This window comes from Chryseobacterium sp. B21-037, from assembly GCF_028570785.1.
Classification (GTDB): Bacteria; Bacteroidota; Bacteroidia; order Flavobacteriales; family Weeksellaceae; genus Chryseobacterium; species Chryseobacterium proteolyticum.
In genome coordinates, this window is the sequence record NZ_JALGCB010000001.1 from 4,669,999 (window position 1) to 4,727,669 (window position 57,671).

Sequence of the window (57,671 nt, forward strand, 5' to 3'; positions counted from 1 at the left end):
TCTTTTAATTTCGTTCAAAGGAAGAGGAATTCTGTTGGGATAGCTTCTCATTGTGGCAAAATGATTCATAGATGGGGAAAGATACATGGTATCCCCAATTAAAAGCGTTCCGTTTTCGCTCATCCATGGTATTTCTATGACAGAACTTCCCTCAAAATGGCCACCAATATTGTGAAGCTTTAATTGATTCCATAGATTAAGCTGATGACCGGTCCAGTATTCTACAAAATCACCTCCATTTACAACCCATTCTTTATCGTTTTCATGAATATAAATTTTAGAATTAAAGGTATCTGCCCACATTTTCATATTGGAATAATAGTGCGGATGAGAGAAAGCAATAGCTTTTAAGCCCCCTTTAGAATTAATAAATGCAATAGCCGCTTCATCAAGAAGGGGAATGCAATCCCATAATATATTTCCGTTTTTAGAAAGTACCAGCAAGGCCCGCTGTCCAATAGAAAACCTCGGATTAACAACCAGTTCGTAAAGGTTATTATTTAGTTTTTTAATTTTTATGCTATGCTTTTCCAGAAGCTTTTCATGGGTAATCCACGATTGTCCGCTTTGAGGGACTGATTGTCTTTCGTCATTACAAATTAGGCAAAGATTGCCCTGATAGCTTTCCGGATATTGTATACCACATTCCGTACACATTTTAAGATGGTTATCATTCATAAAAAAGTTTTTATTAAAAATACATACTGTTCAGTGATCGGTATGTTATTTTATATAGATTTTACCTATCCTTAAATTGCGCTTAACTGCTCCTGGATAAGGAAAGATTATCTTTTCAATTAAAAACCCTATCTAACTTTAGATAGGGTTTAAAACATCTTATTATGGATAAGAATTATTTGATAACTTTCATTTCATCAATCAGCCACTTGGAATCGGCAAATTTTTCAATGATGAATAGAATGTACTTGGTGTCAACCATAATGTTTCTGCTAAAACGGGGGTCATAATTAATATCACTCATAGTTCCTTCCCATTGTCTGTCGAAATTTAATCCTACTAGATTTCCGTAAGCATCAAGAGCCGGACTTCCTGAGTTTCCCCCTGTGGTATGATTGGTGGCCGTAAATCCTACAGGAACATCACCTCCCTTATCTTTATAATTTCCAAAATCTTTTTTATTGTAAAGATCGATTAACTTTTTAGGAACATCAAATTCATAATCCCCCGGAATGTATTTTTCTATAACTCCTGCCAAATGAGTTTGATAACCATAAGAAACAGCATCTCTCGGATTTGAACCTTTTACTTTACCGTAAGTCACACGAAGTGTGGAGTTGGCATCAGGGAAGAATTTTCTGTCTTTATCGGTCGACATTTGCTGTTGCATGAATTTTTTCTGCAGCGCATCAATTTTTGTCTGGATTGAGGTATACTGAGGATCAGCTGTTTTTGAATAAGTGTCTTTGATATTTGAAAATAATTGATAAACAGGGTCTTTTTTTAATGTTCTTACCAGTTTATCCTGATTAGAAAATGCCTTGTCAATATCTGCACTTAAAGAAGCTCCATTTACAGCTGTTCTGCCGGTAATGATAGAGTTTTTAGAAATCTCTTCGATATTCTGAATGTTCTGTGCTTCGTTTTTAAATTTATCAAATCCCGCTGGTAAAAACTGAGCGGTTGTTTTGTTGGCATACAGAGCAAGGAGCTTTGCAGTTACTTTTGCATCAAGCTCCGGACTGTAATCTTTATAGAAAGAAGTCAGCTTATTTTTAAATGCTGTAATTTCCTTCTCATCCATTCTTCCTGCTTCTACGGATAAGATATAGTTGGAATACATATTAGCTAATGCTAATGTCTCAGCATTTTTAATTAACTCAGAATAATAGGCATTATTTAAAGCATAAGGAGCCTGCTCAGTGTATAGCTTATTCAGCTGGTCTAATGTTGTTTTGATTTCCGGATTTTTAGCTACCAGAGATCCTTCGTACATTACTTTCTTTTCTACAGCATTAGACTTTTTCAGGCCTTCTACTTCTCCAATCCATTTTTTCCAGTAATTTGCCACTGAAGCATATTTAGAAGCATATTTAATACGTGTTGCATTGTCCACACGCATTTTTTCATCCAAAGTCTTTAAAGCGACATCGCGGACTGCAATTTTTGCAGGATCAATCTCATTCATGATTTTTTCAACTGCAATTGATGGAAGATACTCAGTGGTTTTTCCCGGAAAGCCAAATACAAATGTGAAATCATTTTCATTCTTATCCTTGATGGAAACAGGTAGAAAATGTTTAGGTACATAAGGAACATTATCTTTGGAATATTCTGCAGGCTTATTGTTTTTATCTGCATAAATTCTGAACATAGAGAAATCTCCCGTATGCCTTGGCCATACCCAGTTATCCGTATCACTTCCGAATTTTCCTATACTTTGTGGCGGTGCTCCTACCAAACGGATGTCTTTATAAGTTTCTATTGTATAAGCATAGTATTTATTTCCATAATACATAGGCTTTACAGTGATAGACTGATAATTTTCTATTTTTTGAGAATTTTTGTATATCTCAATATTGTTGTTGATTTTTTTTGAAAGATCAGGTTCGGAAAGATGATCCGTACCCTCCAGAATTTGATTGGTTACTTCTTTGATATCTACAATAAAATCTACTTTTAATCCGGGATTAGGAAGCTCGGTGCTCATATTCGTTGCCCAGAATCCATTGGAAAGAAGATCATTTTGTACTGTAGAATGTGCCTGAATTTGTCCGAAGCCACAGTGATGATTGGTTAATAAAAGTCCTTTTGGAGAAATAATTTCTGCTGTACAGCCACCGTTAAATTGAACAACGGCATCCTTAATACTGGCCTTTTGAGGATTGAAGATGTCTTTTGCAGAGATTTTCATTCCCAGGTCTTTCATTTCCTTTTCATTCAGCTCCGTTGGAATCCACATTCCCCCATATTGTTGGGCAAAAGCCATTGCGGCAGGCAAAAGAAATGCAGATAAAAGTATCTTTTTTATCATAATCAAAAATTTTGTCCAATTTACGAAGAAAATTAGGATTATAAGTTACAAGTCATCCTGAAAACGAGGTAGATTCATAGATAATGGCATTTAATATTTTGTATTAAAAAATATAATGGGATGGATCCCGTTATTTAATGACCAGAAACAAATAATATTTATGGAAAACAAAACTTTTTTATCCGGAACTGTACTGGCCATATTACTGGCTTCATGTTCACCCAAAGAAAAACAAAGAGAAATATTTTCTGCCCCGGAAACAGATTCAGCTTCGATCCAAAAACCATTGGATTCAGTGGCTGGCAACGCTTTGATTGATGGGCATAACTCTCAGAATTCATTGGATTGGAACGGAACTTATGAGGCTGTGGTTCCATGTGCAGATTGCCCGGGGATCAAAACTTCTCTCACATTGAATAAGGATAATACGTTCCATATTACAGAAGAATATATCGACAGAAAATCAAAGAATGAAGATAAAGGAACCTTGGAGTGGGATAAAACGGGCAGTATTGTGACTTTAAAAGGAAAATCCGCTAATTACAAATACAAGGTCGGTGAAAACCATCTTACTCAGCTTGATTTGAATGGAAAGGAAATTACCGGTCCCAATAAAGATCTGTATGTTTTCAAGAAAAAATAAAGGCTGCTGCCTTTATTTTTTATTTTAAAATTGATAGGACATAATTTTAGGGTCATTCATCATTTGCTTAATCAAAAGCTCGTGTTGCCGGGTATTCCCCGTAAGTCTCCAGGTCGTAATTAAACTGTCTTTGGAATATTGCTGTCTCATGATAAGAAACTTTAAATGATTATTCCTGAATAATTCCTCACAATGACTGATGTGATCAGAAGCGGAGATAGATATTTTATATTCCCTGATTTTATGATTATTGTCGATAAAATTCTGCAAATAACTTAACGAGCTCAAGACAAGAAGAACCAATGTAGTGCCCAGCAACGAAAAGTATACATATCCTGAACCGACAGCCATTCCTATTGAAGCAGTTGCCCAGATGGTTGTTGCCGTTGTAATTCCATCGATTTTATTATCTCCTTTGAAAATAACTCCTGCTCCCAAGAAACCTATACCGGTAATAATATTGGCTGCCAGACGATCTGGATTCTGAACTCCTATTTTGATTGATAATATGGTGAAAAGACAAGATCCAAAACATACCAGAATAAACGTGCGAAGTCCTGCAGACTTATTTCTATATTCACGTTCAGCACCGATAAAAAGCCCGAGCATAACTGAAATAAATATCAGTATCAGTTCATTTTGAATGGAATAGTGATCTTGTAGAAAATCCATGGATGTATAATTAAAACCTTGAATAAAAATACAATAAATTCTTACGTGATCGTTCAAGCATATAAAAAAAGACTGCTTCTTAAGGCAGTCTTTCGTTTATTGATGTAAAGTGATTTAATTTTTTATGAATTTCTGTACCATAACCTGATCTTTTGTAAACAATCTGATCATATAGCTTCCTTTAGCAAGTTCAGAGATATTGACAGAATTATTGCTTACGCTTATTGAATTTAAAATCCTTCCAGCTATATCATAGACTTCTGCCTTTACAACTTTCTCTTTTGACTTAATGAATAAAACATCTTTTACCGGATTCGGATAGATACTGAACTGGTCTTTATCATTAGTAATTTCGGATGTTCCTAAGGTATTCTGAACAGAAGTTGTAGCAGTATTCGTAATGATAGGCGCATTATAATCAAAATAGATCTTGGCTGTATTACTGAAACTATCTCCGATAACCAAATTAGATTTTGTTTTAATTTTAAATGAAACATATCCGTCATTATTCGCATTATCAAAAGGAAGCTGAATGTTTTCAAAAATAAATTCGACTACATTTCCATTGATTCTCGTTACAAAATTATGGCTTCCATTCAGTGCAACTAAGCTGGATATATCATATTTTGAAGTATCGATCTCATCCTTTACTACGATATTTTGAGCATTGGCCGTTCCTGTATTCTCAAATCTCATCAAATAATGAACATAATCTCCGACTTGTGCCTGAGTGATAGAAGAGCCTTCCAGACAGGTTTTATCATTAGGATCAAAAGAGTTGACAACGATTTGGTTTAATGTAAATATATTATCTGAAGGAGTATCATCTGTAGCTCCGTTGATTTGTGCTGTGTAATGCAGTACATCACCACCGTTTAAAGGAGGAGTCTGTGTAGGAGTATTCAATTTAAAGGTTACTGTAATTTCTTTAGTCTCAAAAGGTAAGATATTGTTGAAATTCCAGGATAAGATTCCAGTTGACTGTGAATTAGGAGCAATCGTGGAGCTTAGATAATTCATTAGATTGTCATTGAAATTATAAGCTAAGGTTCCTGATTGTGCCGAAGTTCCTTTATTTCTGTAAACAACTTTATATTTTGTATCAAATCCAGGTCTTGCTGATTCAATTGGAATAATCATAATTTCCAAATCATTATGTATTCCATTAGCCGTTAAACAAAAGTTTTGTGTAAATGGGCTTGCTTGAGTAGGAAAGGTGGTTATTAAATTTGCTGGCGAGACATTAAAGTAAGTAGGATTTTCGAGTATAGGACTAATAGTGTGAGTTCCAGCTTGTAACGGTATGAAATGGACCCCTGCCGAATTTGCAATAAAATTAGCAGTGGAGGACCCACTTGTAACCAAGAAATTTTGAAATGCTTTTCCTGGATCCGAAATATCACAGCCATTATTGTTGGAATCGTATTTTGTGTCTCCATTTATGGTGTAAAAAGTTCCACCAGGAGTAAAAGAACAATAAGAATTAACATTAACATTAGTATAACCATACATATTCAAGTAGGATAAAACAGCATTGGTATGCTGTAAATCACAACATACATATTGTAATTCTGAATTATCATCAATATTGAAATTATATGGAACACCTTGTCCTCCATTTTTAAAATTTAAAATCTTTATATTGTTATCCGAACAATCTAAGTAAGAAAGTAAAGGATTAGAACTCAAATCTAATAATGTGAGTTGGTTCTCTGAACACTTTACAGTTGTAAGAATAGGAAAACCTGTTAAATCAATACTGTTAAGAGCATTTTCATCAACATCAAAAATTTCGAGCAATGGGGATCCGGTTACTGTCAGGTTTGTAATTTCATTATCAACCAGTGAAATACTTTTTAGTAGTGGGTTGTTAGATATCGTTACATTAGGAACTGTAGTGCTATAATTGGAGGTAATTTCTGTGAGCAATGGGTTATTGGAAACAGATAAAGATTGTATGTCCGGGCCAAAAAGGGAGATTTTTTTTAAATCATTACAGCCACTAATATTTATAGTATTATTTAACCATGAATAACCGTAACTTGAAATCGTAACTTCTTCTAAATTATTTATACCGCTTAGATTAATATTACTTAGCAATACTCGTTCTAAATTTAGGACTTTGATATTTGGGCAACCTTGAAAATTTAAATAATTTAAATACTCTGAAATAGACAAATGTGTTAAAGAGGGAATATTTAAAGTAAGTGTTTGGAAATTTCCACCTTGAATATTCAATTTCTTAAGACCGGTACAATTATCTACATTAAGCGCTGAAAGATAATAACCAGCAGCAAATAATTCTGTAAGGGAAGTCATCCCGCTAACATCAAAAGAGGTGAAGTTATTGTTCGGTATAAATTGTACAGAGAGTTTCGTAAGATTTGTGAAACTTTTAATACCTGTAATATCGCCGATTTGCGATCCCACTGTACTCGTTGTTCCATTAATATCAAGAGTTTTTATTAAACTTGCTTCGCTAGCCTGAATTTCGTTGTCGCCGTTAAGATCTATAGCAACAGGATTGTGGTTAACGTCGAGAGCGATATAATTTGTATTATTTGCAGATAATAAATAAGATTTAAAGTTCGGATCTGGAATATTTAAGATTTGTGCTTTAAATATAGGCAGAATACTTACGAAAAGAATGAGGTAAAGTTTTTTCATAAATTTTATTGGTTTATCATTTTTTATGTGAGTTATTTTAGCATTACTTAATTGCTATTTAATGGTATCTAAAAAATATACTTAATTGAAATTAATTTTTTATGAATTTCTGTACCATAACCTGATCTTTTGTAAACAATCTGATCATATAGCTTCCTTTAGCAAGTTCAGAGGTGTTGACAGAATTATTGCTTACGCTTATTGAATTTAAAATCCTTCCTGCTGTATCATAGATTTCTGCCTTTACAATCTTCTCTTTTGACTTTATGAATACAATATCTTTTACCGGATTCGGATAGATACTGAACTGGTCTTTATCATTAGTAATTTCGGATGTTCCTAAGGTATTCTGAACAGAAGTTGTAGCAGTATTCGTAATGATAGGCGCATTATAATCAAAATAGATCTTGGCTGTATTACTGAAACTATCTCCGATAACCAAATTAGATTTTGTTTTGATTTTAAATGAAACATATCCGTCATTATTCGCATTATCAAAAGGAAGCTGAATGTTTTCAAAAATAAATTCGACTACATTTCCATTGATTCTCGTTACAAAATTATGGCTTCCATTAAGAGGAATCAAACTGGATAAATCGAATTTCGTAAGATCAATTTCGTCTTTTACCACAATATTTTTCGCATTGGCTGTCCCTGTATTTTCAAATCTGATTAGGTAATGAACGTAATCTCCAACTTTTGCTTGTGCAATTGAGGTTCCTTCAAGGCATGTTTTGTCATTGGGATCAAAAGAATTAACTACAGGTTGATTTAAAGTAAATATATTATCTGTTGGTGTATCATCTGTACCTCCATTAATCTGTGCTGTGTAGTGCAATAGATCTCCGCCATTTAAGGGTGGTGTTTGTGTTGGTGTGTTTAATGTAAAGGTTAATGTAACTTCTTTAGTCTCGAAGGGTAAAATATTGGTAAAATTCCAGGATAATATTCCAGTTGACTGAGTGTTTGGAGCAATCGTGGAGTTTAGATAATTCATTAGATTGTCATCAAAATTATAAACCAAAGTTCCCGATTGTGATGTGTTACCTTTATTTTTGAAAAAAACTTTATATTTTGTATCAAAACCTGGTACAGCAGCAGTCACAGGAATAATGATAATTTCTAGATCGTTATGTGTTCCATTGGCGGACATGCAAAAATTTTGAGTAAGGGGACTTGTTTGTGTAGGGAAATTTGCAGTTACATTTGTTGGTGAAATATTAAAATAAGTAGGGTTTTCTATTACAGGTGTAATGGTATAATTGCCGGCTTGAACTGGAATTGAATAATTTCCTGAAGCATTTGCTATCATATTACCGGCATTATAAGGATTTGTTATTGAGAATTTTTGAAACGCTTTTATAGGATCATTGATGTCACAACCATTATTATTGGAATCATATTTCGTGCTTCCCTGTATGGTATAAGAATTTCCTCCGGGAGCAAAAGAACAATATGAGTTTAATACAACATTAGGCTGATTGTAATAATTGACCAGTGCATTTATCGCTCCCAACTCGATATCATCAACGCATATATAACTTAAACTTGGTGTGTTTGAAAAATATGGAGTTGCTCCTTGAGTATAGTTATTTTTTCCGTTCTTAATATTAAAGCTTACGAGATTGGGATTATTAGAAAAATTAAAATTACCAAGCTGTGTAAGTTGTCCCACATCAATAGTAGTAAAAAGATTATAATCAATATATAAATTTGCCACATTAGGAGCCTCCCCAAACGGAATGGTTACAAGCTTATTATGTGAAGCAACAATGTTTGTCAAATTATTATTGTTATTTAAAATTAATGTTGTAATTAAATTATTATTACATTCTAAAGTGACCAGATTTGGGAAATTGGAAATATCTACCGATACTAATTGATTTCCACTACATGAGAGACTTTGTAGATTGGGGGAGTTAGTAATTGAGAAACCAGAAAGTTGATTGTTAGCGATAGATAAAGTCTGCAGACTGTTCAAATTATCAAAAGAAACGTTAGTAAGATTGTTGTTGGCTACATGTATAAGTGTAAGGTTGGATAATCCTGTTATTTGAAGATTAGTCAAAGCATTATTAAAAGCACTTAAAGCCGTAAGATTGGTAAACTGATTGATACCTGTAAGATCAGCAATCATATTACCTGTTTGACCGGGAATAAAAAGTTCTGATACATTCAATGCTTCTGAAACCTGAATTTCACTATCTCCGTTTGTATCAATTACAATTTTTTGGTGGTTATTGTTGTATGCGATCCCGTTTGTTGTGTTTGCTGACAGAAGTTTGGCTTTAAAATTAGCATCTGGAATATTCACAATCTGTGCCTGAAACATAGCAAATATAATCAGAGAAATGATTAAGTAGATTTTTTTCATGTATTACTAGTTAGTAGTTATTTTTTTATTTTAAAAAGCAAAAATAAGCCATCAATAGTATATATCAATGGCTTATTATTTAATTATTGTTAAAATGTCTGTTTTTTTTATTGATTTTCTATCAAATCTAAAAATTGCTGTTCATCAAGGATCTCAATAGTCCCGATATCCTGAGCTTTTTTCAATTTACTGCCGGCTTTTTCGCCCACAACAAGATAATTAAGGTTTTTAGAAACCGCGGAAATATTTTTTCCACCATGTTTTTCCACCATATCCTCTGCAGATTCTCTTGTGAACAGAGACAGTTTTCCGGTGAACAGGAATGTTTTTCCATCAAGAACATGGGATAAAACTTCATTGGTATTTTCTCCTTTTTCAAGCTGAACACCATAGGTTTTTAAGCGTTCAATCATTAAAATATTTTCCGGATTATTGAAGAACGCTTCAATACTATATGCAATTTTACCTCCTATATCTTCCACCTGACACAATTCTTCGGCAGTTGCATTTTTCAGGTCATCAATAGTAGGGAAGTTTTTAACCAGTTTCTTGGCAACTGTTTCTCCTACATGTTTGATACCGATTCCATATAATACTTTCTCAAAAGGAATTTCCTTAGATTTTTCAATTCCTGAGATAATATTTTGTGCCGACTTTTCAGCCATTCTTTCCAGCGGAAGTAATTGCTCTTTGGTTAAAGTGTAAAAGTCTGCCGGATTTTCAATTAATTTTTCCCGGTACAGTTGTTCAATGGTTTCGCTCCCTAAATTTTCTATGTTTAAAGCCTTTCTTGAAACATAATGAATCATTCTTCCTACTACCTGCGGAGGGCAGTGAAGTTCATTCGGACAGAAATGAATCGCCTGATCTTCCACTTTTATAAGTTCGGTTCCGCATTCAGGGCAATGTTTAATGTATTCGATCTCCCTGCTTTTTTCTGTTCTTTTGTCTTTGTTGACGCCCACAATTTTAGGTATAATTTCACCTCCTTTTTCTACATAAACAAAATCGTGTTCATGCAGATCCAGTTTTTTAATGATATCTTCATTATGAAGAGATGCCCTCTTAACAGTGGTTCCTGCCAATAGAACAGGTTTCAGATTAGCTACCGGAGTAATGGCTCCTGTTCTTCCGACCTGATAGGATACACTTTGTAATTCCGTTTCTACTTTTTCAGCTTTAAATTTATAGGCCATTGCCCAGCGAGGTGATTTTGCAGTATATCCAAGCTGTCTCTGCTGTTGTAAAGAATTTACTTTTAATACAATACCATCAATTTCAAAAGGAAGATTATGTCGTTCTGTATCCCAGAAAGTAATGAAATCTTTTACTTCATCTAAAGTTTTACAAAGTTTTGCCTGCTGGGAAGTTTTGAAACCCCAGGTCTGAGCTTTTTGAAGCAATTCCCAATGCGTTTCTGCCGGAATTTCCTCGGAAATAAACTGATATAATACAGAAGAAAGCCCGCGTTTTCTTACCTCACCACTATCCTGCATCTTCAAACTTCCGCTTGCCGTATTTCGTGGATTCATAAAAGGATCTAATCCTTCTTCCTCTCTTAGTTTATTGATTTTATCGAAATTTTTTCTCGTGAGATATATTTCCCCACGCATGAAAAAACGATACGGGAAATCTCCTTTCAGTGTCAAAGGAATGTCTGAAATAGTACGTACGTTAGCAGTGATCTCATCTCCCTGGAAACCGTCTCCACGAGTAACTCCCTGTATCAGTTTACCATTTTCATACAAAATAGAAATAGAAGCACCATCATATTTTAATTCTGCAACAAATTCCACGGGGCCGGTAATTGTTTTAATAATTCGCTTTTCCCAGTCTTCAAGATCATCAAAATCATAGGAATTATCCAGGGAATACATTCTGAACTGATGCTGAATAGTAGGAAAGACTTTAGTGATCCCACCTCCAACACGTACACTGGGAGAGTTGGCATCATAAAATTCCGGGTGCTTTGCTTCGAGATCCTGAAGTTCCTTTAATAATTGGTCAAATTCAAAATCTGAAATGGTAGGTTCATCCAGTAAATAATAATTTTCATTATGCTGATGAAGTTCTTTACGAAGCTGTTCTATCTTTTGTTGAATGTTTTCGGACATTGCTATTTTTTCTTTTAAGCAAAAATAGCTAAAACTAATATCATTAAGAAAATAACATAATTAAATAATATGGATACATTAAAAATTTGTAATACATGATAAGTTGTTGATTGCCATTTCTTTATTTTATTTGTTAGTAATAGCTTAACATATCGTTCTAATTTAATTAAAGAAATGTTAAAATTTCCTTAAATAGCAAGCTTGTACAGACCCAATACCTTTGCCCCAGCTAATTTGAAAAGATGAGAAAAGTAAAGATTGTATTGGGATTATTGTTTTTGAGCTTTGGTACAATGGCTTATGCACAGACCACACAGGCATCCATTACCGGAAAAATCACCGGAACTAAAGCCCAGGAAAAAGTAAAGGTAACCATCGTTAATGAGTCTACAGGTTTTAGAACAGAAACTGAAACCAATTCAAAAGGAGAGTATATTTTTAAAGAAATTCCTCTTGGTGGTCCTTATACGGTTATTGTAAACGATGAAAAAAGAGAGGGCTACAATGTCAATTTTGGAGATCAGGTTACCGTAGATGTTAATCTTGGGGATCATGAAAAGGTAATTGAAACTGTAGTTGTAACGGGAAATCTTAAAAACAAGATCGGAAATCTTGGTGCGGCAACAGCTATTTCTGCTAAAAACATGGGGATATTGCCTGTTAATGGAAGAAATTTCACCAATCTTACAGAATTGTCTCCGTTAAGTGGAAAGGGAGGGAATTTATCAGGACAATTAGGATCTTCCACCAACTTTACCATCGATGGAATGACTGCCAAGAATCCAACTTCTGCAGGATCTACAACCAGCCGAAGTGGCGCACCTTATTCCATTTCAATTGAAGCAGTACGTGAATTTAAAATTACGACCAACCAGTATGATGTTACATTGGGAAGAAGTGGAGGAGGTACGGTAAGTGCTGTAACGAAATCAGGAACCAATACCTTTACGGGAAGTGCCTGGGAATATCTGAGAACAGGATGGTTATCCAGCAAATATGATATCAGGGGAAATGAAAGGGTAAACGACTTTTCAACCTCACAGTTCGGGGTATCTTTAGGAGGTCCGATTATTAAAAATAAGTTGCATTTCTTTGCCGCATGGGATCATCAATTGGATTCCAGGCCTTTGATCATTGCAGATGTAAGAACGAAAGATGATGCTTTAAGGTTTAATGTAACCAATGAAACACTTAATCAGGTTTTAAATATTGGGAGAGCTAAATATGGTGTCGGAAATACTCCGCAATTCGGAAGCTTTGATAAAGTTAGGAATTCTGATGCCGGATTCCTACGTTTAGACTGGCAGATCAACCCTAAAAACTTATTAACCTTAAGAAATAATTTTACTTATGATTTTAATAAAAACGGACTAGCAGATAACACGGCCATCAATTTTTTTGAATCTTATGGAAATGACAAAAACCTTGATAATAGCTTATTATTAACATTAAGATCAAATCTGAAATCAAATCTCACCAACGAATTAAAAGCACAATATTTATATACTTACCAGAACAGCTATCAGAACAATCAGCTGGGGCATGCTGTTCCAAGGGCAATTGTAGAACGTGTACCTTCTACCATTGATGGAAAGGACCTTACAACCAATATCCAGATCGGAGGACACCGTTTCGGACAGGAAAGCTTTAGAAATAATGTATTCCAGATCGTAGACAATTTATACTATAATACAGATAAGATTAAATATACAGCAGGTATCGACCTGATGTACACAAAATCAAAATCTATTTATGGTAGCGAGGTGAACGGAAGGTTTCAATTCTTAGGAATTGATAATTTTAATAACCTTACGCCTTACAGGTTTTACAGAGAGGTTCCTTTAATGGATGATTCTTCTGTAAAATCGAACATTTGGAATGTTGGCGTATATGGTCAGATTCAAACAAAAATTGCTAAAGGACTTGACTTAATGGCTGGTTTAAGGCTGGATTATGGTGGATATCCGAAAGCCGAGCTTAATCAAAAGCTATATGATCAAATGGGAATCAGAACCGATAACCGTATTAAATCATTCGTTATTCAACCCAGATTTCAATTTGACTGGAATATCAATGAAGAAAGTAAAGACTTCTTGAAATTTGGTGCAGGAATCTTCTCTTCGGATATCAACAATTATATGGTGATCAACAACCTTGTATTTGACGGAAGACACTTGGCAACGGTAGATGTGACTGGTAAAGATGTTCCTGTCCCGAACTTCACCAGCTATAGGAATGATTACGGAACTGTTCCTACTTTATCACAATATCAGATTCCTACCATTAATTACACAGGTAAAGATGCTAAAATTCCAATCGTTTATAAGGCGAATATCTCCTATACTCACTTCTTTAATGAAAGATTCAGAGCGGGTGTTGCTGCTTATGCTGCCTTAGGAAGAAACAATTATTTCTATTATGACAGAAACATGGTAGCCAATCCTTATTTTACATTAAATAATGAAGGGGGAAGAGGTGTTTTTGTTCCTTTGAATACAGTAAATGCCAATGGAACTGTTGATTGGAAAGCAGGCAGAATTAATAATAATTTCGGAAGGGTACTTGAACTTGTAAGCGACGGGAAAGTAAATCAGTTTTCGTTTGTATTTGATACAAGTTACCGTTATTACAAAGATGGAGAAATTACAGCAAGCTACACATGGTCTGATATCAAGGATAATACCTCATATAATGGGAATGTTGCCAATTCTGCAACTTTATCCACAATGGTTGAAAGTGACCCGAGAAATCTGAGAATGACATATTCCGATAATCAGTTCCGTAATAAAGTGGTATTGTATGGGAATTCACCTACCTTTTTTGGATTTACCGTAGGTATACGATATTCAGGGATAGGAGGAACTAGATTCTCAGTGACTTCCGGAGGAAATACGAACGGAGATTTTGTTGATACGAACGATCTGGCATACATATTCCCGAATCTTACACAGACTTTAATTGATAACCCTGAAGTAGGTAAAGCATTGAAAAACTATATCAGCGATTACAATAACAAAATTGCTGAACGTAATGGAGGTAAGAACGGTTTCTATGGAGTATGGGATATCCGTATTGCTAAGAAGATCAAGTTTGAAAAAATTGGTGGATTTGAACTTTCAGTTGATATTTTTAATGTTGCCAATCTTCTTAATAAAGAGTGGGGAGTCAATAAATCCTATGGAAATACAGCATTGTATAGAATTACAGGATTTGATGCAGCAACACAACAATATCAATATAAACTGAATACCAGTGGATTAGAACCTTTATCAGGTAATCCTTACCAGATTCAGTTAGGAGCGAAATATACTTTCTAAAATTTTAATACTACCTTTATGTCAAAGTCCCGGACTTTGACATTTTTAATTATCTGATTATATTATGAAAAATTTTATCTTAGGGTTAGCAGTTTTAAGTACAGTTGCAATGAAGGCACAAACCCAGATTATCGCACACAGAGGTTATTGGCAAACACAACCTCCAACCACCGAAAATTCATTAAAATCGTTGGAGAATGCCCAAAAACTTAAGATTTATGGAGCTGAATTCGATGTGAGAATGACAAAGGATGGAGTCCTGGTCGTTAACCATGATGAACACCACGGGAAAATGGAAATCTCCGAAACAGACTTCAAAGAGTTGGAAAAAGTGAAGCTCTCAAACGGTGAAAACTTCCCGACCCTTAAAGATTATCTGAAACAGGGAAAGAAAGATAAGTCTCTTAAGCTGATCGTTGAAATTAAGCCCGATAAGACAAAAGAAAAGGAAGATGAGCTGGTTCAAAAAACAATCAAAACAATAAAGGACCTGAAACTGGAATCTCAGAGTGAATTTATTTCTTTCAGCCTGAATATTTGTAAAGAAATTAAAAAGGCAGAACCGAAATTTAAAGTTCAATACCTTAATGGAGAATTGTCTCCGGAACAGATTAAAAATGAAGGTTTGGACGGGATGGACTATCATTACAGTGTTTTCGACAAAAATCCGACATGGATTTCCGAAGCTAAAGCATTGGGTTTAATTACCAATTCATGGACTGTGAATGATATTGCGGTTTACGAGAAATTAAAAAGCCAGGGAATCGGTTTTATTACAACAAATATTCCTGATCAGTTAAAAGGTAAATAGGCCTTAAAAGTTTATTTAAACGTAGATATTTTTTAGCAGCTTGCCCATGGCAAGCTGCTTTTTTTATAATATACATTCAGATGAGAACGATTCTGTTGATCAAGTATTTGATTACTAGATTTTTATTGTGATGTAAAAGTAGTGTATCATAAAAAGACAATAAAGATAATGAAATAAGTTATGCATGTCGCATTAAATAATATTCATCATTTTAATGTACTGTTAACCAGAAAAGTACAAACCCTTGTTGATAATGAGTTCATATTGTGTTTAATATTTTTTTAATAAATGTTAAAATAGTATTAAAACCATCTTCACCAGTAGCTTTTACTTTTGCGCAAACAAAAAGATATGCGTAAACAGAAACAGAAACTATTGTTTTTATCATTTTTGGGATTAGTTAGTTCCAGCCTGACAGCCCAACAGAAAGCCAGGAAAGATACCATTAAAAATATTGATGAAGTGGTCGTTACTGCTTTAGGTATTAAAAGACACGATAAATCTTTAGGATATGTTGCTGAAACCATCAAATCTGAAGAGCTGTTAAGAACCCAGAATAATAACTGGGCTCAGGCTCTTGAAGGTAAAGTTGCCGGTTTGAAGATCCAAACAGCGGGAGCGGGGCCTTTAGGAAGCTCACTCATCAAACTTAGAGGTGATATCTCGATGAATATGGATCAGAATAATGCACTTATCGTAGTGGATGGTGTTCCATTGAGCAATTCAACCACAGGTACCGGATTTTCAGCCTATGGAGCAGGAGCAAAAGCTGATTTACCTATTGATTACGGGAATGGAATCAACAGCATCAACCCTGATGACATTGAAACAATAACAGTTTTAAAAGGATCTACCGCAGCAGCTTTATACGGATCACGAGGTGCGGGAGGTGCAGTAATGATCACAACTAAATCCGGAAAAACCAAAAAGGGAAAAATACAGGTTACCTTAAATTCCTATTCAAGCTATGATACAGTGCTAAAATGGCCGGACTATCAGTATGAGTATGGTCAGGGGACTATGCAAAAGGATTCGAAAGGGAATTATTTCTATTCGTATGGAGCTTCACCGGATGGAGTAAATACGGGTGGTACAAGTAGTGCATTCGGGCCGAAATTTGCAGGCCAATATTATTTTCAATATGATCCCACATTGGAAGGTCAGAGTGCGGAACGACAACTATGGAGACCATACAAAGACAATATCAAAGGCTTCTGGCAAACAGGTAGCACATTTTCAAACAATATTGCTGTAGAGGCATCCAATGAAAATACCTCTTTCAGGTCCTCATTAACGTATCTTAAAAATGAGTGGATGATGCCTAATACGGGTTTCGACAGATTTAATGCAGCGATTTCTTTTGACCATAAGATCAATGAAAAATTAAAAATAGGAGTTAAGTTCAACTATAATAAAATGACAAGTGATAACCTGCCTGCGACAGGTTACAGCAATCAATCGATTTCCTATTTCATGATTTTCCAGAACCCGAATGTAGATCTTGCCTGGTATCGGCCAATATGGAAAAAAGATAAATACCAGGTGGATCAGATCCATCCCTTCAGTTCCTATATTGATAATCCATACATGATCGCCTACGAAATGTTAAACGGGGTGGATAAGAATTTTATCACAGGAAACATAAACCTTAACTATAAATTGGCCAAAAACTTTGAGGTCATGTTCAGATCCGGTATGGAGTTCACCAATGAAGAACGTACTCAGCAAAGGCCATGGAGTTCTGCCAACTATCTTCAGGGAATGTACAGGGAGCAGCATATTAAACAGATGGACCTTAATAACGATTTATTATTTACTTATAAAAATACATTTAAAGATTTTGATTTCAGCGCATCAGTAGGAGGAAATATCCGTTATTCCGAATACACGATGTATGATTATCTCGCCGACGGTCTTTTGAAGCCGGGAGTTTATACACTGCCCAATGGCATTGCCAACATTACAAAATTTGCAACTCCAAACGATAAGCAGGTCAATAGTGCCTATGGTTTGGTGACTTTGGGGTATCAGAATAAGATCTTCCTTGACCTTACGGCAAGAAATGATTGGAGCAGCACACTTCCTAAAAACAACAGATCCTATTTTTACCCTTCCGCAGGTCTTTCTTTTATTCTTTCAGACATATTCAAACTTAGCTCAAACCAGTTCAATTACTGGAAATTAAGGGCTTCCTGGTCAAAGGTTGGAAATGACACAAGCCCTTATAAACTTATAAAATATTATAACAACAGTGTGTTCTCCGGATCAGTAGAGGCTCCCTCTTTATTTCCTAATCCTAACCTGAGACCTGAGATGCTTACCAATATTGAAGCCGGAATGGATTTCAGTATAATTAAAAACAGGATCAGCTATTCCATTACCGCATACCAGAACAATTCTAAGGACCAGATCGTTGATATCCCGGCTCTGTATGAAACAGGATATAGTAAAAGAACCATCAACGCAGGGGAGGTACGAAACAGAGGATTGGAAATGACTTTAAATACCTTTCCCGTTAAAAATAAAAATTTCTCGTGGAGTGTAAATGCGAACTGGTCAATGAACAGAAATAAGATCCTTTCACTTCCGGATGAATTTCAGGGACAGCCTTATACTTTAGGCAGTGTAGGTGGAGTGGTGTATTATAATGCAGTAGTTGGTGGATCATTGGGAGATATGTATGGCTATGGACTGATGTATTCACCTGACGGACAGGTTGTATATGGAAGTGACGGCTTAACAGCGAAGCCAACTGAGATGAAAAAGATAGGAAATGCATATCCGAAATGGAGGGCCGGTCTTCAAAACGAGTTCAGATACAAGAATTTTACCATCAGCTTTTCTTTTGACGGACAATACAAAGGAATGGCCTATTCCCAGTCGCATCACAAAATGACTGAACAGGGTAAATTAACGCATACCCTGATCGGAAGAGATAATCCGAATGGTCTGATCGTAGGAGAAGGAGTGATACAAAATCCTGACGGATCTTACTCACCAAACACCAAAGGTGTCGCCGTTTCGGCTTATTACGCTGATTATTACAGAAGAGCCAATGTAGAAACCAACTCATTTGATACCTCTTTTGTCAAATTAAGGGATGCAAGAATATCTTATACTTTTCCTAAAAGTGTAACGGAGCAGCTTAAACTGACCGATCTTACAATAGCATTATTTGGAAGAAATCTTTGGATGTGGACAAAGTTCCCGTTATTCGATCCTGAAGCTGCAACTCTTAATGACAGTCAGATTACACCGGGAGTGGAAATGGGACAGCTACCTACGGCCAGAACAGTGGGAATTCAGCTTAACGTTAAATTTTAAAATTGAAAATCATGAAAAAATTATTACTCAACATATTATTAATTTCGGGAATAGGTCTTTTCCCTGTTTCCTGCAGCAGAAGTCTTGATGAAGTAAATATTGACGAAAGCAGGATAAGTGATCCGGTAGCGGCTAAATTACTTGTTCCTATTCAATATAACATGGCTTCCGTTAATTACATGCGGGCCAATGATTTTACGTTTGACATTATGCAGGTGTCACTTGATTTTCCGAATGAAGGAAATTCGTTGAGCCGGTATTATCTTACCGAAAATACAGGAGCCGGATTCTGGAATAACTCATATAAATGGCTGAAACAGGTAAAAGACCTGAAAGAGGCAGCAATAGTAGAAAAAGATCAGAATTATCAGGCTATTGCTATGGTATTAAATGCCTGGATTTATTCCAATCTTACAGATACCTATGGTGATATTCCCTTTACTGAAGCTTCAAGATTAGACGATGGGATATCACAGCCTAAATTTGATAAACAAAAAGACATTTATATTCGATTGCTGGATGATCTGAAAGCAGCCAATGCACTTTTTATTACCAATAAGCCACTTACAGGGAATGATCTTTTCTATAAGGCAGAATCGGATGCAAATGGGATTATAAACTGGAAGAAGTTTTGTAATTCTTTGTCGTTGAGGTTGCTGACAAGAATCCTGAAGAAAAACGGAGAAGTAAATGTTCATCAGCGAATTCAGGAGATTGTAAATGATCCTGCCACATATCCTCTCTTTCAAAATAACAATGAGACAGCAAAGCTCAATATTACAGGAGTATCACCACTTCTTCCTCCTATTGCAAGGCCTCAGGATTTTACTACAGGAAGAGCGGCTTCGGAATTTTTTGTAGAAGCTCTGAAAGCGAATAACGATCCACGTCTGGCTATGTTTTTCGGCCAGGCTAAAGATATTACCAGCCAGCAGAATATAGGGTATAAAGGTGCTCCATCAGGTTATGCTTATGGAACGATATTCAGTTATCAACCGTCCAATATGAATCAGAATCTAGCAAAAGCTCCGCTGAATATTCTCATTTATCCTTATGCAGAACTGCAGTTCATCCTTTCGGAATTAGCAAACAAAGGAATCATTCAGGGAAATGCCCAGACCTTTTATGAAAATGGGGTAAAGGCTGCAATAGAACAATGGGGAGCTGTTGTACCTGCAAATTATTTTGCGAATCCGAATGTCGCTTATAATGGAAATATCGACAGGATTATGCTTCAGAAATATATTGCATTGTTCTTTGTAGATCAGCAACAATGGTTTGAAAAGAGAAGAACCGGTTTTCCTGTACTTCCCAATAATGGAGGTCTCCTTAACAATGGGAATCTGCCCCAAAGGTTGATGTATCCACCTAATCCAAAAGTTTTAAATACAGCAAACTATCAGGCTGCTGTTCAGCAGATGGGAGGAGATAATATCAATATTAAAACCTGGTGGAATAACTAATAAAAACCTGAAGTAATACATCTTAATAAAAATAAATCATCCTATGAATATTAAATTATTAATGCCATGCCTTCTGATTTCAGCAATGGCATGGTCACAAACTTCCGTATCCGGCTATGTGTACGAAGACATGAATAAAAATCAAAAAAAAGAAAGCCGTGAGAAAGGAATCGAAGGAGTAGCGGTATCTAACGGTGCCCAGGTTGTTTTAACAGATAAAAATGGAAGATATAGCTTACCGGTTAGTGAAAATCAAACCATTTTTGTGATCAAACCATCGGGTTACATGACACCTGTTAATAGTAATAATTTACCTCAATATTACTATCATTACAAACCAAAAGGATCTCCTTCGGATTTTAAATACAAAGGAACGCTGCCGACAGGGGAGTTACCAAAAGAGCTCAACTTTGCATTGTACAGACAAAAGGAGGATAAAAACTTTGATATCCTGGTTTTCGGAGATCCTCAGCCTTACACAGAGAAAGAACTGGATTATTTCAAAAGAGGAATTGTAAATGAAGTAAAGAACACAAAAAAGAATGCGGTTCTGGGAATCAGTCTTGGAGATCTTGTAGGAGATAATCTGAGCCTTCAGAAACCGTATGCTGATGTCATGAAAGAGATTGGTTTACCATGGTACAATGTAATGGGAAATCATGACATGAATTATGATGCAAAGGAAGATCAGTTTTCAGACGAAACTTTTGAAGCTAATTTTGGACCTGCCAATTATTCTTTTAATTACGGGAATGTACATTTTATTATTTTAGACGATATTCTTTATCCGGATCCGAGAGACGGAAAAGGATATTGGGGAGGATTCCGAAATGATCAGCTGCAATTCATTGAAAATGACCTGAAGCTGGTGGATAAAAACAAACTGATTGTGATCTCTTTCCACATTCCGTTGGAACATAGTAATGAAGATAATTTCAGAAATGCGGACCGTCAGAAATTGTTTGATTTTTTAAGCCCTTTTCCTAACGCGCTTCTTTTATCAGCACATACTCATATCCAACAGCAGATCTTTTATGGCAAAAAAGCAGGTTGGAATGGAGCCAAAGACCTTCATGAATATAATGTAGGAACAACTTGTGGTGACTGGTATTCCGGAACTCCTGATGAAATGGGATTGCCTACTTCTACGATGAGAGACGGAACAGCCAAAGGATATTCATTCATAAGTTTTGCGGATAACCAGTATAAAGTTAAATACAAAACAGCCGGTAAACCTGATGACTATCAGATCAAGTTGTATGTTCCGAAGGTCATTCCTTATCCATCAAAAACATCAGCTAAAATTCTTGCCAACTTCTTTATGGGGAGTAAAAAAGATAAAGTGGAGTACAGGATAGATAATGCGGAATGGAAAGATATGGAGTATGACGAAACGATCGATCCTAATTTTGCTTTGTCCGTATTCAAATGGGATACCACACAGAATCTTTTCCCGGGAAGAAGACCCTCAAATCCTGAAATGGCAAAACACATATGGATCGGTGGATTTACTAATAAATTAGCACTAGGGAAGCACAAGGTGGAAGTGAGAGCTATGGATATGTATGGAAACCAGTTTTCAGCTTCTGAAGAATTTGAAGTGAAAGAGCCCGTGCTTATTCCTTAATTTATTCTTTTTTTACTATACTTTCTGAGAACCGGCTTCTGTAAGCCGGTTTTATTTTAAAGAATATCGTCGAAAAACATTCACATGATTCATCTTTAAACAAAATATGCTTTCGTAAATTTGTATGACGAAAAAGTATTATTATGAACATAAAAGGAAAAAATGCCATTGTAACAGGTGGTGGAAGAGGCTTAGGAAAAGCAGTTGCTTTGGCTTTGGCAAATGAAGGAGTGAATGTTGCCATTACAGGCAGAAATGAAGCCAACTTAAAAGCGACTGTTGAAGAAATTAAAAATATTGGGGTCAATGCGGCGTATGCTATTTTCAGTGTTGATGACGAATCAGCAGTAAAAGCAGGTATCGAATCTTTAGTAAAAGAACTTGGAGGTGTAGATATTTTAATCAATAATGCCGGAATCGGAGATTTTGGAACGATCGAAGAAATGCCTTCTGAAACCTGGGAACAGGTTATTAAAACCAATCTTTTTGGGGTGTATTATGCGGCAAAAGCAGTATATCCGTTTCTGAAAGAAAAGGGAGAAGGAGATATCGTAAACGTTGCTTCCACGGCCGGTTTAAAAGGAGGAGGAAATATGTCAGCTTACGCAGCTTCAAAAGCAGCCGTTATTTCTCTTTCACAATCCATGATGGCAGAATGGAGAAAGCAGAATATCCGTGTCGTAACCTTAACGCCAAGTACTATTGCTTCCGATATGAGCATTCAGGGAGGATTAACAGATGGAAACCCTGAAACAGTTCTTCAGCCGGAAGATTTCGCAGAATGGGTAAGAGATATCCTGAAAATGAACAGAAGAGCATTAATTGCAAACGGTTCTATTTTCTCTACAAATCCATAAGAAAAGATCTTTAGCAATACAGATAGATGAGCTATTTGCTGAATGATTTATTTTATATGAATACAGGCGGGTTTTAACCCGCTTTTCTTTATTTTTGTACCAAATTGATCACATGCAAAATTATTTAGAATTCAACTTCAGAATTTCTCCGCTTCAACCATGGAATGAAATATTAATGGCAGAGCTTATCGAAATAGGCTTCGACAGTTTTACGGAAGAATTGGAAGGGATTCTGGGTTATATCCAGAAAGATTTATTTAATGAAAATGAATTGAAGGCACTGCCTCTTTTGAAAATGAAAATGTAACAATTGAATATACTTTCCAGGAAATGCCAAACATCAACTGGAATGAGGAATGGGAGAAAAATTTCTCACCCATTAATATTGATGATAAAGTCTTGATCAGAGCTGAATTTCATGATTCCGTACCCGGAATGCATGAAATCATTATCCAGCCTAAAATGTCTTTCGGAACCGGACATCATCCTACAACCCATCTCATGATCCAGCAAATGATGGATATTGACTTTCATGGTAAAAAGGTTTTGGATATGGGCTGCGGAACTTCAGTATTGGCTATTTATGCAAAGCAACAGGGAGCTGATGATGTGAAAGCTATTGATATTGATGAATGGTCTGTTGAAAATTCTAAAGAAAATGCTGAAAGAAATAATGTTGTCCTTGATATTGAGCAGGGAACCGCAGAGAATCTAGGAAAAGAGCATTATGATGTTATCTTGGCGAATATCAACCGTAACATTTTGATTTCAGATATTCCTACTTATGTTTCTGTTTTAAATAACGGGGTAAATTATTGCTGTCAGGATTGTGCTTCTTCGATGTAGATGATATTCTTGAAGTATGTAAGGCAAATAACCTTGAGTTAAAAAAACAGCTGCAGAGAGAAGAGTGGGTAAGCTTATTGCTTGAAAAATAAGAATATAAAATTATTGTATGAAATCTCTTTTCACTGTTTTATTTTTGGGTCTTCTGCAGTTCTTTTCAGCACAGGAGGAGGAATACCCTTACGGGGTTTTTAATTTTCAGGAAAATAAAACACAAAAATATTTACCGATTGGACGAGGGTAAGGCAAGAGCCTAAAGTAGATGCACAAATTCTCGACTCTTTGCAAACCAATCAGCAGATTCTTATTCTTAAGAAAGAAGAAATTGTTTTAAAATTAGGAGAAAGGTCTTCCAACTGGTATAAAATATCCTATCAGAAGGGAGAACATGTTGCTGAAGGGTACATCTGGGGCGGAAATCTTTGTGTAGGATACAGAAATAAAAACGGATATGATTTTCTTTTTGGTCTTTCAAAAACTGAAAACAGAAAGGATAAAAGATCAGGGGAAAATTTTAAACAAAATATAGCCAGTATTAAAGTGCTTGAAGGTAATACCCTTGTAGATGAGGTTTTCTTTAATACAGGACGTGGGGAAGAATTGAGCTATGGAAATTTTACCTTAGAAAGCAACCATAAACTGCAAAATGTAGAGCTTACCCTAAAAGCTGCGGTTTCCGGGGAAGCGTGTGGTATTGCCAGCTACGATCAATATGTATTGTTTAAAGATAAAAAGTTAATTGCATTGCCGCAGCTGATGAATGTTGGAGATGCCGATGTTTATTATCACAGTGAAAATTTTATATTTCCCAATGATAAAGGAGGAGCCCCTAATAGTATTATCTTCAAAATGGAGGAAATGGAAAAGGATGAAAAAGACAGGGAAAAGAAAAAATATTCCTCAAAAACTTATCTCTGGAATGGAACTTCTTACCAACTAAAATAAAAATCCCGCTGGTTTACAGCGGGATTTTTTGTTGTTTATCGGTATAGATAAAACTGTAAAAAAGATTTTCTTATTTTAAGGAGTAGTTTTTACTGCATTATACATCATTGAGTCTTTCTGCTGGTCAGTATAATCATATTTGTAGTTATAAAATGAAGATTCCCAATCACCATAACCAACATTAGGAATGATAATGAATTTTTTTCCGAAATCCTTTGCTGAATTCTTTACTGCAGCAGACCTTTCTGTTTCTGATTTTTTGTCGAATATGCCGGAGAAGTCAGAAAGATTATCTCCCAACAATAAAACAATATTATAATCTTTAGCAATATCAGCTCTTCGGTTTTCTTTACTGCTCTCCTTTGCACGGAGGATAAGGTTAGTATCATTTTGAAGCGGGAAATTGTATTTTTTCAGGTTTTTTACTGTTCCTGCACGTTCCTGCTCCAAACGATTGGTTACATAAAATACCTGAACACCCTTGTCAGCGGCATATTGGTAAAATTCCTGAGAGCCCGTAAGCGGTTTTGCAATTCCCTTAGCGGTCCATTCCTCCCAGGTAGCCTGGTCATAACCCTTTCCCATCTTAGAACGTTCAACGGCATAATAAGAATTATCTAAAAAAGTCTCATCAATATCTGAAACAATAGCTAAAGGTTTTTCCGATTTTTGTAGTAAAGCTTCATCCAAACGGAGCCTGGCTATATTATATGCCTGGAGACAAAGTGCTTCGTATTCTGCTGCCCGTTGCTGATAAAACGCAGCGTATATTTTTCCGTCACGCCCAAGATTTTGATAAGGACCGTCCTGGACAGAAACGTTTGAAACCGGAGCTGCTGTTTTGCAAGATAATACCAACACAAACAAACAGTTTGCGATAATGAATTTAAAATTTTTCATTGAATTAATATAGAGAAAACAAATTTAGGGTTTATTGGTTTTTGCTGCAATTAAATGGATGGATTGCCCGATAAAATATTTGTCTCTTTGAAAATTTTAGAAGGTTAAGTAGTATGTAATCAGTGTTTTTATGACATAAAAATATGGTGAATATAGAGCACAAAAAAACTCAGGATTCGAACCTTTGACCGTCCCGATTGAAATCGGGATGCTCTATCCTTTGTTGTGTATTAATTGAAATTATAGGACACAAAAAAACTCACAATTTTCATTGTGAGTCTTAAAGTGAGCGCGAAAGGATTCGAACCTTTGACCGTCTGCTTAGAAGGCAGATGCTCTATCCAGCTGAGCTACGCACCCTTGAAAAAGTCGGGGCGGCAGGATTCGAACCTGCGACCTCCTGGTCCCAAACCAGGCGCGATGACCGGACTACGCTACGCCCCGATTAAAGGTCATCTGAAACGAATTTTACCTCGTTTTTTGTGGGTGCAAATATATAGAGTTTTTTTGAATTATAAAAATAAAAATCAATAAAATATTTTTTAATTAAACGAAAGACTTGCTATAAGGCTTTTAATCATTATGTTAAATGTATAAGGGATTTTTTGTTTTGCAATGCAGGTCAATCAAATTACTTTTATATGGTAAGTATGGTTAATATTTATTAAATGTAAAAAATGGACAAAATCATCTGCTCACAAAACAATCAATACATTAAATAAACAATTTACAACATTCTTCTCACAAATTGTAGCAGAAACTTTATGTAACAACCGTGGATGGCGCCTTAAAAATGAGTATTATTGTAAGAAAATTAATTTCTGCAAAATATATGGGGCATTGGGAGATCTTTTTGTTTTTTTTAATCATCGCTTTCATTTATTCTTCCGTGGGTTTTGGCGGAGGATCCAGTTATCTTGCAGTTCTTGCCATGTATAACCTTCCTTACCAGGAAATACGCTTAACGGCACTTATTTGTAATGTTATTGTGGTCATTGGAGGGGTATTCATTTACATCAGAAATAACCAGACGGACTGGAGGAAAATAATACCGCTTACCATTGTAAGTGTTCCTATGGCATTCCTGGGAGCGGTTTTAAAAATAAGCCAGGAAACCTTTTTTCTGATATTAGGGATTACATTAATCATTGCGGCATTGTTGCTTTGGATAAGAACAGATTTAAAAAATGGAGAAGATCACCCGGAACGTACGGGCACTTCTCTATTCAAAAACGGACTTCTGGGAGGTGGAATAGGATTTTTATCTGGATTGGTAGGCATTGGTGGGGGAATTTTTCTTTCCCCTCTCTTAAACCTTATGAAATGGGATACTCCACGAAAAATTGCAGCAACATCAAGTGTTTTCATCCTGGTTAATTCAGTGTCAGGGATTTTCGGACAGTTATCCAAACTCTCTGCCGATATGGATTATTTCAGAATTCTGAGTTTATGTTTTGCCGTATTTATCGGTGGACAGGTAGGTTCCAGAATGTCCCTTAAATGGAATCCTTTGGTCATCAAAAGAATGACCGCTATTTTGATACTGGTGGCCGGGATAAATGTTTTAATAAAATATTGGTAAAAAGCTAAATGTAAAAATGATAATTAAAATATTAGCATTCGGAATAACGAAAGATATTTTCGGAGGTTCAGAAAAAAAAATAGAAATAAATGAAGGAGCAAGCGTCAAAGTACTCAAGGAATTTCTGGAGAAAGCTTTTCCGGAGCTTAAAAAATTAAAATCCTATTTTATTGCCATTGACGATGAATATGCGGAGGACAATCAGATCATTGAAGTCTCTAACGAAATAGCAATAATCCCTCCGGTAAGCGGAGGGTAACACTTATGGTTGATATTAAAATAACAGAAAATATACTGGATCTTACAAATTGCTTTACCCTTGCTTCCGATCCTGCATGCGGAGGGATTGCGTCATTTGTAGGAACGGTAAGAAATCATACGAAAGGCCAGGCTGTCATCCGTTTGGAATATGAATGTTACGAATCTATGGCGGTTAAAGAGATGCGGAAAATAGCAGATGAAGCTATTTCCTTATTTTCGGTAAAAAATATTGTAATTCATCACCGTACAGGAATTTTATTTCCTGGTGATGCAGCAGTGATAATCGTGGTGAGCGATGGTCACCGGAATACTGTTTTTGATGCGTGCAGCTATATTATTGAAAATATAAAAAAAACGGTTCCCATCTGGAAAAAAGAAATTTTTGATAATGGAGAAGAGTGGGTTTCAGCGCACCCGTAATTTGAGGAATAAAATTTTGTATCTTTAAGTATCAATTATTAAATTATGAAAGCCCATCTGTTATCAAATAAATCGGTAAAGCAGATAGAAATCGTCAAAGTTAAGGACAACAGCAGTTTCCAATATACGGATGATGTTTCTGTTGAGGAACCTTTAGAAATAAGGGTGGTCTATCATTTAGCAGATAAAAAAGAATCGAGGAATATATCTGTAACAATGAGAACACCTGGTAATGATGCAGAGCTGGCTGCTGGCTTTTTATTTACGGAAGGGATTATCTTTGACCGTAAACAAATTGAAAGCATATACGCTCCTCAGGCAGAATGTGCCAGGAACAGCGAAAATATTATCATTGTTGAACTTGCAGAAGGTTTTATTCCTGACCTTATGCATGCTGACAGGAACTTTTATACTACTTCCAGCTGTGGGGTTTGTGGAAAAGGATCCATAGAATCTATAAGAACAGTGAGTTCTTTTCATAGCCAGACAAAAGAAAATATAGAGGTTTCTCTGGAAACCTTGTATCAATTATCTGAAAAGCTACAGTCTTTCCAGAATAATTTTAGTACTACAGGCGGTATACATGCCTCCGGTATCTTTGACCGGGAAGGTAACCTTCTGGCGTTGCGTGAAGATGTGGGAAGACATAATGCTTTGGATAAACTCATCGGTCATGCATTATCAGCAGGGCTTCTGCCGCTTCATGATAAAATTTTGGTGTTGAGTGGAAGAGCCAGTTTTGAGCTTATTCAGAAAGCGGCAATGGCCGGTATTTCCATTGTTGCAGCAATAGGAGCTCCTTCCAGCCTTGCGGTAGATCTGGCAAAAGAATTTGATATCACTTTATTAGGCTTTCTCCGGGACAACCGGTTTAATATTTACCATTCCGGCAGCCATTTTAAAATTGAAAATGTATTATGAAAATAAGAATTAAAGATAACTCGTTGAGATTTCGTCTTACCCAATCCGAAGTGGCAAAATTGGGAGAAGACGGAATGATCTCCAGCTTTACGGAATTTGTGGACCGTCCGTTTATTTACTCTATCGAAAGAACAGAAGATGTGGATCTCTCGGCGGCTTTCATTGAAAACAGGATTGTTCTGAAAATGCCGGCAACAATGATTACGGAATGGATTTCCACGGATAGAGTCGGTTTTGAAGGGCAGACCGGAAAAATCAAACTCTTGATAGAAAAAGATTTTGTATGTATTGATAATACAGTGGAAGACCAAAGTGACAATTATCCCAACCCGAACATAAAATGCTAATTTTTCATCTTTTTAAATGTAGAAATCATGGAAAACAAAGATATATTCAATAAAAAAGAGGACAGCAGATTGCCATCTGCAGAACCACCTTATAAACTGCTGGATCTGAAGCTGAAACCGCCAAAAGCATGGGCAGCAGGAGTTCCTGCAGTTGTTCATTCATTGGATCAGTTGGTGCTGAATGCCTCTGTTCTTCGTGGAGGGAGAGCTCTTTTCAGTATGAATCAGTTTGATGGTTTCGATTGTCCAAGCTGTGCGTGGCCAGACCCGGATGACGAACGTTCCAGATTGGGTGAATATTGTGAAAACGGGGCAAAAGCCTTAGCAGAAGAAGCGACTTCAAAAAAGATCGGGGCTGACTTTTTCAAAGAAAACTCGGTATATGATTTGGCAAAGATGACAGATTTTGAAATCAGCCAGTTGGGAAGAATAGCGGAGCCTATGTATCTGCCTAAAGGAGGAACGCATTATCAGCCAATCAGCTGGGATAATGCTTTTAAGAAAATCTCTGAAAAACTAAACGCTCTGGACTCACCCGACGAAGCCATATTTTACACATCCGGAAGAACAAGTAATGAAGCAACATGGGTTTACCAGTTGTTTGCCAGAGAATTCGGAACCAATAATTTTCCGGACTGTTCTAATATGTGCCATGAAACTTCCGGTTATGCTCTATCAAGAAGTATAGGTATTGGAAAAGGAACCGTAAAGTTGGAAGACTTCTACGACACGGATCTTATCATAATCATAGGGCAGAATCCCGGGACCAATTCACCAAGAATGCTCTCCGCCCTAACTAAAGGAAAGAAAAACGGAGCAAAAATTATGGCTGTCAATCCGCTTCCCGAAGCCGGATTAAAAGGATTCAAAAATCCTCAGGATGTTCGGGCTCTGCTCAATAAACCATATGAATTGTCAGATCTGTATCTTCCTGTTAGGATTAATGGAGATATGGCGCTTTTAAAAGCACTGCAAATTCTTGTGCTGGAAGAAGAAGCTAAAAATCCGGGAAAAGTTCTTGAGCAGGATTTTATAGCGAACAAAACCGCCGGATTTAATGAATTGGTTGAGGAATTAAAAAAATATGATCTCAACTTTTTATCGGAAGAATGTGGTATTCCGGTTGAGAGCTTGAGAGAAGCTGCACAAATGATTGCCTCAAAAAAAGGAGTATCATTTGTTGGGGAATGGGAATTACACAGCAGCATAATGGTGTGGAAATGATTTACAATATTGTGAATCTCCTATTGATGAAAGGAAGTATAGGAATTCAGGGTGGAGGTGCGTGTCCGGTTAGAGGGCATAGCAATGTTCAGGGTAACAGGACGTTACTTATTAACCATCATCCAACAAAGGAACAATTGGATAGGCTGCAGGAATATTACGGCTTTGAAGTACCAAGAAAAGGTGGATATGATGTTGTAAATGCACTCAAAGCGATGCATGAAGGTAAAGTGAAATTTATGTTCTGCATGGGAGGTAATTTTCTTTCTGCTGCACCAGATACCACTTTTACAGCAGAAGCGATGCGCAGTCTTGAAATGTCTGTGATTGTTTCAGTAAAATTAAATAGAAACCACCTTATCCATGGGAAGGAAGCCTTGATCTTACCGGTCATCTCCAGAAGTGAAAAAGATATGATCAATGGGGAACTTCAGCATGTAAGCACAGAAAATTCAATGGGTGTCGTGGAATGGTCAAGAGGGGTTCTCGATCCTATTTCAAAAAACCTGATCAATGAAACCCATGTTGCCTGCAGAATGGCGAAAGCGGTGTTAGGGGAACGCTCAGTTGTGGATTGGGATAAGTTTATTAACAGCTATGATGCCGTTCGTCACGATATTGAGCAATGTATTCCCGGATTTGAAAATTATAACAAAAGGGTAGTACAAAAAGGAGGCTTCTATCTTCCGAACGGACCAAGAGATGGTGTTTTCAACAGTGAATTTTACCCAGGGAAAGCGGCTTTCAATATTACCGCTGTACCGGATAATTCGCTTGCAGATGACGAATATCTGATGGGAACAACCAGAACACATGATCAGTTCAATACGGTTGTTTATGGTTTAAATGACCGTTACCGCGGGATCTTCAATGAAAGGAGGGTTGTGATGATGAATGAAAAAGATATTGAAAAGGCAGGCCTCAAAGAAGGTGATCATGTAGATCTTTTCAACTATGATGATGGTATCGAAAGGATCGCACCGCTTTTTATTGTCGTAAAATATCCTATTCCACAAAAAAGCACCATGACCTATTTCCCGGAAACCAATGTTTTGGTGTCCATCAATAATGTAGTTAACGGAGCCAATATGCCGGCTTCCAAATATGTCCGCATTAAAATCCGGAAACATGATCCCGATATTTTTAAAAAGATTGATGACCATGTGATTGCTGCAGCCGGAACAAGTGTGGAGTAATGTTTAAAATACTTTATTGTTTAAACAGATTATAATCATGAGAAGACTGTTTTTTGTTTTCATATTTTCTTTTTGTGGATTGCTATCGGCTCAGACGGCATTTCAATTAAAAGTTTCAGGTGAAGTTGCCCATCCTTTGGATTTAAGCTTATCCGATCTTTCAAAAATGCCCCGAAAAGATGCTGTACTGAGGGATAAAGACGGAAGCTCCCATACCTTTACAGGAGTCCCTGTCATGGAAGTTTTGGAAAGGGCAGGGATTCCGTCCGGAAAAGCACTTCATGGAGCCGAAAACCTTTCAAAATATGTACTGATAAAATGTTCGGATGGTTATCAGGTTTTATTTTCACTGGCAGAGCTGGACGCTTCCATTCAGGATAAAAATGTCATTATTGCAGATACTGTAGATGGGAAACCTTTGTCAAAGGAAAAAGGTCCCCTCAGGATTATTGCGGAAGGGGAAAAGAAGCCGGCAAGAAGTTCTTATCAGGTTAGAGAAATTTTTATTAGTTCAATAAAAAATTAATTGTAAATGGACTCATCGAAACTTAAAAATCGTTGGCTGATTGCTGCTTCTGCAGTCGGTATTCATATTTCTATAGGCTCTGTGTATGCCTATTCTGTAATGACAAATCCTGTGGGGGAGATTTTTAAGATAGATGAAGGAACCATAAAGTGGGCATTTAAAATTGCCATTCTATTACTTGGTTTATCCGCAGCGTTTATGGGCACCTGGGTAGAAAAAGTAGGGCCTAAAAAAAGTGGAACTGTTGCGGGAATTTTTTACGGAGTGGGAATCTTAGGTTCCGGGCTGGCCGTACAACTTGTATCCCTGCCCTTATTTTTGATCAGCTATGGATTCATAGGGGGTATAGGATTAGGAATTGGATACATAACACCGGTAAGCACCCTGGTAAAATGGTTTCCGGACAGACGTGGCCTGGCAACAGGAATGGCGATAATGGGATTTGGTTTTTCAGCTTTGATATTTGGTCCCCTGATGCAAATTTTATTTGAAAAAGTAGGTGTTTCTAATGCTTTTTATATTTTGGGAAGTATTTATCTGGTTGTGATTCTTTTGTCTTCAAGTTACATAGAAAAACCGCCGGAAGGTTATTTGCCAAAAGGGTTTAATCCTTCCGAAAGTAAGACCGCAACAAATGATATAGCCTATATAGATGCAAAAACTGCATTGAAGACAAAACGATTCTATTATATCTGGATCATTATGTTTATTAACATTACCTGTGGTATTGCAATTATTGCGGCAGCGAGTCCGATGACTCAGGAGAAACTTCATTATACCGCTTTGCAGGCAGCTGCAGTTGTGGGTTTAATTGGCGTATTCAACGGGATTGGAAGATTGCTTTGGTCTGGTTTATCAGATTACCTGGGAAGGGCTAATACCTATATTTTATTTTTTGTATTTCAGATTTTAGCTTATTATTTCTTACCTCAAATTTCCATAGAAATTTTATTTCTTGCTATTCTCTTTACCGTTATCACAATGTACGGTGGAGGTTTCGCTACACTTCCTGCATTTCTGGGAGACTTATTTGGTACAAAACAATTAGGTGCAATACATGGATTTGTGCTTACAGCCTGGGCATTAGCAGGGGTAGCCGGTCCCTCGATATATGATTATGTTAAAAAACAGACAGGATCCCTAACGACTACCTTAGAGGTTTTTTCAGGAATGTTCGTGATCGCACTTATTGTTTCGGTTCTGATGAAAATGAATATTAATCAATTGAAAAAAGAAAGACAAAAATAATGATCATAAGAAAAAAAGAACATTGGTTCAGAATGCTTTTTGTGTGGCACGGCTCTGTTTTGCCTGCATTGCTTCCCCGGTTGGGATTGCTTTTAATTCTTTCTTTATTGGTCACTTATTTTCATGGAATCATTTTCTCTTTTAAAGTTCCGTTAAATCCTGCACCACTTACCTTGTTCGGTTTCGTACTGGCTTTATTCCTGGGATTCAGGAACAATGCCAGCTATGATAGGTTCTGGGAAGGAAGAAAGCTGTGGGGCGCTCTGCTGAATACTTCCAGGGCACTGACCCGCCAGGCCATCACGCTGAAAAATATAAAGGAAGATCAGGATTCAGTTCACAATTTTGTGCAGTTGCTGGGTGCATTTGTTTTTGCACTGAAACATCAGCTGAGAGGAACGGACGCTTATGAAGATTTAAAATCCAGGCTTAACGAAGATCAGCTGAAACTTGTTGCCGCATCAAAATATAAACCGGCTGTTATTATGCGCCTTCTTGCAGAATGGGTTCAGAAGCTAAAAGACGAAGGGGGAATGGATTCTATCCAGCAGGCGCGTTTTGATGAAAACTTTGATAAGCTTTCTGATATCTTAGGAGGTTGTGAAAGAATAATTTCTACCCCTATTCCATACAGCTACAGGGTTTTACTGCACCGGACTGTATATATATACTGTTTTCTGTTGCCTTTCGGACTTGTAGATTCTCTCGGATGGTTTACCCCTCTTATTGTTGTATTTGTTGCGTATACATTTGTTGCATTTGAAGCGATAGCGGATGAAATCGAGGAGCCGTTCGGAACAGATGCGAATGATTTAGCTCTTAACAGCATGTGTATCATGATTGACGAGACCATTCATGAGATGGTGGGAGAACATATTGCTGTTTCCAGAAAGAATACCCAGAATATTATTGATTGATCCCTTTTCAAAAGACAGGTATGGAAGCTTCAGAAAAGAAATTGATTTATACAGTTGGACATTCTGTTCATTCATTAGAATACTTTATTGAAATACTTAATTCGTTTAAGATTGAGATGCTGGTTGATATCCGGCGGTTTCCGGGATCAAAAAGATATCCATGGTTTAATAGAGAAAATTTGGAAATACACCTACGCGAAAATAGTATAGGATATGCTCATCTTGAAGAATTGGGAGGAAGGAGAAAGGTACAGCCGGATTCAATAAACAGTCGGTGGCGGAATGAATCTTTCCGTGGGTACGCCGATTATATGCAAACCGGAAAATTTGTAGCGGCTATAGAAAAACTTGAAGATATTGCTAGGGAAAAAATTACGGCTTTTATGTGTTCGGAAGCGGTATGGTGGAGCTGCCACAGGGCTATGGTGTCAGATTATCTTAAAGCAAAGGGCTGGAAAGTCGAGCATATAGTGAATGTCGGCAAAACAGAAGAACATCCTTACACTTCACCGGCAAGAATAAGTGATGGCAAAGTTTTTTATTCCGACGAAAGTTTATTTGATTAGTTTTTGTTTTATCGGTGTATTTTGTGAATACCGTCTTTTAAAGAAAACACTTCCTTCTCAGGAAAAAGATTTTTAATTTTCCTCACTGCTTCTGCGCTGCGTTTTCCGGATAGGCAATAAGCTAAAATAGGCCGGGTAAGCCCGGAAATATATTCTGAATGATGTTGTAGCTCATGTACAGCTATATTGACTCCTCCAATATTAAACTCTTTATGCTCTTCTAGGGTACGGACATCTATGATTTCAAAGTGATCTTTATCCTGCATCAACTGTTCAAATGTGATGATCTCAACTGTCTGAGATAAGCTTGTAATGGGTACGGCAAGTTTTCTTAATTTAATAATTTGGGTTTTGCCGTTCAGCACATTCATCATCCAGAGTTTTCCTGCCAATAAATCTTCAGGATTTGTAAAATATTTTATAGCTTCATTTGCCTGCATGCATCCCACAATTCCTGCCAGTGTAGGAAGTACACCTCCTTCTCTGCAGTTGGGAACCTGTGATTCTTCTGCATTAGGAAAAACATCGCGGTAATTGGGTGAGTATGTACCGTCTTTCTGCATAACATTCCATATGCTTACCTGGCCTTCATATTGGTAAATAGCACCATAAACCAAAGGTTTTCCGGTTAATACACAAGCGTCGTTCAGCAAGCATTTTGTTTCAAAATTATCTGTTCCTTCAATAATCAGATCAAAATCAGAAATTAAATCCATGACATTTTCGGAAGTTACCCGAAAATTAAAAGGAGTGATTTTCACTGATGGATTTTGTTGCTGTAATTTTTTGGTGGCAATGTCAACTTTTGATTTCCCGATATCATCCGGAGTATACAAAATCTGGCGGTGCAGGTTGCTTTCAGAAACAATATCGTCATCTGCAAGACCAATCGTTCCTATACCAGAAGCAGCAAGATACTGTGCTGAAGGACATCCAAGTCCTCCCATGCCCACGATGAGAACTTTAGCATTTTTAAGGAGTTCCTGAGAAGCTGTCCCAAATCCGGGTAAAGCCATCTGGCAATGATAACGTTCAAGAGAGGTATTCATATCAGCCTTTAGTTAAATTTATTTTCTTAAAATCTCCTGTGCTTTTGCCTTGTCTTCAGGAGTATTTACATTCATTAAAGAATCCGGGTTATCTGGTTTCAGGATTAACGTATCACTGTTAATAAGAACTTTTCTTGGACAGGTATTTCCTGATCCTAAAAAATTCAGAAGCAGAGGATAGCTTTTAGGTTCCCAGATCGTAATTAATGGTTCGGGTAGTCCGTCAAAAGGGCTTTCGTAGGTTGTTGCCGCTTTTTCAGGGTTTCTGGATTGTATCAGAAATTCTAATGCATTTTTATCCAGCAAAGGAAGATCGCAGGCTACTACCAGCCATGCTTTTTCTCTCTGGGAGCGCAATGCCGAAAGTATTCCTCCAAAAGGGCCCATGTCCAGAAAAGTATCGGTAAGGGCGTTGTAATCACTATTAAAATTTTCCAGCTGGTCCTGTCTGCAGGAAATAAAGACTTCCTCACAAAATGGAGCTAAAAGATCAGCCGCATAATACCTCTGCTCTTTGCCATGCCAGTTGATTTTATCTTTAGGATTTCCCATTCGCCGGCTTTTTCCTCCTGCCAGTACCAGCCCGTTGAGTCTGGGGAAATCAGTCTCTTTTGAAATCATTTTTTCCTCCTGTTTTTTCGATGAGTTGTATTTCTTTGATCGTAATATCATGGCTCATTGCTTTGCACATGTCATAGATGGTAAGTGCTGCCACAGATGCCCCTGTCAGGGCTTCCATTTCGATGCCGGTCTTAGCTTCAATCTCAGCAGTACAGTAGATTTCAATTTCATTCTGAGAATTGATTTCAATATCTATTTCACAATTATCCATACCAATAGGATGGCACAGCGGGATAAGGTCACCTGTTTTTTTTGCGGCCATTATCCCTGCAATGATGGCAGTTTGAAACACAGAACCTTTTTTAGTTTTAAAGTCATCCTTTTGAAGCGCTTCCAGAATATTTTCAGGAATTACCACAATAGCTTTGGCGGTTGCTTTCCTGTGGGTAACTTTTTTATCACCCACATTCACCATACCTGGTTGTTCCTTTTCGTTAAGATGTGAAAAATTTGTCATGAGTACAATTAAAAATTATATTTCCAGATGGTATAGACTTCGCCTTTCTTAAATTCATTTTTTTCCAGAGGAAGTTCTATAAATGCATGGGTCTCTGCAAGATGGGAGAAATCTCCGGAACCATTGGTATTCACTGATTCTGCAATTACTTGTCCCGATCGATTCACACTGAGTTTTATCTGGGCAAAATATTGCAATGGAAAAGGAAAGTCTATATCATTTTGTAAAACGGCATACCGTACTGTTTCCGGGATTTCTAAAGATTTTTCCAGCCAGGGAATAAAATACCGATGTAGGCACATAAATACGGAAACCGGATTTCCCGGGAATGCAAAAATTAATTTTTCGTTCCGGCTTTTTCCAAACCAGAATGGTTTTCCTGGTCTTTGCTTTATTTTGTGAAAAAGTTTTTCGATTCCCAGTTCTTCACAAGCCTTGGGCAGATAATCGAATTTTCCCATAGAAACTCCGCCACTCATTAGTAAAATATCGTAACGGTCAATACATTGGGAAAGTTCCTTTTTTATGAGTTCAAGATCATCATTCCAATGCAGCCAGTCAGCACTGATCCTATATTTTTCCAAAACAGATTGTATGGTAATTCCATTGGAACGTCTCAGCTGAAATGGAGTAGGGGTTATGTCAGGTGACACCATTTCGTCTCCTGTGGAAATAATAGCCACCCTCGGAAGCTTTTTCACTTTCAGAAATGTCTTTCCGACGGACGCGGCAATCCCGAGAATAGACGGTGTTATAACCTGATTGGCTTTTACCAGTATTTCTCCCACTTTTTTATCCCTTCCTTTCAGGTGGATATTCTGCCCTTTTTTTACATCAATATTGATGTTTGCCACATTGTTTTTGATCAGGATATCTTCATAACGAATCACGGTGTCCATTGAAGAATGCAATGCAGCACCGGTCATAATTTCGACGCAGTTATTTTCTTCGTCAATAAAAACCGGAGCTTCACCTGCTGCCTGTACAGCTTTGATGGTAAAGTTGCGCACTCCTTTTTCATAGGATTTGAAACTGATTGCAATTCCATCCACCGTAGGTCTGTCAAAAGGTGGTAAATCACGATCTGCCAAAATATCCTCTGCTAAAATTCTTCCCAAGGCATTTTCATAGGAAATATCTTCTGTTCCGAAATCTCTTATCTGCGAAGAGATAATGTTTTCTGCCTGCTGTACACTGATCATTTCCATAATTATCCTCCTATAGTTGCCATTGACTGATGTATTTGTGATGCGGTCAGACTCAGTTTTTGAGCTTCCCAACCGTCCTTTGGTTTTTGGTGTATGCTGCTGATAATTATATTTTTCAGCTCTTCATCTGTTTTTCCCATACGGATTTCATCCTTCAGATTAATACCGCCCCCTTCATACAAACAGGTTCTCAGAATACCGGAAGGGGTGATTCTTATCCTGTTGCAGTCTCCGCAAAATGAACGGGTATAAGCTGCAATAATCCCTATACCTCCTTCAAAACCAGGAATCTTATAATTATATGATGTTGAACTTTTAGGATCAACTGTCTTTTGGATGTCAGGAAAATGATCTTTTATATAGCTATGAATTTTTGTAAAGTTCCAATTCAGGGAAACATCTGTTTCGCTGCCATTAAAAGGCATCTCTTCAATAAAGCGCACCTCTACCGGAAGACCTTTTGTAAGCAGAACCAACGGAATAATATCTTCGGTATTTTGTCCTTCCATTACCACGGTATTGATTTTTACTTTTATATCATGCTGTAGTAAACTATCTAAAGTTTTCATGACCTTATCAAAACTATTTCTCCGGGTAATTTTAAAAAAACGGTCCCTATCCAGTGTATCAAGACTTAGATTGACAGATTTTATTCCGTATTGTTTAAGCTGCGGAATATATGGCTCGGTCAGAAGGCCATTAGTGGTTATACTGAGATCAGTAAGTCCGTTTAATTGTGATATATTTTTGATGAGGTCAATAGAGTTTTTTCTGACAAATGGTTCTCCTCCCGTTATTCTGATTTTATCTACTCCCATGGCTGTAAATACCGAACAGATCCTCAGCATTTCTTCATCGGTCATTAATTCATTCTGCTTAATCCAGGTAAGACCTTTTTCCGGCATGCAATACGTGCACCGGAGATTACACCGGTCTACAATAGCAAGCCTTAGATAGTTGATATTCCTTCCAAATTTATCTGTCAACATTTTAAATAAAATAAGTCTTATTACAAATATACTGAATGTTTGCCTTCTGGAAGGGAAATTCTATAATTGCAGATAATAGACCATATTTATTTCACAATTCCGGATATAGACTCTTCTTCATATCTATTTTAAGTAACTTTATCCGTCATTAAAATAGAAAATGCCACACGATAATTTTAAAACAGTAAAAGATCAGATTAAAGATGTGTATGTTGTGTATCAGGATACAATAAGTTCTTCCGAACTTAATCGTTTTCCCGATCATTCTTTTACAATTATACTTTTAGATGACTGTGAAAAAGGGAATTGTGTTACCGACATAGATACCTATATTTTAAATTCCCGGCAATTATTTGTTCACCTTCCCAATAGAAAATACATATGGGATCTGCCTTCAAATGCAAGTGGCAGAAGATTGATCATTAATGACTCTATTCTTGAAACATTTTCTCCGACATTAAAACATACTTTTTCCCCTCACAGTACCTATGAAATGATCCAGTCAAACGAGGAAGCTTATGAAAAGTTCAGTATGGAATTTGATGCCATCCGTAAAGAGATACATTCGGAAATGGTGTTTCCTGAACTTATTAATGCAAGGGTGAGGCTTTTGGCTCTGATGATCAATCTTTGGATAGAGCAGATGTATGGAAAATCTGCATTGAGTGATCATAATAACCCTGCTTTCCGGTTCCATGAACTGGTCGAAACCTATTACAAAACACAAAAAGTGTAGCTTTTTATGCTGAAAAGCTATGTATTACGCCCAATTATCTAGGTGTTCTATGCAGAAAACAGTATAAAATATCTCCATTGGAATTTATAAAGCAAAGAATAGTATTGGAAGCAAAGAAATTATTACATAGTTCAAATAAATCAATTAAAGAAATAGCTTTTGAGCTTGGGTTTAATAATTTCTCTCATTTTTCATATTTTTTCAGAACACAGACAGGCTGGACTCCGAAGAATTATAGAATAACAATGGATAAGAGTTAAGTTTAATAATCTATTTAATTAAATAAAACGGCATCTTTAAAGGATGCCGTTTGCTATTTTATTATCTGCGAATGGTTACTCCTCCGTCTACGGACAGGTACGAACCCGAAATATAAGACGCTTCTTTTGAGGCCAGGAAAACAATAGCATTGGCTATTTCTTCAGCTTCCCCGATTCGTTTCATCGGAACCGCTGCTGCGATAGCATTTTTAATATCCTCAGGTGTTTGATGATTCATCGGGGTATCAGTTAATCCCGGAGCTACGGTATTGACTCGGATTTTTCTGTCTGCCAATTCTGTTGCTGCTGTACGGGCAATAGCATCAACGGCACTTTTTGTTGCAGCATAAGCTCCCATTTGTGCATATCCACTGACTGAAACTCCGGAAGAGATCAGGATTATGGAAGCTCCTTCTGCTAAATGCGGAATTAGTTTTTGCAAAGTAAAGAATAAGCCTTTTACATTGATGTTGAACAAATCATCAAAAACTTCTTCAGTCGTTCCTTCAATGGAGTGTTGTTTCGCTATACCTGCGTTCAGCACAAGTACATCAATTTTATTTCCGCTTTCCGCAACTTCTTTTGCCAACGTTTCAATGTCTGGTATTTTCGAAATATCCGACGCGAGGGTTTTCAAATTTTGGCTATTAATTTTTAGTGATGCTGCATTCAGGCTATCACTATTTCTTCCTGTTATTAAAACGTTTGCTCCTTTTGTGATAAATGTTTGGGCAGTTGCCAATCCAATTCCTGCGCTTCCGCCGGTGATTATTATATTTTTATTTTTAAAATCCATTTTTTAAATTTTGAATGATTGAAAAATTAATTTTAAGTCTAAGACTTTTTTGTGTTTGAAATCGATTTCTTTAACGATGCAAAGTTATAATGAATAAATTTATTTTAGTAACTTTGTAACTAAAAGTAACAGTAACTTTTGAGTAACAAAGTAACTTATGACGGAAATTGAATGCTCTGATAACGAGACAAACAGAAAACAAATCATGGCTGTTCACGATGCAATGGACGTATTGAACGGCAAGTGGAAAATTTCAATAATATCATCGGTTTGTTATTACAACAAACGGCGTTTTTCTGATATTTTGAATGACGTAAAGGGTATTTCCAATAAAATGCTCAGTAAAGAGCTGAAAGAACTGGAAATGAACCAGCTTGTAAAAAGAATAGTTAAGGATACTCAACCCGTGACGGTGCAATATCAGCTGACAGAATATGGTTTAACGCTGAAAAAAATTATTGATACTTTGGCTGATTGGGGAATCGAACATCGAAAAGTAATTGTTGGGAAGAAATGATAATAAAGAAACGATATTAAGAGCTTTTATTTTATTTCCTGCGGAATTTTGGCGGCGGAAGCGTTATGATAATTCCTTCAGATTGGACTGTTTCAATGGAACAAAACAACGAATTAAGTAAACGCGAAAGGATTCGAACCTTTGATCGTCCCGATTAAAAACTGGGATGCTCTATCCAGTATGATGTATTAATTGAAGTTATAGAATACAAAAAAACTCACAATACAAATTGTGAGTTTTAAAGTGAGCGCGAAAGGATTCGAACCTTTGACCGTCTGCTTAGAAGGCAGATGCTCTATCCAGCTGAGCTACGCACCCATAAAAAGTTGATTCCCGCTTAGTTTTACAAGCGCATTAAAATAAAGTCGGGGCGGCAGGATTCGAACCTGCGACCTCCTGGTCCCAAACCAGGCGCGATGACCGGACTACGCTACGCCCCGAGTATATTGTAAGAAAAAGAAAAGCGGAGGGTAAGGGATTCGAACCCTTGCGACACTTTCGCGTCGACAGTTTAGCAAACTGCTCCGTTAACCACTCCGGCAACCCTCCTTTTATCTTTATTTTTTAATGATCGTTATTCCGTTATTGCGAGTGCAAATATAGAATAGATTTCTTTATTTACCAAATAAATTTCAAGAAAATTTTGCGTATTTTTGAGCTAATAAATGATTAAAAAATTAGACTAATGCGTAAAACATTATATATCATCGGATTAACCGCTTTTGTTTTTTCTTGTGCCCCTCAGAAGAAAGTTGTGAAAACAACATATAAGCCGAAAAATCCAGTGACACAGCCAAAAACCGTAGTTAAAACTCCTGTTGCAGATAAGCCGAAACCACAAATTACAAGTGATCATGGAGTAGAGTTTTTTACAACCAATATTGCAGATCCTACCAAAAATGATAATACAGCAAGTTACGGCTCCATTGTCTCCGCAAAACCGGCCGGATATAAAGTAGTAAAAACCTATTTTCCTGCGATAGCGCAAAATTTCAGACAGAGATATTTAATATTACACTATACTGCTTTACCGGATGATAAATCCATAACTGTGCTTACCCAGCAAGCGGTGAGTGCACATTATCTTGTTAATAATATTGGGGATAATCAGATTTATCAACTGGTAGATGAAAATAAACGGGCGTATCATGCAGGGATAAGCTCTTGGAGAAATGATAAAAACCTTAATGATAATTCGATTGGAATTGAAATTGTAAATACCGGATATACTACTGATGGGACCGGAAAAAGGATTTTCGCCCCGTTTAGTGATGAACAAGTCAGAAAGGTAGCTGCATTAGCAAAAGATATTGCCACCAGATACCAGATTCCGGCGACCAATGTTTTGGCCCATTCCGATATTGCACCAACCAGAAAACAGGATCCGGGACCAATGTTTCCATGGAAAAAATTATATGACGAATATCAGATAGGAATGTGGTACGATGAAGCAGCAAAACAAAGTATCTTTGAACTGGCACAAACCGATTTTACAACCCGATATAATGAGCCGTCGTTTATCTTTTTAATTCAGACAGCACTTCAGAAGTTCGGGTACGGGATTGAGCCGAGCGGAAAATGGGATGATGCAACAAAGAAAACCATTGAGGCTTTTCAATATCATTTCCGCCCTCAGAATTATGATGGAATAATGGATGCTGAGACCTGGGCCATATTGCAGGCTCTCAATCAGAAGTATCCGGTAAAATAAAATGAAAAAAAGCGCATCTGTTAACGATGCGTTTTTGCTATATTTAAACGATAAAAAAATAGAAAATCTGTAATGGAAAATTTCAGAAAAGAAAGCGATTTGCTGGGAGAACTTAACGTGCCGGTGGACGCTTATTATGGAGTGCAAACCCAGAGAGCGATCGATAACTTCAAAATTTCGGGACAGCTTCTGTCTTCATATCCTGATTTTATTAAAGGATTGGCTTTTGTAAAAAAAGCTGCGGCTAAGACTAATTATGAATTAGGGCTTTTGGAAGAAGATCTTTATTTCAAGATTGCAGAAACATGTGATGAGATCATTGATGGACAACTTCATGAACAGTTCCCTGTGGACATGATTCAGGGAGGAGCCGGTACTTCGATCAACATGAATGCGAATGAGGTAATCGCCAACAGGGTTTTAGAAAAATTAGGAAAGAACAAAGGAGAATATCAGTATTGTTCGCCAAACGATCATATCAATCTTTCCCAATCTACCAATGATGCTTATCCTACAGCTATTAAAGTTGGGCTTTTACGTATGAATGTACGATTGGTTGAAAAACTGGAAAAAATAGTAGCCGCTTTTCGTGCTAAAGGAGAGGAGTTTCACGATGTTATTAAAATGGGCAGAACTCAGCTTCAGGATGCGGTTCCTATGACTTTAGGACAGGAATTTGAAGCATTTGCTGCTAATCTGGAAGAAGATATTTCTAAACTGAATAATAATGCCGATCTCTTTGTTGAGGTCAATATGGGAGCGACTGCTATTGGAACAGGGATTAATGCTCCGATCGGCTATGCTTCTCTTTGTGCTAAAAATCTGGCTCAGCTGACCGGTTTTCCGATTGTTTCCGCACCAAACCTTGTAGAAGCAACTCCAGATACAGGATCTTATGTGATTTATTCTTCTGCTATGAAACGTCTTGCAGTAAAACTATCCAAGATATGTAATGATTTAAGGTTGCTGACTTCAGGTCCTAGAGCGGGTCTTTTTGAAATTAATCTACCTCCAATGCAGCCGGGATCATCGATCATGCCGGGGAAAGTAAACCCTGTGATCCCTGAAGTGGTAAACCAGGTATGCTTTAAGGTAATAGGAAATGACCTTACGGTAACTTTTGCTGCCGAAGCAGGACAGTTGCAGCTTAATGTAATGGAGCCGGTACTTTCGCATGCGATTATGGAAAACATTAATTTCCTTTCCAACGCTTTGGATACACTTCGTACAAAATGTATAGTTGGCATTACCGCTAATAAGGAAGTTTGTTTGAATATGGTAAAACACAGCATTGGTATTGTGACTGCACTTAATCCTTATATTGGATACAAACAATCGACACAAATCGCTAAAGAAGCATTGGAGACAGGAAAAAGTGTATACAACCTTGTACTTGAAAAAGGAGTGCTTACTCAGGAGAAGCTTGATGAAATTCTTGATCCTAAGAACATGCTGATGCCGCATAACAAATAAAATTGGTTATTACCTAAGAATAAAATAATATAAGATCTTCATCTGAAAATATTCAGGTGGGGATCTTTTTAATACAACCGGACATTGAGGTTTTTAATTATCATTCCTGCACACAACGAAGAGGATCATCTTCCATTTACCCTGGATTCTTTACAGCAACAACGTTATAAGGATTTCAAAGTTGTGGTTACCAATGATGGTTCCACAGACCATACCCCTGAAATTATTAAACGATATACAGATACAGATTCCCGTTTTGAAACAGTTAACCTGCAGAAGTCGGCTCATCAGCCAGGTTCCAAAGTAGTTAATGCTTTTAAAAAAGGATTGGAGACTCAGGATTTGGATCATTTTGATATAATCTGCAAGTTTGATGCGGATATTATTTTGGACGAAAATTATCTTGAAACAATAGAAAAATCTTTCAGCAATAACCCCAAATACGGTTTGGTAGGTGGTCTGCTGTATGTAGAAAAAGAAGGAGATTGGGTTTATGAGGGAAATTCAAATAAAAATCATGTAAGGGGCCCGTTGAAGGCGTACCACAAAGAATGCTTTCTTGAGATCGGTGGATTAAGGGAAACATTGGGTTGGGATAATATAGACTCTATACTATTGGAGCATTTAGGATGGAAAGAAGTCGTTTTACCGGAATTAAAAGTAAAGTTGATTAAAGTAAAAGGAGCTGATTATACAGTCAGGGAATCGGATTATTACGGACGTTATTTTTACTTTCTTGGGCTAAACAGATTTCTGGCATATGTTGCATCCTTAAAGGAAGCGATGAAAATCAGATCTGTTTCATTTTTTTTCTCTATCATTAAAGCCTATGAAAGCTGCAGGTCTAAAAAACTGGAACTGAAAATCAGCAAAGAAGAACAAAAGGTTATTAATAATAAACGATGGGAGACTTTAAAAAGAAATGGCTTTGAGAATAAAATAAATAAAAATATTTTGAAAAACATAGCTTACATAGAAATAGATACACATGCTGAAATTGCCCGTGCTTTCATGGATATTATGAAAGGTTCGGAAGAGTTTACGGTAGACTATTATTTTTCAAAAAAAATCAAAGATCAAATTAGGGAAGATGGCGAAACGATTTTTTTGTCTGACAGTTCCATGATCAGTGATCAGCTGAAAGCAAAAAAGTATGATATCATTATCATCGGGACGGCACATCGTTATTTCAGTACTTTCCTCGCGATTGTTCAGAAATATAAAGCTGCTGTTATTACCCATAACCTGAATTTTCCTCAATCCTCAAAATTAAGCTTAATCAAAAGTATTTTCAAAGAAGACTTTATTTACAGGCTTAAATTATGGTGGAAAGAAGGTCTTTTCTATTCTTCAAAAGTTTACCAGCATGCAGGTCATCTTCTTGTGTTGGATAATGCGCTCTGTACGGGTAAATATCAGTTTCTTCCCCTGTTTTATACTTCCAATTTTAATAGGGTTCAACAGGATGATGTCAATATTGTAATTCCAGGAGGAGTCTCTCAGAAAAGAAGGGATTATGATCATATTTTTAAAACAATCCGGACTTTAAAAACAGATCAAAGATTCACTTTTATATTTCTTGGGAAAGCTCAGGGTGAAGAGTTGAAAGTGCTTGAAAAATTATCCGGGAATTTACCTGCCAATATTACCATACATTATTTTAAAGAAAGGGTTTCGGCAGAAGATTATGACCTATGGATGGCAAAAGCAGATGTATTATGGTGTCCTGTTCAGCAGCAAACTGAATTTTTCAATCAGATAGAGATTTACGGAAAAACCAAAATGACCGGAAATGTAGGAGATGCGATCAAATATGGAAAATTGGCTGTTTTCCCTAAAAACTATTCCTCGCAATTGGATTTTATCATTCCGGAAAATGAGAACATTGCCGAGCAGTTTCAACAGCTTAAAAGACAGAGTTTTGACTTTCAGAAGAACTATAGCAAAGAAAGTATCCGGAAAAAGCTCGGGGATGTTTTAAATGGTCTTATTTAAACTTAAATATCCCTTTGATGAAAGCTGCATTCAGATAATCCTCAACAGGGAATATTTTTGTGAAATAATTTCCGATATAAATAAGCACCAAAACCACGCTTGGTTTGTAGATCAGGTTAATGAAATTATTATTGAAAGTAGGCAATACAATAGCCACGGTAATTGCTAACGTACAGATAATAGACACAAAGATCATCTCAATTGATAAGGGTGAAACCTTAAACACGAAATAATTAAAGGCTATTTTAATGACATTATAAGTAGTTAATGAAATGGCCGTCGACAAGGCAATTCCAATTAATTTCAAATCGGTATGCTTAATGAAATAATAGTTAAGTCCTATTGTTAAGCCTGCGAGAAGAAGCATAACTATGATGTTGAAACGATAGTATTTTGAAAGAGAAATAATATTTCCGTTGAATCCTGTTGCGAGATCTATTAAAACCGCTGAACCCCAAATCCAGACTACGGGTTCATATTCCCTGAGCATTGTTCCGTTCTTGGGCATGAACTGAGTAAGAAAGGGAAACCCTACCATAATGCAGGAAAATAATATGGCCCCTAGAAAATATAATGATAATGAGGTTTTTTTATGAAATCTGTCCAGTTCTTCCATATTCCCTTCCGCTAATGTTTTGCTGATGATCGGAGCAGAAATATTAAATAATCCCAGTTGTGGAATAGAGATGAGCGAAATCAGCGCGTACAGGACAGCATAGATCCCATTCTCTTCCATTCCCATGAATTCACCGATCATGAAACTGTTAATCGCCAGATAATTTCCAAAGGTTCCTAAAAAACCGAAGAAACTGTAGTTCGTAAATTCTTTCCAGAAATTATTTTTTTTGAAATAGTCGGTACTGAAGTCGAGTTTGATCTTTTCTAACCTGTTCGTATAATAAATATACCCTAAGAGCATCAATGCGAACATACCAAAGAAAAACGCAAAAGCGATCTGCTGAGACAGAAGTAAATATGAAAAAAGGCAGAAGGCTCCTAGGTTTGCTATTTTAGGGAAAATATTGTCGAAGATATTGGAGACAACAATTCTCTTATAATTTGAAGTGTATTTATTGAATAGGGCGCAGAGTGATAAAATCAAAACCATAGGTAAAATAATTTCCTTACTTTTCCAGGCTTCAAGCTTTGTAAACTTGGGATAAATCAACGGAATGATGAAGAAAACAATAGCAAATACTGCAAAATTAATCAGAATGGTGAGCAGTGAGATGGAAAGCATATTTTGCTTTTTGCCATCCTTTTCTACCCTGTGGAAAAATTTAACGTTAGAATAAGAAATTCCCAATACAACAAAGGGAACAAGCATTTCTGCAGTAGGCAAAATGTAGCGAAGCTTTCCGTAAAATTCAAAATTGCTCGGAAAGATGAATATGGCTGATACGGTACCTAACAAGAAACCTATATAACCGATAATGGAATATTTGAATCCTTGTCTTGCTACTACACTCATAAAGATATTTTAAAAGGTTTTGGGTATAAAAATAATGTTGTTGATATATTCCGTTTTGTCTTTTTCGTCACTTGTATTTCGGACCAAAATTTCTTCTGTAAGCTTTTCAAGCCTGAAAAGGGATCGGTCTAAATAATGCGCTTCATAACCCCAGCTTTCTACTTCGGAAATCTCTCCCCAAATAGGTTTGTCATGATGTCTTTGTTCCATTTCCACCATAAGGGTTGGTAGGAACTTTAGGATGGTTTTCTTTCCGCCGAACAGGGTTTTCATCTCATTTCCTTCAACATCTATCTTGATGAAATCCAGTTTTTTAAGACCTTCTTTTTCTGCCCAGTCGTCCAATTTTGTGACCGTTACTTTTTCTGTGTAACTCTTTTCCTCACCTTTTTCCTTATACGAAGTATTCAGTGTCCCCCTTGAAGCTACCATTTTTCCATTGATGATGGGAACTTTAAACTCAGCAACTGTATTTTCATCCGAAAGTGCTAAAGAAAGAAGATTCATAGAAGGAAACAATCTTTTTAAGCGGGTATACAATTTATGGTTAGGCTCAAAAGCATAAATATGCTGAGGTTTGAGTTTATGTTCCAGCTGGTATAAAAATGTACCTACATTGGCACCAATATCAAGAATCACATCGTCTTCCGACAGATATTCTTTGATCCACACCAGCTCCGGTTCTACATTTCGTGCTGAAAAGTTATCCTTTGAAAGATGATGTAAACTTTTAAAATATCTGCTTTTATAAAAACTTGGACTGATGTACTGTAAGTTTTCTGCAATTCTTTGGTATAAAGACATCCTTGATTATTTGACAGAAAGCAAAGATAATCAAAAATGTTAAACTCATGTTAATTTTGTTTAAATCTAACGCGTTGATTTTCAATTAAAATATACATGCTTGTTTTATTTTAAAAGAATGTGTAACTGGTTGTAATTCTTTTATTTCAGGCATGTTTAAAATAGATTCTTGTAGTTACAGAAAAGGGGTATTCAGAAAATCATTGAATGGCTTCATAAGTTTGAAAACTTTGGTTAGCTCCTTAACGGCATTTTTATCCAAAACTGTTTCATCCTTGATGTTGTACACAACAATAAAATTTTTCAGTTTTAAATATTCTGCCATCGGATCTTCTTTCTCGAATCCCTGGGGTATCTTTTTTAATTGGTCACTTTGATCCAGTTCAGGAAAATGCTTTTTAAAATCTTTGTTATTAACAATTTTAATAAAGTCATCAGCATATAAGGAGATCTCTTTTCGTACTTCTTTTAAAACTGATGATTCAGGCATGTAAATACCTCCTGCCAAAAAAGACTTTCCTGGTTCCAGGTGAAGATAGTATCCTCCTTTCTGGCTTCCTTTTCCCATTCCTAATGACGCTCCAAAGTTTGTTTTATAAGGTATTTTATCTTTTGAAAAACGGGTGTCCCTGTAAATCCGGAATAGAGCTTTTTTAGCATCTATTTTAGCAAGCTCTCCATCGAACGCCGACATTTCTTTAATAAGGTCTTCCAGAAATGCAACCACATTTTCCTGTGATTCGGTGTAAAGATGTTTATTTTCATTAAACCACTCGCGGTTGTTATTTTTGGATAATTTTTTGAGAAAATCAAAGGTTTTTGTAGAAATGGTGGCGGACATGTTTTTTAATTTTAACCAAATTTAAGTAAATCTATTCATATGTCAATGCCTCAATCCGATCAGGATTTGAAGCATTAAAACAGGATGATGTCCAGAAACTATATTTTTTATGGCAAGACAGCAAATATGATAAAGAATCCTGTAGTGAAATGGCAAATGGTGTTTGCATAACAGAAAGTCTCACAACAATAATTGAAGATCTTTCTTTTACATATTTCATGCAATTTTCGGGAATATTAAAATAAAAAAATTATAATTCCTGATTTTATTTTTGAAAATTCATTAATCTCCACGAAAAAATCAATCCAATTTAACAAAAAAAAATATTGTTTAATATTTTTTTAACATAACGGTTTATTTTTTGCGTTTAATTTTTTAAAAATTAAAAATATATTAAAGTATTCTGAAATTAAGATTCGTTATTTAACACTTTATTCAAAATAAAGTCAAATATTAATTGTATCTTTGCAAAAATTTTAAAATATTTAATGAATTTATTTACGGAGTCCAATTTAAGTCCTGACATCCTTAAGGCTATTGGCGAAATGGGTTATGAAAGCCCGACAGAAATCCAAAAACAGACTATCCCTTTTATTCTTTCAGATATACGCGACTTGATCGCACTTGCGCAAACTGGGACAGGCAAAACAGCAGCTTTTTCGCTTCCGATTTTGGATATGATTGACGATACGAGTCGCAAAATCCAACTATTGGTGCTTTGTCCGACACGGGAATTATGTCTTCAGATTTCTAAAGACATAAAGAATTACTCTAAGTACATGCAGAATATCAAATCTACAGCAGTGTACGGAGGTAGCAGTATTATGGACCAAATACGTTCTTTGAAGGAAAAACCACAAATTATTGTAGGTACTCCCGGAAGAGTAATTGATTTGATTAACAGAAAAGCACTTGATTTTTCTGCGATCCATTGGTTGGTTTTAGATGAAGCTGACGAAATGCTTTCAATGGGTTTCAAAGATGAATTGGAAACAATTTTAAGTGAAACTCCTGAAACAAAACAAACTTTCTTATTCTCTGCAACGATGAATAAAGAAGTGGAAAGAATTTCTAAAAATTATCTTACAAAACCTCACCGTATTTCAGTGGGTTCTATTAACGAAGTTAAAAAGAACATTAAGCACGAATACTATGTGGTAGGATATCGTAATAAAAAAGAAGCTCTAAAAAGATTAATTGACGCAAACCCTAATCAGTATTCCATTATTTTCTGTAGAACAAGAATGGAAACTCAGGAAGTGGCAGATTTCTTAATGCAGAACGGTTATGCAGCTGATGCACTTCATGGTGATCTTTCTCAGGCGCAGAGAGATACGGTAATGAAGAAATTCAGATTGAAAAATATCGACATTTTGGTGGCTACCGATGTAGCAGCAAGAGGTTTGGATGTGAACTCACTAACTCACGTTATCCATTACTCTCTACCTGATGATCCTGAAGTATTCGTTCACAGAAGTGGTAGAACGGGTAGAGCTGGAAAAGACGGTATTTCTATGGCTTTGATTAAGCCTGAAGAAAGCAGAAAGCTAAAACAGATTAAATCAACAACAAAGATTGATATTGTTGAAAAAACAATCCCTACAGGTGATGATATCATCAAAGCGCAGGTAGGAGGCGTTTTCGAAAAGCTATTTACGGAGCATGAAGACTTATTTGAGTTTGACGACAGCTTGATTCCGGATCTTAGCAAATTCACGAAAGAAGAATTGGTACATCAGTTACTGCAGTTCCAGTTGAAAGATCTTGCATTGTACTATAAAGATAAGCATGATCTTGCTGAACAGAAATTCAGTACCAGAGATGATGATTACTCAAGAAGAGACAGAGGAAGAGATCGTGACCGAGACAGAGGAAGAGACCGTGATAGCAGAGGTGGAGACAGAAGAGATCGTGGAGGAAAACCTAGAAGAAAGAATGAAGATATGGTAAGATTCTTCTTCAACCTTGGAAAGAAAGATCAATTGAAGAAACTGGATGTTTTGGATATTATCAATAAAGCAACTGCCGGAAATGGTAAAAAGAGAGCTGAAATTGGTGATATTGAAATTTTAGAGAAATTCTCATTCTTTGAAATTGAGAAATCATTTAAGGGAGAGCTTTTGAATAATATTTCTTCAATGAAATTCAGAGGAAAAGATATGAGAGCTGAAGAAGCTAATTAAAACTCATTTTTATATAATATAAACCGGCTTATAGTCGGTTTTTTTGTTTGATAATCAGCACTTAAACCAATGTTAACAAAACTTAATGTTATATACTTTTTGGTAAGGTGCTTTTTTAGGAAATTTGCAGACGAATTATAAATACTTAAAAATGGGAATTGGTAATATTTTCCACGCTTTTCAGCCTAAAGATAAAATCTTCTTCGTGCTTTTCGAAAAAGTAACTGAAAATCTAGTAGCAATGTCTGAAGAGTTCAACAACGGGGTGAAAGATTTTGACCTTAATGACGACTCTATGTTGAAGAAAATGAGCGACTACGAACACAAAAATGATGAGCTTACGCACGAAATCTTTATTGAGCTTGGAAAAAACTTTATAACTCCTTTTGACCGTGAAGATATTCACACTTTGGCCACAGGTTTAGATGATATCGCAGATTATATCTACGCTTCAACAAAATATATTTTCTTATATAAATCGCCTTTAATGAAGGCATATGCAGACTTCTCATTGTTGATTCATAAGGCATGTCTTGAAATTCAGAATGCAATGAAAAACCTGAAAGGATTCAAAAATATGGATCAGGTGAAAGAAGCTTGTATCAAAGTAAACTCTATTGAGAATATTGCTGACGACTTACTTTCCAACTCAATGGTAGAATTGTTTGAAACAAACGACGCTATCAATATCATCAAAGTTTCATCTGTACTTAATTATCTTGAAATAGTAACCGACAAGGCTGAAGATGTAGCTAATACTATTGAAAACATTATGATCAAATACGCATAAACAATATAACAAAAAATGGAATTTCCGATTTTACTTACGGTTATTATTGCTTTAGCTTTAATTTTCGATTATATTAATGGTTTTCATGATGCGGCCAATTCAATTGCTACTATTGTTTCTACAAAAGTTTTAACTCCTTTTCAGGCTGTGCTTTGGGCGGCACTATGGAATTTTGCAGCCTTTTTTATCGCAGCATACATCATTGGAGAATTTAAAATTGGTAATACGATTGCCAAAACCGTTAATGAAAACTTTATTACCCTGGAGGTAATATTTTCAGGTCTTGTGGCAGCTATTGCCTGGAACCTTTTAACATGGTGGTTTGGTATACCATCTTCTTCATCACATACCCTAATTGGTGGTTTCTTAGGTGCGGCTTTAATGCATGCTTTCATCCTGGATTATCATGATGTAGCAGCTGCTCAGCCCAATCTGGGTTTTATAGATACTTTCAAACAGGCATTTTATCAGGTTACAACACAAAGTGTGGTTAAATTTGATAAAGTAATTCCTATCTTCCTGTTTATTTTTATGGCACCCGTTATCGGGATGGTCATTTCAATCATTATCACATTGATTATCGTTCATCTTTATAAGAGATCAAACCCTCATAAAGCAGATAAGTCTTTTAAAAGATTACAGCTTGTTTCTTCAGCCCTCTTTAGTCTAGGACATGGTCTGAATGATGCACAAAAAGTAATGGGAATTATCGGTGCGGCTTTAATTTATTACCATGTACAGATTTTACAGGATCCTGTATACTTAAATATACCTTCTGCCGGACGATTTGATTATTTTGCAGAACATTATCTTTGGGTACCTTTGGTTTCTTTCCTGGCGATAGGTTTGGGAACAATGAGTGGTGGATGGAAGATCATCAAGACAATGGGAACCAAGATTACAAAGGTAACCCCGCTGGAAGGTGTAAGTGCTGAAACTGCAGGAGCTATTACCTTATTTATTACCGATCATTTTGGTATTCCGGTATCTACCACACATACGATTACCGGGTCTATTATTGGAGTTGGATTAACGAAGAGGATTTCAGCGGTAAGATGGGGGATTACAGTAAGCTTGCTTTGGGCTTGGGTATTGACGATTCCTATCTCTGCTATTGTAGCGGCAGTTACTTATCTTTTGGTCGCTTTTCTTTCCTAGATATTAATTTAAAATTACAATACTGAACTTTGTCCAAATGGGCAAAGTTTTTTGTTTTATAAAGATTTGAAAAATCGTATTTTTGTTGGAAATTATTGGATTTTATGGAATTTTTAGACAAGTACCAACAGCTGGTTGCTGACGCTATTACCAAGTACACTTTTAAAGACAAACCTGCGGAATTATATGAACCGATGAATTACATCATTTCCCATGGTGGAAAACGTCTGCGACCTATTATGGTTCTGATGGCTTGTGACTTATTTGGTGGTGATCTTAAACAGGCTATTAAGCCGGCTTTGGCGATTGAATTTTTCCATAACTTCACATTGATTCATGATGATATTATGGATGAAGCTCCTCTGAGAAGAAATAAGCCTACTATTCATACTTTACATGGAATTAATGTAGGGATCTTATCCGGAGACGGGCTGATGCTGAAGGCGTATAAATTTTTTGAAGACCTTGAACCGGAAATATTTAAAGCCTGTATCCGAATATTTACCCATACCGGGCTCCTATTATGTGAAGGACAGCAGTACGACATTAATTTCGAAACACAGGAAGATGTGACTTTCGATGATTACATCAGAATGATTACTTATAAGACCGGAGTATTAAGTGCTTCATCTTTTGAGATCGGAGCTTTAATTGCTAAAGCTAATTTTAAAGATGCCAAATCCATTTTTAATTTTGGAAAACATATAGGAATTGCTTTCCAGATCATGGATGATTACCTGGACGTTTTTGGAGATCAGGCTCAGTTTGGAAAAAAACATGCAGGTGACATTTATGAAAATAAGAAGACTGTACTTTATCTTCTGGCAAGAGAACACGCCACGGAGGAAGAAAGAAAAGAATTGGATCACTGGTACTCTAAAAAAACCGATAATATCGATAAGGTGTACGGAGTAGAAAAGATCTTCAGAAGAACAAAAGTAGATGAAAAAGCATTGCGTTTAATTGAAAAGCACAATGAAATAGGGCAGAGTTATCTTAAAAAAATTAATATTCCTGAAGAAAAGAAAAAGCCATTCATAGAACTCGCTAATTATCTTTTAAGAAGGGAAAGCTAATGAGTCGCTGATTATTAAAGGTTTTGGTAAGGAGTTGTTTAGGCTTCTTCTTCCACCTTTAGCTTTAGCCTCTTATATTTACAATGAAATTCAGAACCGAAGTTGACATCAAAGAATCTGCAAAAAAGATTGAAATTGAAGATAAAATATTTTCAATAGGTTCCTGTTTTGCCTCAGAGATGTCGGATCTGCTTCACCAGGGACAGCTTCAGACGGTCAATAATCCGTTTGGAACCCTGTTTAATCCGTTTTCGATCAATAACGCAATACAAAGGCTTCATGATTCACACTTTTATGAAGAAGAAGATTTAATCACGTTTAATGACGAATTTATTTCCCTTGACCATCATACGAAATTCGATACAAGGTATATTCATCAGACACTGGATAAGATCAATGGCCATTTAGAAGAAGGGAATCTCTTTTTGCAGGATACTAATTGGGTTATTATAACCTATGGAACCTCCTTTATTTATGAATTTCAGCCTAAAAACAAGCTGGTAGCCAATTGTCACAAAATTCCACAAAAATTCTTTAACAAAAGGTTGCTAACCCATCAGGAAATCACAGATTCTATTTATCAGACCATTTTTAGCCTGAAAGATATCTGTAAAGAAGATGTTCAGATTTTGTTTACGGTTTCTCCCGTAAGACATACCAAAGACGGTATGATGGAAAATCAGTTAAGCAAATCAAAATTGATATCTGCAGTACATGAAGCTATTTCAGGGATTGAGAACTGTCATTATTTACCCGTTTATGAAATATTGATGGATGATTTAAGGGATTATCGTTTTTATAAAGAAGATATGATTCATCCCAATTCTCAGGCTGTTCAGTATATCTTTGATAAATTTGGAGCTGCTTATTTTGCGGAAGACACAAAGGAGTTTATCAAAGAAAATTTTAAAATCCATAAAGCCCTGCAACACAGGACAGCAGATGAAAAAGATCCTAAATATGTTGATTTTAGAGAAAAATTAAAGCAAAGAATTGAAGCTCAACAGAAAAAGGTAAAACATAAGATATTCCAGTAATGATAACAGACTTTACAAAGATTGATTATTTGGAAAGCGGTAACCAGAGGCAGCAAAGGGCTCACTTGGTGCTTACAAAATATCAGATCCTGGAAAAACTAAAAGATTTCTCACCCTTGCTTGCAGGAACTATTCCTATTGAAATTGATATTGACGGAAGCGATCTGGATATCATTTGTGAAGTTAAAGATGAAGATTTCTTTTTGGAAACGATCCGCCTTTCTCAACTTATTCCACCAGGAATTCATTTCACAGTAGAAAAGATTGAGATAAAAGGGGAAAAATCTATTGTGATCAATTTTAATCTCGAAGAGTTTCCCATAGAGATTTTTGGTCAAGATAAACCGACGACGCAACAAAATGCTTATCGCCATATGGTAGCAGAGTACACAATATTACAGGAGAAAGGAGAGGAATTTAAACAACAGATTATAGAACTTAAGAAGGAAGGGATAAAAACGGAACCGGCTTTCGGTGTATTAATGAATTTAGAAAACCCTTATGAAGATCTATTAAAATTTTAAAATTATGATTGACACCCATACACATTTATACGCTGAAGAATTTGATGAAGATAGAAAGGAGGTTATTCAAAGGGCTTTAGACAAAGGAATTACGGAATTTTATCTTCCTGCTATTGACTCTGAGTCTCATGAAAAAATGCTTCAATTGGAAGCTGAATATCCTGGACAGGTTTTTTCAATGATGGGATTGCACCCTTGCTACGTAAAACCCGAATCCTGGGAAAAAGAACTGGCAATTGTTAAAGAATATCTTGATAAAAGAGCATTTCCTGCCATCGGGGAAATAGGAATTGATCTCTATTGGGATCAATCAACTCTAGATATCCAGGTAAAGGCTTTTGAACAACAAATCGACTGGGCTATTGAGATGGATCTGCCTATTGTAATCCATACAAGGGAAAGTTTTGATGAAACTTTTGAAGTCTTGGAAAGAAAAAAGCATCCGAAATTGAGAGGAATATTTCATTGTTTTTCCGGTAACCTTGAACAAGCAAAACATGCTATCGATCTTAATTTTTTATTAGGAATTGGTGGAGTAGTGACCTTTAAAAACGGGAAAATAGATCAGTTCCTGCAAGAAATTCCTTTAGAAAAAATTGTTCTGGAAACAGACTCTCCTTACCTGGCTCCGGTTCCTCATAGGGGTAAAAGAAATGAAAGTTCTTATCTTGATCTGGTGGTAGGAAAGCTGGTGAATATCTACAATAAAGATTTTTCTGAAATTGACAGAATCACAAGCCAGAATGCAAAACACATTTACAATTACTAGGCCTATATGAAGCTTTTAAAAGAAAATATCCATTATCTTCTTTTCCTTTCTGCTGTGTTTTTTCTATGGAATCCGGCGAAGTTTCCGGTTGATGATGGTTATTTTTATCCACAGATTGCCTATAATATGGTCAGAAATGGCTTTATGGGGTTTAATGATTTATACCTTACCAATGGCTTCCATCCTTTATGGATGGTATTCTGTGTTATTGCGGAAGCGATCAATTTTTTGGGTAAAAGTTTCTCAGTATACATTCTATGGTTTTTTCAGGTTATCTTTATCATTGCGGGATACAGATTTTTTGAAAAAACCTTATTCAAAGATTCAGTAAGTGGAAAAGTATTGAGCTTAGCATTGTATTGCTTAATTTTTTCAGCCTTGGATCATTATATTTAACGGAAGCGCATCTCACCTTTTTCACCATTGCCTGGCTGCTTTATTTTCTT

The 57,671-nt window shown here is 36.4% G+C and carries 51 protein-coding genes, 5 tRNA genes and 1 pseudogene (2 of these 57 only partly in view); 36 read left to right on the top strand and 21 right to left on the bottom strand.

Translation table 11 applies throughout. The features are described from left to right. Window positions 1-678: the 5' portion of a hypothetical protein gene (locus tag MTQ00_RS20995; protein ID WP_273650884.1), read on the bottom strand. The gene continues 117 nt to the left of window position 1, outside the view; only the first 678 of its 795 coding nucleotides appear in the window; its start codon is at window positions 676-678; its stop codon lies off the left edge, out of view. A gap of 175 nt (window positions 679-853) precedes the next feature. Continuing rightward, window positions 854-2,992 (bottom strand): S46 family peptidase, encoded by a 2,139-nt coding sequence (locus MTQ00_RS21000; protein WP_273650885.1) that lies wholly within the window; start codon window positions 2,990-2,992, stop codon window positions 854-856. A 160-nt stretch (window positions 2,993-3,152) separates the two neighbouring features. Here MTQ00_RS21000 and MTQ00_RS21005 point away from each other — a divergent pair, with 160 nt between their 5' ends. After that, a complete protein-coding gene (locus MTQ00_RS21005; RefSeq protein ID WP_172284679.1) occupies window positions 3,153-3,635 on the top strand; it encodes a copper resistance protein NlpE in 483 nt (160 codons plus the stop codon). A gap of 24 nt (window positions 3,636-3,659) precedes the next feature. On the opposite strand, the gene MTQ00_RS21010 is transcribed toward MTQ00_RS21005, so the two are convergent. From MTQ00_RS21010 to ligA, 4 genes are all read right to left on the bottom strand, one after another. Further along, entirely contained in the window at window positions 3,660-4,307 is a 648-nt protein-coding gene (locus MTQ00_RS21010; RefSeq protein ID WP_172284681.1) for an MgtC/SapB family protein, read from the bottom strand. Window positions 4,308-4,421: 114 nt separating this feature from the next. Next, window positions 4,422-6,974 carry a DUF7619 domain-containing protein gene (locus tag MTQ00_RS21015; protein WP_273650886.1) on the bottom strand — a complete coding sequence of 851 codons (2,553 nt, stop codon included), beginning with the start codon at window positions 6,972-6,974 and terminating at the stop codon, window positions 4,422-4,424. Between the two features lie 91 nt (window positions 6,975-7,065). Next, window positions 7,066-9,348 carry a DUF7619 domain-containing protein gene (locus MTQ00_RS21020; RefSeq protein ID WP_273650887.1) on the bottom strand — a complete coding sequence of 761 codons (2,283 nt, stop codon included), beginning with the start codon at window positions 9,346-9,348 and terminating at the stop codon, window positions 7,066-7,068. 107 nt (window positions 9,349-9,455) lie between these two features. Next, entirely contained in the window at window positions 9,456-11,462 is a 2,007-nt protein-coding gene (ligA, locus tag MTQ00_RS21025) for an NAD-dependent DNA ligase LigA (protein ID WP_172276496.1), read from the bottom strand. Between the two features lie 242 nt (window positions 11,463-11,704). Here ligA and MTQ00_RS21030 point away from each other — a divergent pair, with 242 nt between their 5' ends. The 9 genes and pseudogenes from MTQ00_RS21030 to MTQ00_RS21070 all read left to right on the top strand — a co-directional run bounded on the left by MTQ00_RS21030 (window position 11,705) and on the right by MTQ00_RS21070 (window position 24,652). Then, window positions 11,705-14,779 carry a TonB-dependent receptor gene (locus tag MTQ00_RS21030; protein ID WP_172276499.1) on the top strand — a complete coding sequence of 1,025 codons (3,075 nt, stop codon included), beginning with the start codon at window positions 11,705-11,707 and terminating at the stop codon, window positions 14,777-14,779. Between the two features lie 64 nt (window positions 14,780-14,843). Continuing rightward, on the top strand, window positions 14,844-15,590 hold the full coding sequence (locus tag MTQ00_RS21035) for a glycerophosphodiester phosphodiesterase (protein ID WP_172276502.1): 747 nt from the start codon (window positions 14,844-14,846) through the stop codon (window positions 15,588-15,590). A gap of 351 nt (window positions 15,591-15,941) precedes the next feature. Then, window positions 15,942-18,914, top strand: coding sequence for a SusC/RagA family TonB-linked outer membrane protein (locus MTQ00_RS21040; protein WP_273650888.1), 2,973 nt, complete (start codon window positions 15,942-15,944; stop codon window positions 18,912-18,914). Window positions 18,915-18,925: 11 nt separating this feature from the next. Further along, on the top strand, window positions 18,926-20,377 hold the full coding sequence (locus MTQ00_RS21045; RefSeq protein ID WP_273650889.1) for a SusD/RagB family nutrient-binding outer membrane lipoprotein: 1,452 nt from the start codon (window positions 18,926-18,928) through the stop codon (window positions 20,375-20,377). Between the two features lie 43 nt (window positions 20,378-20,420). Further along, window positions 20,421-22,004, top strand: a complete 1,584-nt coding sequence (locus tag MTQ00_RS21050) for a calcineurin-like phosphoesterase C-terminal domain-containing protein (protein WP_273650890.1) — start codon at window positions 20,421-20,423, stop codon at window positions 22,002-22,004. A 143-nt stretch (window positions 22,005-22,147) separates the two neighbouring features. Next, window positions 22,148-22,861: a 3-ketoacyl-ACP reductase gene (locus MTQ00_RS21055; protein WP_172276511.1), complete on the top strand. Its 714-nt coding sequence runs from the start codon at window positions 22,148-22,150 to the stop codon at window positions 22,859-22,861. A 112-nt stretch (window positions 22,862-22,973) separates the two neighbouring features. Continuing rightward, window positions 22,974-23,799, top strand: a pseudogene (gene prmA / locus MTQ00_RS21060) (50S ribosomal protein L11 methyltransferase). 17 nt (window positions 23,800-23,816) lie between these two features. Beyond that, window positions 23,817-23,951, top strand: a complete 135-nt coding sequence (locus MTQ00_RS21065) for a hypothetical protein (protein WP_273650891.1) — start codon at window positions 23,817-23,819, stop codon at window positions 23,949-23,951. Between the two features lie 38 nt (window positions 23,952-23,989). Beyond that, window positions 23,990-24,652 (top strand): SH3 domain-containing protein, encoded by a 663-nt coding sequence (locus tag MTQ00_RS21070; protein ID WP_273650892.1) that lies wholly within the window; start codon window positions 23,990-23,992, stop codon window positions 24,650-24,652. A gap of 75 nt (window positions 24,653-24,727) precedes the next feature. Here MTQ00_RS21070 and MTQ00_RS21075 read toward each other — a convergent pair whose 3' ends face one another. The 3 genes from MTQ00_RS21075 to MTQ00_RS21085 form a co-directional block, all read right to left on the bottom strand. After that, entirely contained in the window at window positions 24,728-25,552 is an 825-nt protein-coding gene (locus MTQ00_RS21075) for a 5'-nucleotidase, lipoprotein e(P4) family (protein ID WP_273650893.1), read from the bottom strand. 286 nt (window positions 25,553-25,838) lie between these two features. After that, window positions 25,839-25,912 (bottom strand) — tRNA-Arg (locus tag MTQ00_RS21080). 9 nt (window positions 25,913-25,921) lie between these two features. Continuing rightward, window positions 25,922-25,996, bottom strand: a tRNA-Pro gene (locus MTQ00_RS21085). A 349-nt stretch (window positions 25,997-26,345) separates the two neighbouring features. On the opposite strand from MTQ00_RS21085, the gene MTQ00_RS21090 reads away from it, so the two are divergent. Genes MTQ00_RS21090 through MTQ00_RS21140 form a run of 11 tightly spaced genes read left to right on the top strand, consistent with a single transcriptional unit; the run spans window position 26,346 to window position 34,760 of the window. Beyond that, window positions 26,346-27,134, top strand: coding sequence for a sulfite exporter TauE/SafE family protein (locus MTQ00_RS21090; RefSeq protein WP_273650894.1), 789 nt, complete (start codon window positions 26,346-26,348; stop codon window positions 27,132-27,134). Between the two features lie 16 nt (window positions 27,135-27,150). Next, window positions 27,151-27,393 carry a MoaD/ThiS family protein gene (locus tag MTQ00_RS21095; protein WP_273650895.1) on the top strand — a complete coding sequence of 81 codons (243 nt, stop codon included), beginning with the start codon at window positions 27,151-27,153 and terminating at the stop codon, window positions 27,391-27,393. Between the two features lie 5 nt (window positions 27,394-27,398). Further along, a complete protein-coding gene (locus tag MTQ00_RS21100) occupies window positions 27,399-27,815 on the top strand; it encodes a molybdenum cofactor biosynthesis protein MoaE (RefSeq protein ID WP_172276526.1) in 417 nt (138 codons plus the stop codon). Between the two features lie 45 nt (window positions 27,816-27,860). Beyond that, entirely contained in the window at window positions 27,861-28,736 is an 876-nt protein-coding gene (gene fdhD / locus MTQ00_RS21105; protein ID WP_273650896.1) for a formate dehydrogenase accessory sulfurtransferase FdhD, read from the top strand. After that, the gene (locus MTQ00_RS21110) at window positions 28,733-29,083 is read left to right on the top strand and encodes a DUF7009 family protein (RefSeq protein WP_273650897.1); all 351 of its coding nucleotides are present in this window, start codon (window positions 28,733-28,735) and stop codon (window positions 29,081-29,083) included. The genes fdhD and MTQ00_RS21110 overlap by 4 nt, the downstream gene beginning before the upstream one ends. Window positions 29,084-29,110: 27 nt before the next feature. Further along, window positions 29,111-30,307, top strand: a complete 1,197-nt coding sequence (locus MTQ00_RS21115; RefSeq protein ID WP_273650898.1) for a molybdopterin-dependent oxidoreductase — start codon at window positions 29,111-29,113, stop codon at window positions 30,305-30,307. After that, window positions 30,271-31,503 (top strand): molybdopterin dinucleotide binding domain-containing protein, encoded by a 1,233-nt coding sequence (locus MTQ00_RS21120; protein WP_273650899.1) that lies wholly within the window; start codon window positions 30,271-30,273, stop codon window positions 31,501-31,503. The genes MTQ00_RS21115 and MTQ00_RS21120 overlap by 37 nt, the downstream gene beginning before the upstream one ends. A gap of 37 nt (window positions 31,504-31,540) precedes the next feature. Beyond that, the gene (locus MTQ00_RS21125) at window positions 31,541-32,029 is read left to right on the top strand and encodes a molybdopterin-dependent oxidoreductase (protein ID WP_273650900.1); all 489 of its coding nucleotides are present in this window, start codon (window positions 31,541-31,543) and stop codon (window positions 32,027-32,029) included. A gap of 6 nt (window positions 32,030-32,035) precedes the next feature. Further along, complete coding sequence (locus MTQ00_RS21130; RefSeq protein WP_273650901.1) at window positions 32,036-33,277, top strand: L-lactate MFS transporter; 1,242 nt, start codon at window positions 32,036-32,038, stop codon at window positions 33,275-33,277. After that, the gene (locus MTQ00_RS21135) at window positions 33,277-34,194 is read left to right on the top strand and encodes a bestrophin family protein (RefSeq protein WP_172276544.1); all 918 of its coding nucleotides are present in this window, start codon (window positions 33,277-33,279) and stop codon (window positions 34,192-34,194) included. The genes MTQ00_RS21130 and MTQ00_RS21135 overlap by 1 nt, the downstream gene beginning before the upstream one ends. A 20-nt stretch (window positions 34,195-34,214) precedes the next feature. Continuing rightward, complete coding sequence (locus MTQ00_RS21140) at window positions 34,215-34,760, top strand: DUF488 domain-containing protein (RefSeq protein ID WP_172276547.1); 546 nt, start codon at window positions 34,215-34,217, stop codon at window positions 34,758-34,760. Window positions 34,761-34,768: 8 nt separating this feature from the next. Here the strand turns inward: MTQ00_RS21140 and MTQ00_RS21145 are convergent, their stop codons facing one another. The 5 genes from MTQ00_RS21145 to moaA are packed head-to-tail and all read right to left on the bottom strand — an operon-like array spanning window position 34,769 to window position 39,084. After that, window positions 34,769-35,809, bottom strand: a complete 1,041-nt coding sequence (locus MTQ00_RS21145; RefSeq protein ID WP_172276550.1) for a HesA/MoeB/ThiF family protein — start codon at window positions 35,807-35,809, stop codon at window positions 34,769-34,771. Between the two features lie 18 nt (window positions 35,810-35,827). Further along, the gene (locus MTQ00_RS21150; protein WP_172276553.1) at window positions 35,828-36,430 is read right to left on the bottom strand and encodes an NTP transferase domain-containing protein; all 603 of its coding nucleotides are present in this window, start codon (window positions 36,428-36,430) and stop codon (window positions 35,828-35,830) included. Then, window positions 36,411-36,887, bottom strand: coding sequence for a cyclic pyranopterin monophosphate synthase MoaC (moaC, locus tag MTQ00_RS21155; RefSeq protein ID WP_273650902.1), 477 nt, complete (start codon window positions 36,885-36,887; stop codon window positions 36,411-36,413). The genes MTQ00_RS21150 and moaC overlap by 20 nt, the downstream gene beginning before the upstream one ends. Window positions 36,888-36,895: 8 nt before the next feature. Next, window positions 36,896-38,095 carry a molybdopterin molybdotransferase MoeA gene (locus MTQ00_RS21160; protein ID WP_273650903.1) on the bottom strand — a complete coding sequence of 400 codons (1,200 nt, stop codon included), beginning with the start codon at window positions 38,093-38,095 and terminating at the stop codon, window positions 36,896-36,898. A 2-nt stretch (window positions 38,096-38,097) separates the two neighbouring features. Continuing rightward, window positions 38,098-39,084 (bottom strand): GTP 3',8-cyclase MoaA, encoded by a 987-nt coding sequence (moaA, locus tag MTQ00_RS21165; RefSeq protein WP_273650904.1) that lies wholly within the window; start codon window positions 39,082-39,084, stop codon window positions 38,098-38,100. A gap of 160 nt (window positions 39,085-39,244) precedes the next feature. On the opposite strand from moaA, the gene MTQ00_RS21170 reads away from it, so the two are divergent. Beyond that, window positions 39,245-39,820: a hypothetical protein gene (locus tag MTQ00_RS21170; protein WP_273650905.1), complete on the top strand. Its 576-nt coding sequence runs from the start codon at window positions 39,245-39,247 to the stop codon at window positions 39,818-39,820. Window positions 39,821-39,843: 23 nt separating this feature from the next. Then, a complete protein-coding gene (locus tag MTQ00_RS21175; protein ID WP_273651085.1) occupies window positions 39,844-40,080 on the top strand; it encodes a helix-turn-helix domain-containing protein in 237 nt (78 codons plus the stop codon). 61 nt (window positions 40,081-40,141) lie between these two features. Here MTQ00_RS21175 and MTQ00_RS21180 read toward each other — a convergent pair whose 3' ends face one another. Further along, window positions 40,142-40,876, bottom strand: coding sequence for an SDR family NAD(P)-dependent oxidoreductase (locus MTQ00_RS21180; RefSeq protein ID WP_273650906.1), 735 nt, complete (start codon window positions 40,874-40,876; stop codon window positions 40,142-40,144). Between the two features lie 157 nt (window positions 40,877-41,033). Here MTQ00_RS21180 and MTQ00_RS21185 point away from each other — a divergent pair, with 157 nt between their 5' ends. Next, window positions 41,034-41,393, top strand: coding sequence for a winged helix-turn-helix transcriptional regulator (locus tag MTQ00_RS21185; RefSeq protein ID WP_273650907.1), 360 nt, complete (start codon window positions 41,034-41,036; stop codon window positions 41,391-41,393). A gap of 244 nt (window positions 41,394-41,637) precedes the next feature. Here MTQ00_RS21185 and MTQ00_RS21190 read toward each other — a convergent pair. The 3 genes from MTQ00_RS21190 to MTQ00_RS21200 all read right to left on the bottom strand — a co-directional run bounded on the left by MTQ00_RS21190 (window position 41,638) and on the right by MTQ00_RS21200 (window position 41,942). Then, window positions 41,638-41,711 (bottom strand) — tRNA-Arg (locus MTQ00_RS21190). Between the two features lie 47 nt (window positions 41,712-41,758). Further along, window positions 41,759-41,833 (bottom strand) — tRNA-Pro (locus MTQ00_RS21195). A gap of 24 nt (window positions 41,834-41,857) precedes the next feature. Continuing rightward, window positions 41,858-41,942, bottom strand: a tRNA-Ser gene (locus MTQ00_RS21200). Window positions 41,943-42,078: 136 nt separating this feature from the next. Between MTQ00_RS21200 and MTQ00_RS21205 the strand changes: the two genes are divergently transcribed. From MTQ00_RS21205 to MTQ00_RS21215, 3 genes are all read left to right on the top strand, one after another. Next, a complete protein-coding gene (locus MTQ00_RS21205) occupies window positions 42,079-43,104 on the top strand; it encodes an N-acetylmuramoyl-L-alanine amidase (RefSeq protein ID WP_273650908.1) in 1,026 nt (341 codons plus the stop codon). Between the two features lie 72 nt (window positions 43,105-43,176). Beyond that, window positions 43,177-44,577: an aspartate ammonia-lyase gene (gene aspA, locus MTQ00_RS21210; RefSeq protein ID WP_172276572.1), complete on the top strand. Its 1,401-nt coding sequence runs from the start codon at window positions 43,177-43,179 to the stop codon at window positions 44,575-44,577. A gap of 84 nt (window positions 44,578-44,661) precedes the next feature. Then, window positions 44,662-46,572 (top strand): glycosyltransferase, encoded by a 1,911-nt coding sequence (locus tag MTQ00_RS21215; RefSeq protein WP_273650909.1) that lies wholly within the window; start codon window positions 44,662-44,664, stop codon window positions 46,570-46,572. Here the strand turns inward: MTQ00_RS21215 and MTQ00_RS21220 are convergent. From MTQ00_RS21220 to MTQ00_RS21230, 3 genes are all read right to left on the bottom strand, one after another. Then, complete coding sequence (locus MTQ00_RS21220) at window positions 46,565-48,043, bottom strand: lipopolysaccharide biosynthesis protein (protein ID WP_273650910.1); 1,479 nt, start codon at window positions 48,041-48,043, stop codon at window positions 46,565-46,567. The genes MTQ00_RS21215 and MTQ00_RS21220 overlap by 8 nt on opposite strands. 9 nt (window positions 48,044-48,052) lie before the next feature. Beyond that, complete coding sequence (locus tag MTQ00_RS21225) at window positions 48,053-48,847, bottom strand: FkbM family methyltransferase (protein WP_273650911.1); 795 nt, start codon at window positions 48,845-48,847, stop codon at window positions 48,053-48,055. A gap of 175 nt (window positions 48,848-49,022) precedes the next feature. Further along, entirely contained in the window at window positions 49,023-49,688 is a 666-nt protein-coding gene (locus tag MTQ00_RS21230) for a DUF2461 domain-containing protein (RefSeq protein WP_172276584.1), read from the bottom strand. Window positions 49,689-50,176: 488 nt separating this feature from the next. On the opposite strand from MTQ00_RS21230, the gene MTQ00_RS21235 reads away from it, so the two are divergent. The 9 genes from MTQ00_RS21235 to MTQ00_RS21275 all read left to right on the top strand — a co-directional run. Beyond that, a complete protein-coding gene (locus MTQ00_RS21235) occupies window positions 50,177-51,871 on the top strand; it encodes a DEAD/DEAH box helicase (RefSeq protein ID WP_172276587.1) in 1,695 nt (564 codons plus the stop codon). 151 nt (window positions 51,872-52,022) lie between these two features. Next, entirely contained in the window at window positions 52,023-52,661 is a 639-nt protein-coding gene (locus tag MTQ00_RS21240; protein WP_172276589.1) for a DUF47 domain-containing protein, read from the top strand. A gap of 15 nt (window positions 52,662-52,676) precedes the next feature. Next, entirely contained in the window at window positions 52,677-53,819 is a 1,143-nt protein-coding gene (locus tag MTQ00_RS21245) for an inorganic phosphate transporter (protein WP_172276592.1), read from the top strand. A 104-nt stretch (window positions 53,820-53,923) separates the two neighbouring features. Beyond that, window positions 53,924-54,895 carry a polyprenyl synthetase family protein gene (locus MTQ00_RS21250; protein ID WP_172276595.1) on the top strand — a complete coding sequence of 324 codons (972 nt, stop codon included), beginning with the start codon at window positions 53,924-53,926 and terminating at the stop codon, window positions 54,893-54,895. 83 nt (window positions 54,896-54,978) lie between these two features. Continuing rightward, entirely contained in the window at window positions 54,979-55,932 is a 954-nt protein-coding gene (locus MTQ00_RS21255) for a GSCFA domain-containing protein (RefSeq protein WP_172276597.1), read from the top strand. After that, window positions 55,932-56,456, top strand: coding sequence for a DUF4269 domain-containing protein (locus MTQ00_RS21260; protein WP_273650912.1), 525 nt, complete (start codon window positions 55,932-55,934; stop codon window positions 56,454-56,456). Before MTQ00_RS21255 ends, MTQ00_RS21260 begins: the two co-directional genes overlap by 1 nt. A 4-nt stretch (window positions 56,457-56,460) precedes the next feature. After that, window positions 56,461-57,225 (top strand): TatD family hydrolase, encoded by a 765-nt coding sequence (locus MTQ00_RS21265; protein ID WP_172276600.1) that lies wholly within the window; start codon window positions 56,461-56,463, stop codon window positions 57,223-57,225. Window positions 57,226-57,231: 6 nt separating this feature from the next. Next, a complete protein-coding gene (locus tag MTQ00_RS21270) occupies window positions 57,232-57,621 on the top strand; it encodes a hypothetical protein (protein ID WP_273650913.1) in 390 nt (129 codons plus the stop codon). Further along, window positions 57,585-57,671: the start of a hypothetical protein gene (locus tag MTQ00_RS21275; RefSeq protein ID WP_273650914.1), read on the top strand. Its footprint extends 966 nt past the window's final position; only the first 87 of its 1,053 coding nucleotides appear in the window; its start codon is at window positions 57,585-57,587; the stop codon falls past the right edge of the window. Before MTQ00_RS21270 ends, MTQ00_RS21275 begins: the two co-directional genes overlap by 37 nt.

Bases quoted from the DNA above. Each gene is read 5' to 3' on its own strand.
- MTQ00_RS21000 (WP_273650885.1), bottom strand. From the start codon at position 2,992: ATGATAAAAAAGATACTTTTATCTGCATTTCTTTTGCCTGCCGCAATG.
- MTQ00_RS21005 (WP_172284679.1), top strand. From the start codon at position 3,153: ATGGAAAACAAAACTTTTTTATCCGGAACTGTACTGGCCATATTACTG.
- MTQ00_RS21010 (WP_172284681.1), bottom strand. From the start codon at position 4,307: ATGGATTTTCTACAAGATCACTATTCCATTCAAAATGAACTGATACTG.
- MTQ00_RS21015 (WP_273650886.1), bottom strand. From the start codon at position 6,974: ATGAAAAAACTTTACCTCATTCTTTTCGTAAGTATTCTGCCTATATTT.
- MTQ00_RS21020 (WP_273650887.1), bottom strand. From the start codon at position 9,348: ATGAAAAAAATCTACTTAATCATTTCTCTGATTATATTTGCTATGTTT.
- ligA (WP_172276496.1), bottom strand. From the start codon at position 11,462: ATGTCCGAAAACATTCAACAAAAGATAGAACAGCTTCGTAAAGAACTT.
- MTQ00_RS21030 (WP_172276499.1), top strand. From the start codon at position 11,705: ATGAGAAAAGTAAAGATTGTATTGGGATTATTGTTTTTGAGCTTTGGT.
- MTQ00_RS21035 (WP_172276502.1), top strand. From the start codon at position 14,844: ATGAAAAATTTTATCTTAGGGTTAGCAGTTTTAAGTACAGTTGCAATG.
- MTQ00_RS21040 (WP_273650888.1), top strand. From the start codon at position 15,942: ATGCGTAAACAGAAACAGAAACTATTGTTTTTATCATTTTTGGGATTA.
- MTQ00_RS21045 (WP_273650889.1), top strand. From the start codon at position 18,926: ATGAAAAAATTATTACTCAACATATTATTAATTTCGGGAATAGGTCTT.
- MTQ00_RS21050 (WP_273650890.1), top strand. From the start codon at position 20,421: ATGAATATTAAATTATTAATGCCATGCCTTCTGATTTCAGCAATGGCA.
- MTQ00_RS21055 (WP_172276511.1), top strand. From the start codon at position 22,148: ATGAACATAAAAGGAAAAAATGCCATTGTAACAGGTGGTGGAAGAGGC.
- MTQ00_RS21065 (WP_273650891.1), top strand. From the start codon at position 23,817: ATGAAATCTCTTTTCACTGTTTTATTTTTGGGTCTTCTGCAGTTCTTT.
- MTQ00_RS21075 (WP_273650893.1), bottom strand. From the start codon at position 25,552: ATGAAAAATTTTAAATTCATTATCGCAAACTGTTTGTTTGTGTTGGTA.
- MTQ00_RS21090 (WP_273650894.1), top strand. From the start codon at position 26,346: ATGAGTATTATTGTAAGAAAATTAATTTCTGCAAAATATATGGGGCAT.
- MTQ00_RS21095 (WP_273650895.1), top strand. From the start codon at position 27,151: ATGATAATTAAAATATTAGCATTCGGAATAACGAAAGATATTTTCGGA.
- MTQ00_RS21100 (WP_172276526.1), top strand. From the start codon at position 27,399: ATGGTTGATATTAAAATAACAGAAAATATACTGGATCTTACAAATTGC.
- fdhD (WP_273650896.1), top strand. From the start codon at position 27,861: ATGAAAGCCCATCTGTTATCAAATAAATCGGTAAAGCAGATAGAAATC.
- MTQ00_RS21110 (WP_273650897.1), top strand. From the start codon at position 28,733: ATGAAAATAAGAATTAAAGATAACTCGTTGAGATTTCGTCTTACCCAA.
- MTQ00_RS21115 (WP_273650898.1), top strand. From the start codon at position 29,111: ATGGAAAACAAAGATATATTCAATAAAAAAGAGGACAGCAGATTGCCA.
- MTQ00_RS21120 (WP_273650899.1), top strand. From the start codon at position 30,271: ATGGGAATTACACAGCAGCATAATGGTGTGGAAATGATTTACAATATT.
- MTQ00_RS21125 (WP_273650900.1), top strand. From the start codon at position 31,541: ATGAGAAGACTGTTTTTTGTTTTCATATTTTCTTTTTGTGGATTGCTA.
- MTQ00_RS21130 (WP_273650901.1), top strand. From the start codon at position 32,036: ATGGACTCATCGAAACTTAAAAATCGTTGGCTGATTGCTGCTTCTGCA.
- MTQ00_RS21135 (WP_172276544.1), top strand. From the start codon at position 33,277: ATGATCATAAGAAAAAAAGAACATTGGTTCAGAATGCTTTTTGTGTGG.
- MTQ00_RS21140 (WP_172276547.1), top strand. From the start codon at position 34,215: ATGGAAGCTTCAGAAAAGAAATTGATTTATACAGTTGGACATTCTGTT.
- MTQ00_RS21145 (WP_172276550.1), bottom strand. From the start codon at position 35,809: ATGAATACCTCTCTTGAACGTTATCATTGCCAGATGGCTTTACCCGGA.
- MTQ00_RS21150 (WP_172276553.1), bottom strand. From the start codon at position 36,430: ATGATTTCAAAAGAGACTGATTTCCCCAGACTCAACGGGCTGGTACTG.
- moaC (WP_273650902.1), bottom strand. From the start codon at position 36,887: ATGACAAATTTTTCACATCTTAACGAAAAGGAACAACCAGGTATGGTG.
- MTQ00_RS21160 (WP_273650903.1), bottom strand. From the start codon at position 38,095: ATGGAAATGATCAGTGTACAGCAGGCAGAAAACATTATCTCTTCGCAG.
- moaA (WP_273650904.1), bottom strand. From the start codon at position 39,084: ATGTTGACAGATAAATTTGGAAGGAATATCAACTATCTAAGGCTTGCT.
- MTQ00_RS21170 (WP_273650905.1), top strand. From the start codon at position 39,245: ATGCCACACGATAATTTTAAAACAGTAAAAGATCAGATTAAAGATGTG.
- MTQ00_RS21180 (WP_273650906.1), bottom strand. From the start codon at position 40,876: ATGGATTTTAAAAATAAAAATATAATAATCACCGGCGGAAGCGCAGGA.
- MTQ00_RS21185 (WP_273650907.1), top strand. From the start codon at position 41,034: ATGACGGAAATTGAATGCTCTGATAACGAGACAAACAGAAAACAAATC.
- MTQ00_RS21205 (WP_273650908.1), top strand. From the start codon at position 42,079: ATGCGTAAAACATTATATATCATCGGATTAACCGCTTTTGTTTTTTCT.
- aspA (WP_172276572.1), top strand. From the start codon at position 43,177: ATGGAAAATTTCAGAAAAGAAAGCGATTTGCTGGGAGAACTTAACGTG.
- MTQ00_RS21220 (WP_273650910.1), bottom strand. From the start codon at position 48,043: ATGAGTGTAGTAGCAAGACAAGGATTCAAATATTCCATTATCGGTTAT.
- MTQ00_RS21225 (WP_273650911.1), bottom strand. From the start codon at position 48,847: ATGTCTTTATACCAAAGAATTGCAGAAAACTTACAGTACATCAGTCCA.
- MTQ00_RS21230 (WP_172276584.1), bottom strand. From the start codon at position 49,688: ATGTCCGCCACCATTTCTACAAAAACCTTTGATTTTCTCAAAAAATTA.
- MTQ00_RS21235 (WP_172276587.1), top strand. From the start codon at position 50,177: ATGAATTTATTTACGGAGTCCAATTTAAGTCCTGACATCCTTAAGGCT.
- MTQ00_RS21240 (WP_172276589.1), top strand. From the start codon at position 52,023: ATGGGAATTGGTAATATTTTCCACGCTTTTCAGCCTAAAGATAAAATC.
- MTQ00_RS21245 (WP_172276592.1), top strand. From the start codon at position 52,677: ATGGAATTTCCGATTTTACTTACGGTTATTATTGCTTTAGCTTTAATT.
- MTQ00_RS21250 (WP_172276595.1), top strand. From the start codon at position 53,924: ATGGAATTTTTAGACAAGTACCAACAGCTGGTTGCTGACGCTATTACC.
- MTQ00_RS21255 (WP_172276597.1), top strand. From the start codon at position 54,979: ATGAAATTCAGAACCGAAGTTGACATCAAAGAATCTGCAAAAAAGATT.
- MTQ00_RS21260 (WP_273650912.1), top strand. From the start codon at position 55,932: ATGATAACAGACTTTACAAAGATTGATTATTTGGAAAGCGGTAACCAG.
- MTQ00_RS21265 (WP_172276600.1), top strand. From the start codon at position 56,461: ATGATTGACACCCATACACATTTATACGCTGAAGAATTTGATGAAGAT.
- MTQ00_RS21270 (WP_273650913.1), top strand. From the start codon at position 57,232: ATGAAGCTTTTAAAAGAAAATATCCATTATCTTCTTTTCCTTTCTGCT.